The organism is Microcoleus sp. CAWBG640, from assembly GCF_020883015.1.
Taxonomy (GTDB): Bacteria; Cyanobacteriota; Cyanobacteriia; order Cyanobacteriales; family Microcoleaceae; genus Microcoleus; species Microcoleus anatoxicus.
In genome coordinates this window covers 115343-172482 of sequence record NZ_JAHRFC010000004.1, presented here as the reverse complement: position 1 = coordinate 172482, position 57140 = coordinate 115343, and the positions used below count along the sequence as shown (strand labels likewise).

The 57140-nt window shown below is 45.4% G+C and carries 54 protein-coding genes and 1 tRNA gene (2 of these 55 running past the window's edge); 25 read left to right on the top strand and 30 right to left on the bottom strand.

The window, feature by feature from the left end; translation table 11 throughout:
* Positions 1–43, bottom strand: the beginning of a protein-coding gene (locus AAFP11_RS03895) for a hypothetical protein (protein ID WP_341735833.1). The gene continues 401 nt to the left of window position 1, outside the view; the window shows 43 of its 444 coding nt (coding positions 1–43); it begins with the start codon at positions 41–43; the stop codon falls past the left edge of the window.
* 188 nt (positions 44–231) lie between these two features.
* Between AAFP11_RS03895 and AAFP11_RS03890 the strand changes: the two genes are divergently transcribed.
* Genes AAFP11_RS03890 through AAFP11_RS03880 form a run of 3 tightly spaced genes read left to right on the top strand, consistent with a single transcriptional unit; the run spans position 232 to position 983 of the window.
* The gene (locus AAFP11_RS03890) at positions 232–444 is read left to right on the top strand and encodes a helix-turn-helix transcriptional regulator (RefSeq protein ID WP_106149040.1); all 213 of its coding nucleotides are present in this window, start codon (positions 232–234) and stop codon (positions 442–444) included.
* A 57-nt stretch (positions 445–501) separates the two neighbouring features.
* Positions 502–714: a helix-turn-helix transcriptional regulator gene (locus AAFP11_RS03885; RefSeq protein ID WP_293154889.1), complete on the top strand. Its 213-nt coding sequence runs from the start codon at positions 502–504 to the stop codon at positions 712–714.
* Between the two features lie 56 nt (positions 715–770).
* A complete protein-coding gene (locus AAFP11_RS03880) occupies positions 771–983 on the top strand; it encodes a helix-turn-helix transcriptional regulator (protein ID WP_106149042.1) in 213 nt (70 codons plus the stop codon).
* Positions 984–1000: 17 nt separating this feature from the next.
* Here AAFP11_RS03880 and AAFP11_RS03875 read toward each other — a convergent pair whose 3' ends face one another.
* Positions 1001–1369 carry a hypothetical protein gene (locus tag AAFP11_RS03875; protein ID WP_341735832.1) on the bottom strand — a complete coding sequence of 123 codons (369 nt, stop codon included), beginning with the start codon at positions 1367–1369 and terminating at the stop codon, positions 1001–1003.
* Positions 1370–1477: 108 nt separating this feature from the next.
* Between AAFP11_RS03875 and AAFP11_RS03870 the strand changes: the two genes are divergently transcribed.
* The gene (locus AAFP11_RS03870) at positions 1478–1714 is read left to right on the top strand and encodes a DUF4160 domain-containing protein (protein WP_341735831.1); all 237 of its coding nucleotides are present in this window, start codon (positions 1478–1480) and stop codon (positions 1712–1714) included.
* Positions 1695–2003 (top strand): DUF2442 domain-containing protein, encoded by a 309-nt coding sequence (locus AAFP11_RS03865; protein ID WP_341731400.1) that lies wholly within the window; start codon positions 1695–1697, stop codon positions 2001–2003. Before AAFP11_RS03870 ends, AAFP11_RS03865 begins: the two co-directional genes overlap by 20 nt.
* Before the next feature lie 155 nt (positions 2004–2158).
* On the opposite strand, the gene AAFP11_RS03860 is transcribed toward AAFP11_RS03865, so the two are convergent.
* The 8 genes from AAFP11_RS03860 to AAFP11_RS03825 form a co-directional block, all read right to left on the bottom strand.
* Positions 2159–3109 (bottom strand): F0F1 ATP synthase subunit gamma, encoded by a 951-nt coding sequence (locus AAFP11_RS03860; protein WP_341735830.1) that lies wholly within the window; start codon positions 3107–3109, stop codon positions 2159–2161.
* Between the two features lie 345 nt (positions 3110–3454).
* A complete protein-coding gene (atpA, locus tag AAFP11_RS03855; RefSeq protein WP_341735829.1) occupies positions 3455–4975 on the bottom strand; it encodes a F0F1 ATP synthase subunit alpha in 1521 nt (506 codons plus the stop codon).
* A gap of 132 nt (positions 4976–5107) precedes the next feature.
* Complete coding sequence (gene atpH / locus AAFP11_RS03850; RefSeq protein ID WP_341735828.1) at positions 5108–5653, bottom strand: ATP synthase F1 subunit delta; 546 nt, start codon at positions 5651–5653, stop codon at positions 5108–5110.
* 3 nt (positions 5654–5656) lie between these two features.
* The gene (locus AAFP11_RS03845) at positions 5657–6184 is read right to left on the bottom strand and encodes a F0F1 ATP synthase subunit B (protein WP_341735827.1); all 528 of its coding nucleotides are present in this window, start codon (positions 6182–6184) and stop codon (positions 5657–5659) included.
* Between the two features lie 87 nt (positions 6185–6271).
* Entirely contained in the window at positions 6272–6757 is a 486-nt protein-coding gene (locus tag AAFP11_RS03840; RefSeq protein ID WP_236506807.1) for a F0F1 ATP synthase subunit B', read from the bottom strand.
* Between the two features lie 102 nt (positions 6758–6859).
* The gene (gene atpE / locus AAFP11_RS03835; protein WP_236506806.1) at positions 6860–7105 is read right to left on the bottom strand and encodes an ATP synthase F0 subunit C; all 246 of its coding nucleotides are present in this window, start codon (positions 7103–7105) and stop codon (positions 6860–6862) included.
* A 128-nt stretch (positions 7106–7233) separates the two neighbouring features.
* The gene (atpB, locus tag AAFP11_RS03830) at positions 7234–7992 is read right to left on the bottom strand and encodes a F0F1 ATP synthase subunit A (protein ID WP_341735826.1); all 759 of its coding nucleotides are present in this window, start codon (positions 7990–7992) and stop codon (positions 7234–7236) included.
* 50 nt (positions 7993–8042) lie between these two features.
* A complete protein-coding gene (locus AAFP11_RS03825; protein WP_341735825.1) occupies positions 8043–8495 on the bottom strand; it encodes an ATP synthase subunit I in 453 nt (150 codons plus the stop codon).
* A gap of 335 nt (positions 8496–8830) precedes the next feature.
* Between AAFP11_RS03825 and AAFP11_RS03820 the strand changes: the two genes are divergently transcribed.
* Complete coding sequence (locus AAFP11_RS03820; protein WP_341735824.1) at positions 8831–9925, top strand: S1 family peptidase; 1095 nt, start codon at positions 8831–8833, stop codon at positions 9923–9925.
* 89 nt (positions 9926–10014) lie between these two features.
* Here AAFP11_RS03820 and AAFP11_RS03815 read toward each other — a convergent pair whose 3' ends face one another.
* A complete protein-coding gene (locus AAFP11_RS03815; RefSeq protein ID WP_341735823.1) occupies positions 10015–10467 on the bottom strand; it encodes a nitrate reductase associated protein in 453 nt (150 codons plus the stop codon).
* Between the two features lie 158 nt (positions 10468–10625).
* On the opposite strand from AAFP11_RS03815, the gene moaA reads away from it, so the two are divergent.
* The 3 genes from moaA to AAFP11_RS03800 all read left to right on the top strand — a co-directional run bounded on the left by moaA (position 10626) and on the right by AAFP11_RS03800 (position 12347).
* Complete coding sequence (gene moaA, locus AAFP11_RS03810) at positions 10626–11615, top strand: GTP 3',8-cyclase MoaA (RefSeq protein WP_341735822.1); 990 nt, start codon at positions 10626–10628, stop codon at positions 11613–11615.
* 88 nt (positions 11616–11703) lie between these two features.
* On the top strand, positions 11704–12054 hold the full coding sequence (locus AAFP11_RS03805) for a type II toxin-antitoxin system RelE/ParE family toxin (protein WP_341735821.1): 351 nt from the start codon (positions 11704–11706) through the stop codon (positions 12052–12054).
* Positions 12051–12347 (top strand): XRE family transcriptional regulator, encoded by a 297-nt coding sequence (locus tag AAFP11_RS03800; protein WP_242717105.1) that lies wholly within the window; start codon positions 12051–12053, stop codon positions 12345–12347. The genes AAFP11_RS03805 and AAFP11_RS03800 overlap by 4 nt, the downstream gene beginning before the upstream one ends.
* Positions 12348–12373: 26 nt before the next feature.
* Here the strand turns inward: AAFP11_RS03800 and AAFP11_RS03795 are convergent, their stop codons facing one another.
* Positions 12374–12973 carry a Uma2 family endonuclease gene (locus AAFP11_RS03795; RefSeq protein WP_341735820.1) on the bottom strand — a complete coding sequence of 200 codons (600 nt, stop codon included), beginning with the start codon at positions 12971–12973 and terminating at the stop codon, positions 12374–12376.
* A gap of 154 nt (positions 12974–13127) precedes the next feature.
* A complete protein-coding gene (locus AAFP11_RS03790) occupies positions 13128–13352 on the bottom strand; it encodes a DUF433 domain-containing protein (protein WP_341735819.1) in 225 nt (74 codons plus the stop codon).
* Positions 13353–14084: 732 nt separating this feature from the next.
* Here AAFP11_RS03790 and AAFP11_RS03785 point away from each other — a divergent pair.
* Positions 14085–16730, top strand: a complete 2646-nt coding sequence (locus AAFP11_RS03785; RefSeq protein WP_341735818.1) for a tetratricopeptide repeat protein — start codon at positions 14085–14087, stop codon at positions 16728–16730.
* Positions 16731–17854: 1124 nt separating this feature from the next.
* Here AAFP11_RS03785 and AAFP11_RS03780 read toward each other — a convergent pair.
* Both AAFP11_RS03780 and AAFP11_RS03775 read right to left on the bottom strand, forming a co-directional pair.
* On the bottom strand, positions 17855–18442 hold the full coding sequence (locus AAFP11_RS03780; protein ID WP_341735860.1) for a Uma2 family endonuclease: 588 nt from the start codon (positions 18440–18442) through the stop codon (positions 17855–17857).
* A gap of 360 nt (positions 18443–18802) precedes the next feature.
* Entirely contained in the window at positions 18803–19087 is a 285-nt protein-coding gene (locus AAFP11_RS03775) for a hypothetical protein (protein WP_341735817.1), read from the bottom strand.
* Positions 19088–20101: 1014 nt separating this feature from the next.
* On the opposite strand from AAFP11_RS03775, the gene AAFP11_RS03770 reads away from it, so the two are divergent.
* Entirely contained in the window at positions 20102–20326 is a 225-nt protein-coding gene (locus AAFP11_RS03770; RefSeq protein ID WP_341735816.1) for a hypothetical protein, read from the top strand.
* A gap of 739 nt (positions 20327–21065) precedes the next feature.
* On the opposite strand, the gene AAFP11_RS03765 is transcribed toward AAFP11_RS03770, so the two are convergent.
* Positions 21066–22373, bottom strand: a complete 1308-nt coding sequence (locus tag AAFP11_RS03765; protein ID WP_341735815.1) for a class I SAM-dependent methyltransferase — start codon at positions 22371–22373, stop codon at positions 21066–21068.
* A 358-nt stretch (positions 22374–22731) separates the two neighbouring features.
* On the opposite strand from AAFP11_RS03765, the gene AAFP11_RS03760 reads away from it, so the two are divergent.
* Positions 22732–25503 (top strand): phycobilisome rod-core linker polypeptide, encoded by a 2772-nt coding sequence (locus tag AAFP11_RS03760; protein WP_341735814.1) that lies wholly within the window; start codon positions 22732–22734, stop codon positions 25501–25503.
* Between the two features lie 224 nt (positions 25504–25727).
* Here AAFP11_RS03760 and AAFP11_RS03755 read toward each other — a convergent pair whose 3' ends face one another.
* The 3 genes from AAFP11_RS03755 to alr form a co-directional block, all read right to left on the bottom strand.
* Positions 25728–26852 (bottom strand): patatin-like phospholipase family protein, encoded by a 1125-nt coding sequence (locus tag AAFP11_RS03755; RefSeq protein WP_341735813.1) that lies wholly within the window; start codon positions 26850–26852, stop codon positions 25728–25730.
* Between the two features lie 50 nt (positions 26853–26902).
* Positions 26903–27745, bottom strand: a complete 843-nt coding sequence (locus AAFP11_RS03750; protein ID WP_341735812.1) for a mechanosensitive ion channel family protein — start codon at positions 27743–27745, stop codon at positions 26903–26905.
* A gap of 295 nt (positions 27746–28040) precedes the next feature.
* Complete coding sequence (gene alr, locus AAFP11_RS03745) at positions 28041–29240, bottom strand: alanine racemase (RefSeq protein ID WP_341735811.1); 1200 nt, start codon at positions 29238–29240, stop codon at positions 28041–28043.
* A gap of 275 nt (positions 29241–29515) precedes the next feature.
* Here alr and AAFP11_RS03740 point away from each other — a divergent pair, with 275 nt between their 5' ends.
* Positions 29516–31183, top strand: coding sequence for a peptidoglycan-binding protein (locus AAFP11_RS03740; RefSeq protein ID WP_341735810.1), 1668 nt, complete (start codon positions 29516–29518; stop codon positions 31181–31183).
* Between the two features lie 321 nt (positions 31184–31504).
* Here AAFP11_RS03740 and AAFP11_RS03735 read toward each other — a convergent pair whose 3' ends face one another.
* A complete protein-coding gene (locus AAFP11_RS03735; protein WP_341735809.1) occupies positions 31505–32527 on the bottom strand; it encodes an S-layer homology domain-containing protein in 1023 nt (340 codons plus the stop codon).
* A 91-nt stretch (positions 32528–32618) separates the two neighbouring features.
* On the opposite strand from AAFP11_RS03735, the gene AAFP11_RS03730 reads away from it, so the two are divergent.
* The 3 genes from AAFP11_RS03730 (at position 32619) to AAFP11_RS03720 (ending at position 33917) form a co-directional block, all read left to right on the top strand.
* Positions 32619–32987 (top strand): YkgJ family cysteine cluster protein, encoded by a 369-nt coding sequence (locus tag AAFP11_RS03730; protein ID WP_341731422.1) that lies wholly within the window; start codon positions 32619–32621, stop codon positions 32985–32987.
* A gap of 136 nt (positions 32988–33123) precedes the next feature.
* Positions 33124–33447, top strand: a complete 324-nt coding sequence (locus AAFP11_RS03725) for a hypothetical protein (protein WP_341735808.1) — start codon at positions 33124–33126, stop codon at positions 33445–33447.
* 182 nt (positions 33448–33629) lie between these two features.
* Positions 33630–33917: a YggT family protein gene (locus AAFP11_RS03720; protein ID WP_340524505.1), complete on the top strand. Its 288-nt coding sequence runs from the start codon at positions 33630–33632 to the stop codon at positions 33915–33917.
* A gap of 72 nt (positions 33918–33989) precedes the next feature.
* Here the strand turns inward: AAFP11_RS03720 and AAFP11_RS03715 are convergent, their stop codons facing one another.
* The 3 genes from AAFP11_RS03715 to AAFP11_RS03705 all read right to left on the bottom strand — a co-directional run bounded on the left by AAFP11_RS03715 (position 33990) and on the right by AAFP11_RS03705 (position 36952).
* Complete coding sequence (locus tag AAFP11_RS03715) at positions 33990–34421, bottom strand: hypothetical protein (protein WP_341735807.1); 432 nt, start codon at positions 34419–34421, stop codon at positions 33990–33992.
* Positions 34422–34483: 62 nt separating this feature from the next.
* The gene (locus AAFP11_RS03710) at positions 34484–35536 is read right to left on the bottom strand and encodes a shikimate dehydrogenase (RefSeq protein ID WP_341735806.1); all 1053 of its coding nucleotides are present in this window, start codon (positions 35534–35536) and stop codon (positions 34484–34486) included.
* 57 nt (positions 35537–35593) lie between these two features.
* The gene (locus AAFP11_RS03705; protein WP_341735859.1) at positions 35594–36952 is read right to left on the bottom strand and encodes a P-loop NTPase fold protein; all 1359 of its coding nucleotides are present in this window, start codon (positions 36950–36952) and stop codon (positions 35594–35596) included.
* Between the two features lie 657 nt (positions 36953–37609).
* Between AAFP11_RS03705 and AAFP11_RS03700 the strand changes: the two genes are divergently transcribed.
* Positions 37610–37698 (top strand) — tRNA-Ser (locus tag AAFP11_RS03700).
* Between the two features lie 344 nt (positions 37699–38042).
* Here AAFP11_RS03700 and AAFP11_RS03695 read toward each other — a convergent pair.
* A complete protein-coding gene (locus AAFP11_RS03695; RefSeq protein WP_341735805.1) occupies positions 38043–38456 on the bottom strand; it encodes a hypothetical protein in 414 nt (137 codons plus the stop codon).
* 87 nt (positions 38457–38543) lie between these two features.
* Positions 38544–39398 carry an FAD-binding domain-containing protein gene (locus tag AAFP11_RS03690; protein WP_341735804.1) on the bottom strand — a complete coding sequence of 285 codons (855 nt, stop codon included), beginning with the start codon at positions 39396–39398 and terminating at the stop codon, positions 38544–38546.
* 74 nt (positions 39399–39472) lie between these two features.
* Here AAFP11_RS03690 and ribD point away from each other — a divergent pair, with 74 nt between their 5' ends.
* From ribD to AAFP11_RS03670, 4 genes are all read left to right on the top strand, one after another.
* Positions 39473–40627, top strand: coding sequence for a bifunctional diaminohydroxyphosphoribosylaminopyrimidine deaminase/5-amino-6-(5-phosphoribosylamino)uracil reductase RibD (gene ribD / locus AAFP11_RS03685; protein WP_341735803.1), 1155 nt, complete (start codon positions 39473–39475; stop codon positions 40625–40627).
* 63 nt (positions 40628–40690) lie between these two features.
* Positions 40691–41287 carry a hypothetical protein gene (locus AAFP11_RS03680; protein WP_341735802.1) on the top strand — a complete coding sequence of 199 codons (597 nt, stop codon included), beginning with the start codon at positions 40691–40693 and terminating at the stop codon, positions 41285–41287.
* Positions 41288–41378: 91 nt separating this feature from the next.
* Positions 41379–43520 (top strand): RecQ family ATP-dependent DNA helicase, encoded by a 2142-nt coding sequence (locus AAFP11_RS03675; RefSeq protein WP_341735801.1) that lies wholly within the window; start codon positions 41379–41381, stop codon positions 43518–43520.
* Between the two features lie 4 nt (positions 43521–43524).
* A complete protein-coding gene (locus tag AAFP11_RS03670) occupies positions 43525–45033 on the top strand; it encodes a DNA-processing protein DprA (protein ID WP_340550397.1) in 1509 nt (502 codons plus the stop codon).
* Positions 45034–45112: 79 nt separating this feature from the next.
* Here the strand turns inward: AAFP11_RS03670 and AAFP11_RS03665 are convergent, their stop codons facing one another.
* Positions 45113–46027, bottom strand: coding sequence for a PPC domain-containing protein (locus tag AAFP11_RS03665; RefSeq protein ID WP_341735800.1), 915 nt, complete (start codon positions 46025–46027; stop codon positions 45113–45115).
* Between the two features lie 97 nt (positions 46028–46124).
* On the opposite strand from AAFP11_RS03665, the gene AAFP11_RS03660 reads away from it, so the two are divergent.
* The 3 genes from AAFP11_RS03660 to AAFP11_RS03650 all read left to right on the top strand — a co-directional run bounded on the left by AAFP11_RS03660 (position 46125) and on the right by AAFP11_RS03650 (position 51013).
* Complete coding sequence (locus AAFP11_RS03660) at positions 46125–47807, top strand: NAD(P)/FAD-dependent oxidoreductase (RefSeq protein ID WP_341735799.1); 1683 nt, start codon at positions 46125–46127, stop codon at positions 47805–47807.
* 425 nt (positions 47808–48232) lie between these two features.
* Complete coding sequence (locus tag AAFP11_RS03655; protein WP_341735798.1) at positions 48233–48715, top strand: FxLYD domain-containing protein; 483 nt, start codon at positions 48233–48235, stop codon at positions 48713–48715.
* Between the two features lie 279 nt (positions 48716–48994).
* Positions 48995–51013 carry an ABC transporter transmembrane domain-containing protein gene (locus AAFP11_RS03650; RefSeq protein WP_341735797.1) on the top strand — a complete coding sequence of 673 codons (2019 nt, stop codon included), beginning with the start codon at positions 48995–48997 and terminating at the stop codon, positions 51011–51013.
* A 218-nt stretch (positions 51014–51231) separates the two neighbouring features.
* Here the strand turns inward: AAFP11_RS03650 and AAFP11_RS03645 are convergent, their stop codons facing one another.
* From AAFP11_RS03645 to AAFP11_RS03635, 3 genes are all read right to left on the bottom strand, one after another.
* Positions 51232–53739, bottom strand: coding sequence for an ATP-binding protein (locus tag AAFP11_RS03645; protein WP_341735796.1), 2508 nt, complete (start codon positions 53737–53739; stop codon positions 51232–51234).
* The gene (locus AAFP11_RS03640) at positions 53736–54776 is read right to left on the bottom strand and encodes an ABC transporter permease (RefSeq protein WP_341735795.1); all 1041 of its coding nucleotides are present in this window, start codon (positions 54774–54776) and stop codon (positions 53736–53738) included. The genes AAFP11_RS03645 and AAFP11_RS03640 overlap by 4 nt, the downstream gene beginning before the upstream one ends.
* 202 nt (positions 54777–54978) lie before the next feature.
* Complete coding sequence (locus AAFP11_RS03635; protein ID WP_341735794.1) at positions 54979–55491, bottom strand: adenine phosphoribosyltransferase; 513 nt, start codon at positions 55489–55491, stop codon at positions 54979–54981.
* A 238-nt stretch (positions 55492–55729) separates the two neighbouring features.
* Here AAFP11_RS03635 and AAFP11_RS03630 point away from each other — a divergent pair, with 238 nt between their 5' ends.
* Entirely contained in the window at positions 55730–56896 is a 1167-nt protein-coding gene (locus AAFP11_RS03630) for a pyridoxal phosphate-dependent aminotransferase (protein ID WP_341735793.1), read from the top strand.
* Positions 56897–57088: 192 nt separating this feature from the next.
* Here the strand turns inward: AAFP11_RS03630 and AAFP11_RS03625 are convergent, their stop codons facing one another.
* A protein-coding gene (locus AAFP11_RS03625; protein ID WP_341735792.1) for an RNA polymerase sigma factor SigF crosses the window boundary here: on the bottom strand, positions 57089–57140 show its final stretch. Its footprint extends 722 nt past the window's final position; 52 of the gene's 774 nt are visible here — the last part of the coding sequence; its start codon lies off the right edge, out of view — the gene reads right to left on this strand; its stop codon occupies positions 57089–57091.

Sequence of the window (57140 nt, the reverse complement as noted above, 5' to 3'; positions counted from 1 at the left end):
ATTTGTTTCTGGGGGTTGATTTTCGCGAAAATTTTGTTAACATGGTGGCTAAGTGTCCTATGTGATTAATTTGCTAGTGTCTTATGTGATTAATTTGCTGTGGAATTGATTCCTGTGTGATTGATTCCTAGGAGACTTTGATTTGGATAGGCGATCGTCTTTAAGTTTTCCAGACCTGGGCGATCGCTTTTTACGATAAAATTATAATATACTATATCTAGTGGTCTGTCAATGGGTTTAATTAGATTGCGGGTTAGAGAATTTGCTGGCGAGAAAGGCTGGACGATCAAAGAGGTTTCTGACCGATCGGGAGTCAACTACAGCACCCTCAGCACCTATTCACGTTCTCCAGGAATGGCAATGGTTGATTTTACTTGTCTGCTCAAGTTGGCACGTACTTTTGACGTGATGGTGGAAGATTTGGTTGAGGTCGTCAAAGAGTAGCCGATCGCCTTTTGTAGTATAATTTTGTGACTGATATTAGTCAGGTTTCAATAGCTTATGGGCTTAATTAGATTACGAGTTAAAGAATTTGCTGCTGAGAAAGGCTGGACGATCAAAGAGGTTTCGGAGCGATCGGGCGTAGTCTACAGTACGCTCAGAACCTATGCCCGATCGCCCGGATTAGCAACAATTGATGTGACAGCCTTGGACAAGTTGGCGAGGACTTTTGATGTGATGGTCGAAGATTTGTATGAGATTGTCCAAGATTAGTCGATCGCCTTTTGGAATAAAAATATCTTATGATGGTACACCATCATTTGTCAAGTATGGGTTTAGTCAGACTAAAAGTCAGGGAATTTGCCGCTGAGAAAGGTTGGACGCTAAAAGAGGTTTCAGAGCGATCGGGAGTAATTTACAGCACCGTCAGACACTACGCGCGCTGTCCGGGAGTGTCAACTATTGATTTCATTTCTATACACAAATTGGCCCGCACCTTTGATGTAATGATCGAAGATTTGGTGGAAATTGTGCAGGAATAGGCGATCGCATTTTACTATTACTCGACAGTTGCTAGCATTTCATTGACAGACTCGCTTTGTGTTAGGGCTTCCCAATCAGATGCGACAGGTTGGTAAGAACAGTAACAAACCACAATGCGTTCCTCAGTATCCAAAGCAGAAAACTGCTGAACGCGAGTAACTACCCAGTCTCCATCTTTCCCGTGAGTAACTCCATTACCAGGCTCAGATAGATTCTCGTAATCGCGAGTTTTGTCCCCTACTTGAGGAATTTCTGGATTTTTTTCCCAAGTCCAATTCTCCCAAAGTATATTAGTTAGACCGCCCCTCGGCATGAGTTGACGTTCTTCCCAGCCGGGAGCACTCATGCTTTCTGTTTTGTAGACAATCCAGATTTTTTTAGCCATTTTTTTAAAGACGATCGCACAATCAGGTTCAATAATTCGACTATATCAGAGATGAAAGCTCGTGCATCGGTTAAAATAGAGAAGTAATTTTGCCATCAATAAGCCTGAATGCCTACGTTACTCCGCGTCGGCCCATACCGTTTCTTTTGCTATGCGGGCGATCGGGATGAACCACCACACGTTCACGTTGAGCGCGATCGAGAAGAAGCTAAGTTTTGGCTTAGTCCGGTTCGCCTTCAAAATAACAAGGGCTTCAGCCGTACAGAAATCAATAACCTTCAAAAAATTGTTGAAGAAAATCAAGAGCAGTTGCTAGCAGGTTGGAATGACTTCTTTAATGGTTGAATTGTTAGAAATCCCGAAAGCGCAACAGGTAGTTCTTACAGATGATGCGCTGACAGTCGATCTATCCGATGGTCGTACTATTTCTGTTCCTTTAGCTTGGTATCCTCGGCTATTGCATGGTACACCGATCGAGCGCAATAATTGGCGATTTATTGGTGAAAATCAGGGAATCCACTGGCCTGATATTGACGAAGATATTAGCGTCAAAAATATCATTCTCGGTAAACCATCTGGAGAAAGTCAGAAATCATTTCAGCGGTGGTTAGAAGAACGTGGGAACACAGTCTAATTTAAATATCCTTCTTATTCTTAGTCCGCGCAGGCGGACTTCGTGTGTGTAGCAGCGGTTTCAACCGCCGAATCAACCGCCGAATTATCTCAAAAAAAAAGCGCCTGAGTTCCCCCAGACGCCTAGCATAAAATCAACAAATTGTCAACCCCAACCTAACCATTCAAAGCCTCAGCACCGCCGCAAACTTCCAGGATTTCCTGAGTAATTGCCGCTTGCCGCGCCTTGTTATAAGTCAGCGTCAAACTACCAATCAAATCGCTAGCATTCTCACTAGCATTGTTCATCGCCGTCATCCGCGCAGCCAACTCACTCGCAGCAGACTCTTGCAAAGCCCGCAGCAATTGGTTGTTCAAATACAAGGGCAAAAGAGCATCCAAAATTTGCGCTGGATCTTGCTCGAAAATCATGTCGCGTGGCAAACTCTTTGTAGGTGCTGCAACCTTATCTCGCGAGACTTTAAACTCTCCACCTTGCGATGTCAAGCGGAAGATTTCATCATCAGGAGTTTCCAAGCCTTGTGGGTCGAGAGGTAGCAAGGTTTGAATCACTGGACGAGAACTAATTAACGACACAAACTTGGTGTAAATTAACTCAATTCTGTCCACAGTTCCTGATAAGAATAGCGACAACAATTCGTCAGCAATCATCGCTGCTTCCGGTGCTGTTGGAATTTGTTCCAAGTTAGTGTAAGTCGCATCAATGGGCTGTTCCCGGCGCTGGAAATACTGAGTAGCTTTCCGTCCTACCAACACAAATTTGTACTCTACGCCTTCGGCTTTCAGTTCTTTGGCACGATTTTCGGCGTATTTGATGATGTTTCCGTTGTAGCCACCGCACAAACCCCGATCGCCCGAAACGACCAAAAGTCCCACAGTCTTAACTTCGCGTTTCTTCAACAGCGGCAAATCCAGGTTTTCAAACTGCAACCGTTCCGCCAAACCGTACAATACTTCTGCGAGGCGATCGGCAAAAGGCCGAGTTGCAGTTACCTGTTCTTGAGCGCGGCGCACCTTTGCAGCAGCCACCAAGCGCATTGCTTCTGTAATCTTTTTAGTGTTCTTGACCGACTTAATGCGATCGCGAATAGTTTTCAGATTTGCCATAATTTTCTCCTTTTTCCTTAGCTTTTATTTCTGAGTTCTTAGTTCCCAGCCATCAGTTTTTAAATTTAGCTACGGTAGAGACATGGCATAGCCGATTTGTATCAACTGTGAGACTGAAACCTTCTGCCTCTCTCGTTTGTCTCGAAGTCTCGATCCCCCTAAATCCCCCTTAAGAAGGGGGACTTTGAGTGCTTCTAGTTTCTCCTTTCTTAAAGGGGACTTTGAATGCTTCTAGTCTCCCTCTTAAAAAGGGGAACTTTCACGCTCTTGTCCCCCCCTTGTTAAGGGGGGCTAGGGGGGATCTGCGACTTAACTAATGACCAATGACTGATGACTAATGACTAATTACGCAGCAGCCAAGAAGCTTTGCTTGAATTCAGTGATACCTTCCTTCAACAACTTTTCAGCTTCATCAGTCAAGGCCTTAGCACCACCTTGAACAATTTCGCCGTACTTCGGCTTGCTAGTCCGCAAATAATCACGCAAACCAACAGTAAACTTGCTGACCTGATCTACTGGAATTTCATCCATGTAGCCATTAATCCCAGCATAGATAATCGCAACTTGTTCGTTCATCGGCAGAGGAGAACTTTGTGCCTGTTTCAACAGTTCGCGCAACCGTTGACCACGGGCCAATTGGTTTTGAGTAGCTTTATCCAAGTCAGAAGCAAACTGAGAAAATGCTGCCAATTCTTCAAACTGTGCCAATTCCAATTTCACCTTACCGGCTACTTTTTTCATCGCCTTAGTTTGAGCCGCAGAACCTACCCGTGATACCGAAATACCAGGGTTTACTGCTGGACGCAAACCAGCGTTGAACAAGTCGGAAGAAAGGAAGATTTGACCGTCAGTAATCGAAATTACGTTGGTAGGAATGTAAGCAGAAACGTCACCAGCTTGAGTTTCGATAATTGGCAAAGCAGTCATGCTACCTTCGCCCAAATCATCGCTCAATTTAGCAGCACGTTCTAGCAAGCGAGAGTGCAGATAAAACACGTCTCCTGGGTATGCTTCGCGACCTGGAGGACGGCGTAGCAACAGGGACATTTGGCGGTAAGCTTGTGCTTGCTTGGAAAGGTCATCATAGATAACCAAAGTGTGCTTGCCTTTGTACATGAAATACTCGGCTAAGCTGGCGCCTGTATAAGGAGCCAAATATTGCAGTGTGGCAGGGTCACTAGCGTTGGCTGCGACTACGATTGTGTAGTCCATTGCGCCTTTTTCTTGCAGCACGTTGACAATGTTAGCTACTGTAGAAGCTTTTTGTCCGATCGCCACATAAACGCAAATTACGTTCTCAGATTTTTGGTTGATAATCGTGTCGATCGCGATCGCAGTCTTACCAGTTTGTCTGTCACCAATAATCAGTTCCCGTTGTCCTCTACCAACTGGAATCATCGCATCAATAGCGGTAATCCCTGTTTGCATCGGTTCATAAACAGAACGGCGAGCAACAATCCCCGGTGCCGGAGATTCAATCAAGCGAGTTTCAGTAGTTTTAATTTCTCCTTTGCCGTCAATCGGACGGGCCAAAGCATCAACTACCCGTCCCAACATGGCTTCTCCCACGGGGACTTCAGCAATTCTGCCAGTAGCAATAACTGCCGAACCTTCTTCAATTCCCAAACCTTGGCCCATCAGCACTGCGCCGACGTTATCTTCTTCCAAGTTCAGTGCAATACCAACGGTGCCGTCGGCAAATTCTAGCAATTCACCGGACATCGCTTTATCCAAGCCATAAATCCGCGCAATGCCGTCGCCTACTTGCAAAACAGTACCGACGTTAGATGTTTTAACATCTTGGTCATACTGCTCAATTTGCTGGCGAATAATGTTACTAATTTCGTCTGGTCTGATTGCTGCCATGTCAGTTGTTATGTGTCAGTTGTCAGTTGTTAATTGTCAGTTGTCAGTCGATGTTTCCGGTCAGAAAGCCTTGTACCCTGAGCGAAGTCGAAGGGCCTTGTACCCTGAGCGAAGTCGAAGGGTCTTCTTCTATCAAGAAGCCAAGCGAATTCCCAGACGGCGTAATTGTCCTCGCAGGCTGGCATCAATCACTTGAGAGCCTACTTTAATCACGACACCGCCGATTAAATCTGCGTCAATTTTGGTTTCAATTTCCACTTGCCGCGCACTCGTCATCGCCTGCACTTTCTCGCGAACAGTTTGCCGTTGAGCATCTGAAAGCGGTACAGCCGAAGTAACTTCAGCCAATACAGTTTGGTTGAGTTCTCGGAGTTGGGTCAAGTATTGTTTGCCAATGCCTTCTAAAAAAAGAATCCTTCCTTTGTCTATTAACAGGCTCAAAAAGCTTCGCATCAAGGGGTTCATATCTTCCCCTGCTATTTGCTTAATCACAGCTTTTTTAGCATCTGGTTTAATCAGAGGATTGCCTAAAAATTGACGCAAATCCTCAGAACTTTCTAACAGACCCAGCAAAGAACGAATCTCAGTGCCGAACTCCTCTGAAAGATTGTTAGACTTAGCCAATGACATCAAAGCGGATGCGTAAGGCTGCAAAACTTGTGTGTTGACTTTACTCACGTTTTAGCCTCCCAGTAACGCAATGCTGCGATCGATTAATTGGTGTTGAGCGTTTTCGTCCAAGCTAGTTTTTAGCTGGCTTTCCACCTTTCCTAATGCCATAGATACAACAGCCGATCGCAGTTGGGCGATCGCTCTTTCCCGCTCCGATTCCAACTCTTGACCTGCTGTTGCTTTCATGCGTTCAACGTCCTGCGCCGCTTGAGCTAGAATTGCTTCTTTAGCCTTCTTCGCAGTTTCCTCAGAAGCAGTACGAATTCGTTCCGCTTCTGCTTGTGCTTGAGTCAATTTTTGCTGTTGCTCTGCTAGAGCTGCTGCGGCATCTTTTTGGCGTTTTTCTGCTTCGAGAATCGCCTCTTGGATGCCCGTGCGCCGCTCATTCAGGATGTTTCCCAAAAAGCCGCGCCCGAAATAAAACAGCACTGCAATAATAATGACCAGGTTAATCAGATTGGTTTCTAAAATATCAAAATTGAAACCGAAACCACCTTCCCGGCTAGCTTCTGTGGCTAGCAATAAAACAGTCCCCATGATAGTCTTCCATAATTGCGCGTGCAGGTTGGCTGAACCAATTTTAGATTTTAGATTGAGTCCAAAATCTAAAACTATTCAATTTCACTATTTGACCAGCTCCGGCCCTAATAGCTTCTCTAGAATTTGGCGGCTCAGGGAGTCCACTTCTTGTTCTAGCGATCGCATTGCATCTTGCTTTTGCTGCTCAATCTCTTGTCCTGCTTTTTCTCGCGCGACTTGAGCTTCTTTTTGAGCCTCAGCTACTTTCGCCGAAGCACTTTTTTGAGCTTCTGCTTGAGCAACAGCAATCACCTTTTGAGATTCCCTACGAGTATCTCCCAGTTTTTGCTCATACTCCTGCGCTAGTTGCTGAGCTTTAGCCAAGCGTTCTTTCGCTGCAACTTGAGTGTTACGAATGTAATCTGCCCGTTCCTCAATAGACTTGGTGAGCGGCTTGTAAAAAATTACATTCAAGACTGCGACTAAAATCAAAAACTGCACCGCCATCAGAGGCAGAGTAGCATCAATATCAAAAAGTCCGCCTTCTTTTGCTGCTTCTTCAACTGCTAGTAATACTGTCCAGTGCATCATGTTTTTTTGACGGCTCCCACCTAATTCGATCTGAGATTTTCGACTTTGGATTTTGGAATCTAATTACCATCCAAAATCCAAAATCGATCGGACCCCAAATTATTATGCGAAGGGGTTGGCAAACAATAGCACTAGGGCTACGACCAAACCGTAAATTGTCAGCGCTTCCATGAACGCCAAACTCAACAGCAAGGTGCCACGAATTTTACCTTCTGCTTCAGGCTGACGGGCAATCCCTTCTACAGCACTGGCTGCGGCATTACCTTGACCGATACCAGGTCCGATTGCGGCTAAACCTACTGCCAAAGCGGCGGCAATTACGGAAGCGGCGGCAACTGTTGGGTTCATGATGATTTTCCTTATCTAAAGTACAAAATTGAGAACAGAAATTCTACGAGATTGTCCGATTTCACGACAGAAAGATTAAGTTCAGAAAATTAATTTTTCTTCCCTTATTCTGGGTCGTTTATCGTTAGTTAATGGTGCTCTTCTTCGCCGTGACCGCCCTCTAGAGCTTCACCAATATAGGCTGCTGCTAGGGTAGCAAAAATCAAAGCTTGAATAGCACTTGTAAATAGTCCCAGAACCATTACTGGCAAAGGCACAAATAGAGGCACTAGCAAAACCAACACTCCTACAACCAATTCGTCAGCTAGGATGTTGCCAAACAAACGGAAACTTAGGGAAAGAGGCTTAGTAAAATCTTCTATGATTTTGAACGGCAACATGAAAGGCACCGGTTCTACATAGTGGGCGAAATAGCCCAAGCCACTTTTGCTGAGACCTGCATAAAAATATGCCAGAGAAGTCAGCAGTGCGAATGCGATCGTCGTGTTGATGTCAGCCGTAGGTGCTCCGAGTTCTCCCGATGGCAGCTTAATCAGCTTCCAAGGAATTAGAGCGCCAGACCAGTTTGACACAAAGATGAACAAGAATAATGTACCAACAAATGGTACCCAGGGGCGATATTCTTTTTCCCCAATTTGGTTTTTAGCCAAGTCCCGAATAAATTCCAGCGCATACTCCATTAAATTCTGCATTCCGCTGGGAATTCTTTGGATTTTGCTGCTTCCTAGAAGCGAAACTATGACTAAAACGGCAATTACAAACCACGAGGTTATAAAAACCTGCCCATGCACTTTTAGATTGCCCAGTTGCCAGTACAACTGCTGGCCAACTTCTAATTTTGCAAGGGGGAAACGATTAAAGGTGTTTAGAACGTCAAGCATTGCCATTCAACGGGTTTCCCCAAATCTATGAGTTGAGTATTGCTAGATTGCCTGACCTACCTGTAGTCTGGTGCTAATGCACTTCGCAACACGTAAATCATCAGCGAAAGTTTGTAAGTCAGAAATCCCAAAAATATCGGTAAAATCTGTAGCTGGTCTAACCGAGTTGCTACTATCATCAACCCAATAAGCAGACCGAGCCTTGTCTTACTAATCTTCTGATTTTGGCTACCGATTCGCTCAACGTCTCTAGCCAACATCTTTAAGTAAACCACACCTGTGCTCGCCCCTAGCAAATAATTCAGGGCAATGTTGAGCGAGTAAAAGATCCAAACGGCGATCGTAATTATCGCCGTAAACGCAAGGGTGTAAACCAACAACTCTTGTTGAAGGCGATAGAAGTCTTGCAGGGAATTACCTGTCTCTGACGAGACTGTCGAGACAGTGCCAGTTTGAGGAAGCTCCTCGGTTGCTGGTGCGGGTTGGGTGGGTGTGTTTTGCGTGTTCACGAAGCTCAGAAACTAATGCAGGTAGCAGGCGTGTGCTTTGCAAGCTCAGAAAGATATTACCACGCTCTGGTAACAATACTTAAAATTAAATTTAATAATATTTTTAGGTTTTGGTGTCGAGGGAGTCAGATTTTTTTTTGGATATCGCACAAACTCACACTTGACATCGCTTTTCGCGCACCCTTTTTACCTCACGTAGTCGGTGTACAGTTTGTAGATATTTTACGAATCTATGTAAAGTTTTGTAACAAAATCAAAAATTTTGCATAAAAATTGAGTTGTGAACCAGATAGACAAATAGGAGAACAAATTTAACATCAATCTTGGTGCTTACTGTGAAAACTCAAAACCTAATTACATCAACTGTCACAGCCTTTGTGGCAGCAGCGGGTCTCTGTGGAAGCGCGATCGCCGGAACGATTCGGCACGATCGATCCGACGCCCAGTACAGAAACTTTGCCAACCAAAACCAATTTGCCAGCGTCGGCTTCTTGGAAATGAGATTTTCTGGCAGCACATCCGCCAAACTTTGTTCGGGAACCCTGATCAGTGCCAACTGGGTACTAACAGCAGCCCACTGTTTGGAAAGTGGCCAACAAAGTCTGGCTGGTGCGGGTTTTACGATTGGCGGCCGCAGCATTTCCATAAACAGAGCTCTTCAGCACGCAGGATGGCGGAGCAGCGGGAACGGGGGTGAACGCGTTGACCTGGGTTTGTTCCAGCTCAATGCTTCCGTGTCGAATGTGAATCCGGCAACACTCTACTCAGGTACTAACGAGGATTGGCAAGTCGGAAGCTATGTTGGTTTTGGAAATACAGGTACTGGCTTAACTGGTCAAATTGACAGAACATACAAAACAAAACGAGCCGGACAGAACATGATCGGATTGGGAAATCGATTAGGCTACTCCAATGACATTCTGGTGTCAGATTTCGATGATCCTCGATCAGTCAATCCTTCAGAGCCTTGGACAAACCCTCTAAACTTAGAATATCAGTTAGGGAGCGGCGATAGTGGTGGAGCAATGTTTATCGGCGGACTGCTCGCCGGGGTCAACTCTTTTATTACCAGTCTCGACGGCCGTACAGATGCTGACTACGGCGATATTTCCGCAGCCACTCGCGTGTCGTCCCACAGCAACTGGATTCAGAATGTCATCAGGGGAATAGCTGGAACAGGAATGCTCAATAGCTTACCCAGAACTAGCTCAAACTTTGGCCCAACCACTCTCGCTGAAGTGTTACTCGATCAATCCGAGATTATCGGCGACTTGTCCCAACCACTGGAAATAGTACAGGATACTTGGGACAATTCCGAACCGATAGCGGAACCAGTGCCCGAACCGACAACTGTTGTTGGTGGGTTGCTTTCCTTGGGGGGTTTGATTGTAGCCCGCCGCCGCCGAAAGTTAGCTCAAAAACAAGCTTGAAAATATTAGTAGGTGGACGCAGTTCAAACTAAAATGCGCGCTGTGGTAGAACCTGCTAGAAGCCGGACTTCTTGAAGAAGTCCGGCTTCTCATGCAACGAGGTGAAATTCTCGAACAGCGGGGAGAAAGTTTTTGTTCTCGTGGCTCGATCGACTAAGTTTGATTAAAGCAAATCGCTCGATCGCGCCCAAAGCCCTCCATTGTGCCAAAGTAATAGTCAAGCCGAACTCTTGCGCCTTTGCTGTCACAGATTCTGGTACTGTTGCAGCATCCATCCAGGGCGGATGTTCATCGATCGCTAAATCAGTTCCAGATTGGCCAGTATGTTGAATCAGTATTTGGTTGAGATATTCTCGGTAAGTCGCAATTTCTGCCGTTGTCACGCAAGGAAGCTCGACGAGTGTTTGGCGTTCTGTTTGAGTAAAATGATTCCAATCTTGCAACTTGAGTTTAATTCCACAAGTATCTAACTTGAGGCGTACTTGCATGGGAATGCAGCGGAGGGCTTCTACAAAGTCAGCTTCAAATTTAAAGAATCTCATGGGTATTTAGATTTGCTAACTAGATTTTTTTTCTTAACCGCAGAGAGCGCAGAGAGCGCAGAGTAAGAGAGTTAATAGAGCAGAAATTGAGGTTTCTATCAATAATTGCAGAAAATCAAGTCGGGATTTATAATTAAATAATATTACAAACTATTGACATGAACCCTGTAGACTACCTTCGGATTAGTTTGATAGACCGCTGCAATTTCCGCTGTCTCTATTGTATGCCGGAAGGTAGCGAGTTGGACTATGTTTTGCAGCAGCAGTTGTTAAGTCACTCGGAATTGCTAACTTTGCTGCGGGAGGTTTTCATACCTGTGGGATTTACTAAGTTTCGGTTGACTGGTGGGGAACCGCTGTTGCGGCCTGGTGTGGTGGAGTTGGTTGGGGCGATCGCCTCGATGCCGGAAACGCGAGATTTGTCAATGACAACTAATGGCTTTTTGCTGGCGGGAATGGCCGAAGATCTCTACAATGCTGGTTTGCGCCGGATTAATATTAGTTTGGATTCGCTGGAACCGGAGACTTTTGATCGGATAATTGGTAGTCGGGGTCGATCGCGCTGGATGCAAGTTTGGCAGGGAATTCAAGCGGCTTATGAAGCAGGTTTTGACCCGCTGAAATTAAATGTGGTGGTGATTCCCGGTGTTAACGACGGCGAAATATTGGATTTAGCTGAATTAACTATTAACCGAAATTGGCACGTTCGTTTTATTGAGTTTATGCCGATCGGCAACAGCGATTTATTTGGCGATAAAGGTTGGGTTGCTTCGGCCGATTTGCGGCAACAAATTAACGATAAATACGGTTTGGCTGAGTCGGGAATTCGGGGAAATGGGCCGGCGGATGTGTTTCAAATTCCGGGGGCGAAGGGTACTTTAGGGTTTATTAGTCAGATGTCGGAGTGTTTTTGCGATCGGTGCAATCGGATGCGTTTGTCTGCTGACGGGTGGCTGCGGCCTTGTCTGCTGAACGAAACGGGGCAAATTGACTTGAAAACTGCTCTGCGGAATGGGGTGTCTACGGGCGAATTGCGCGATCGAGTGCAGCAGATATTAGAGATTAAACCGGAGATTAATTTCAAGCAGCGAGATTCGGGAACTACTCAAGGAAATTACAGCCGCACCATGTCTCAAATCGGCGGCTGAACTAACCGACATAGAGCGCTGAAGAAATAAAATACTTAAGGCAATACTTGAGTATAATTGTCACAGTATTCGATTCTCAACAAACTCGATGACCATCAAGCCGATTCGGTGGGTTGGCCCTGCCCGCGAAGAAATCCAATCTCTTCCTGAAGATGCCCGAAAAGAAGCCGGTTTTTCACTTTGGACTCTCCAGCAGGGCATACAACCACCAGACTTTAAACCGATGTCGATCGTAGGTAAAGGCGTTGAAGAAATTCGGATTCGGACAGAAAATGCCTATCGGGTTTTCTATATTGCTAGATTTAACTGGTTCCCAGGCTGTAGCCTGGGAACCGAGATCCAGAGGCTCTGCCTCGCTAGCGGACAAAAACATGAGGCAGAGCCTCAAGGAATGCGTTCCCAGGCTCTAGCCTGGGAACGAGCAAAACCGGAACAATGAGCGAAAATACTATTACCCAAGCAGTCGATAATATCTTTCTAGACCTCGGATTCTCATCTGAAGAAGCTGATAACTTACTAATCCGATCGCAACTAATTCTCGCCCTGACTCATCAGATTAAAGAGCGCGGTTGGACTCTCGATCAAACGGCTCAACATCTCCAACAGTCCAACGATCGAATCAAAGCTCTAACTCAAGGTAAAATAGGGCAGTTTTCCGTTGACAGTCTGATTGCAATGCTCAATAAAGTAGGTATGACTGTCAAAGTCGAAATTTGCCCCAAGGTAGCTTAGGTGAAAATTATGCAATTTGGCGCATTCTACAACTGAAACTCTCCTCCCAAAACTTGTCCAGCCGTTAAATTCAACTGCGGAAATGTTGGAGAAACAAGTGTTTGTTCCCCTTGAAACATCCCAACTTCGACATACTCACCTGATTCTAGTCGTAGTACCGCTACTATCTCCTCTTGAGGGTCAACAATCCAATATTCAGGGATACCCCGCGCTGCATATTGAGCTCGTTTACTAATGTAATCGCGATCGCGCCCAACTCTCCCAGGACTAACAACCTCGACAACCAACTGAGGAGGTGGCATAGTTTGGGTGATGGTTAGCCGGGAGGCTGTCAGCAAGATGTGTTCGGGCTGCAAAACCACCAAATCTGGGTAGCGGTTAGCTGCGTCGCCCTCCCGCAAGATCGGAACTTGGATTTCGCACATATGTGTTCTGATCAGCCTCAGTGGGATGAACCCGCTACTAGCCAGAGTGAATAGTAGATAGTTAGCAATGAAATTGTTGGGGCCCGATTCTGGTGGCAATGTTACTAACTCTCCATCAATTAATTCGTAGCGGTTGTCGGTGTCGTCCTCATAGGTGAGGTACTCTTCAAAGGTGAGTTTTTGTTTGTGGGCTTGTATCATCTTTTACCTTCCAGGATTGCTATTGTTATTAAAATATTTACACATCCGAGAGAAGCGGCGGCCGCAGTGATTTTCATTGAATTAACAAGCTGGGTAGCACTGTTTCAATTATATTATAAGGCTGCATCTGAGAGTTTTTCTTCAAATAGTAGTTTCACAGGGATGCCACAAATAACTTTTTTTCACGATCCGCTGCAAAAGCAAGACAGGCTTTGATATCTGCTAAAGTTAGTTCGGAAAAATCTTCCAAAATTTCTGTTTCCGTCATGCCACCTGCGAGATATTCTAAGATGTCGTAGACGGTGATTCGCATTCCCCGGATACATGGTTTGCCACTGCGTTTTCCCGGTTCAATTGTGATGATGTCGTGGTAGTGCATAAAGCAATATTTAGTAAAACTTTGCCGTTAGATGAATCGACCCTAAAAGATTGACCGTCTCGGCGACTAGCGAATCTTGGATGACCTGCTTGGACAGAGCGATTGCGTTCTCTGTGGTTAACTATAAATCAGGTATTTAACGAACACCATCTCGATCGCTCTTTTTCAACCCTAGAGCCATAATTTATAGCAGATTCGAGATTAATGAAGGATACGTGCGATCGATCTATCGCCACTAGCCTTTCAGGACAGGACCGTGCCCAAAGCGTGTCAACTTAAGCTGTCAGCCCGCCAAGTCTGTTAGTGGGTTCACGAGTCCGACAGGGGTTGAAACCCCTGTCTAATAGCAAAAGTCCTCGCTATGAGGACTAATGAGTTGAAAATTCTTCTCTTCAGTCCTCTTTGAGAGGACTTTCGCTTTGAGACGGGGGTTTCAACCCCCGGCGGACTATCGGTTCTACCTTAAGTTGACACCAATGGACCGTGCCGTTTTCCTACAAACTTGGAATACGCTATATTTGTTACACTACAGGGATAATACCAATTTTTTGTGAGGCTGCTCCCGAATTTGATCCCCCCTAACCCCCCGCGAGTTCGGGGGGGACAAGAGCGCGTTCAAAGTCCCCCTTATTAAGGGGGATTTAGGGGGATCGGAATATGTGCAACGACCCATTAAATTGGTATAAAACTCAACTCCACCTTAACATAAAATTCCCCCAAACAATAACAATTATGCCAATAGATGACGAAGATTTTCAAATCGAAATCAGCGACGATCGCAAACTGCAACTCTTCACAGACAGACACGAATTTACCCGCCGATTTGCCTTTTATTTAAACGAAGACCAGCCCCGCGAACAAATTTTGTATTTTTTCGGCGATGGAGGCAACGGCAAGTCATTGCTCTTAAAACACTTGCAGTATCACTGCTGCAAAAAATTTGCGCCGCAGGTTTGGCAACAATGGGGCGCACTCCCAGAAGCGCAAGCCGCCGAAGTTGCTGATTTCGTCCGCAATGCAGAACCCAAAACCTACACTCCCATCCCCGTAGTCAAACACGATTTCGGATTGATACCGATTAAAGAAGATAAACCGCAAGATAGATTTTACGGCTTGCTGATGCTGCGGCGAAATGTCGCAGCAGTCACAAAGAAATATAAATTTAAATTTCCCAATTATGACTTTGCTTGCTTTTGGTATTTGCTGAACAAAGGCGAGTCAAACGCAACTCTCAGCCAACTTTTCCCAGATGATGTGATGGAATTGTTGACACCTGCAATTGAAACTTTTGCGGAATTTCCGGTGGTGGCGCAAGCTGTGGCGGTGCTGAAAGGGATAGATAAATTGGGCGGGATTAAGCGGGCGATGAAATTAATTCAAAATCGCCTCGGTGTCAGCGATGAAAAGGCGGATGAAATTCGCCGCAAAGATATTGATACTGAATTAATCGACTGTTTGCCGAAATTATTTGCTGGGGATTTGAATGCGGCAATGACTGGTAGAAATAAACCAGAACGCCTCGTGATGCTGTTCGATACTCACGAGAAAATGTGGGATGAAAAACGCAATTCTCAAGGCGCAACTTTTTGGTATCAAGATGAGTGGTTTCGGCGGTTGTTGAGGGCATTGGATTACAAAGCGGGGATTGTAGTTGCTGTGGCGGGGCGAGAGTGTCCGGTGACGCAATTGCGGTGGCCGAATGCGTCGAAGTTTCCGATTCCCGCAGATTATATAGATGCACAATTGGTGTGGCATTTGTCTCCCGCCGATGCTAGGGATTACTTGCACAAAGTGGAGATTGACAAGGCAGATTTGGCTGATGCTGTGATTAAATATGCCAGCGTCAATCCTGATGAGAGTTGGGATAATTTGCAGATACATCCGTTTTATTTGGGTTTGTGCGCGGATGTGGTGCTGGCAGAAAGAAGGCGGGGAATTGAGTTGCTGGCATCGGATTTTGCGCGGATTCCGAAGTTGGAAAATAAGACTGCGGAGTTAACGGATCGGTTGCTTTTGTATGTGGATCGCGAAGTGCGATCGGCGGTGCATTCGCTGAGTGCTTGCCGCGCTTTTGATGAGGATTTGTATGTGAAATTGGGAGTGGGTTGTCACTTCCACGCAAGTAGTGCCAATTTTGAGGTTTTGACGAGTTTTTCCTTTGTGTGGAAATCGGAAAAGCGGGGGGATAATTGGTATCGGATTCACGATTTATTGCGGCGCTTGGATGCCGATCGGGATAATCCGAAAACTCGCAGAGCTCATGAAGTTTTAGAGGGGCATTACCGGGAATTGGGGGATGTGGCTGAGGCAATTTTTCATGCTAATCGCTTGGATTGGCAGCGGGGTGTAGAAGAATGGGAAGAGGTGTTTAATAAAGCTTTGGGAAACAGTCATTATGGGGAATGCAAATCGCTGCTAGGAGTTAGAGAGGAGTTGTGGATTAAAAGTGATTATTCGCTGGGACTGATTTCACGAGCTGAAGGATTTTACTATACTATGTTAGCTCGATATGCAGAAGCAAAACAAGAGTATTTGGAGGCAGTTGCAGCTTACGATCGCGCAGTCATCACAAATCCTGACGATCAAGGCACGCTCAACAACAAAGGGATTGTGCTGCTAAGTCTGGGTCAGTTACAGAGCAATATAGGAGAATTTGAGGCTGCAAAACAGTCTTTATCAGAGGCGATCGCTACCTGTAATTTAACTTTAGTTGTCGCACCGGATGATATCCATGTTCTCAGCAACAAAGGGATGGTGCTGAACTCTCTGGGTAATGTGCAGGCAAGGCTAAGAGAATTTGAGGCAGCAAAACAGTCTTATTCGGAGGCGATTGCCGCCTTGAATTCTGCTTTAGTTATTGTACCGGATAATAACTATGTTCTCAACAGCAAAGGGAATGTGCTACTAAGTCTGGGTCAGTTGCAAGCAAAGCTAAGTGAATTTGAGGCGGCAAAACAGTATTACTTTGATGCGATCGTAGCCTATAGTTCTGCTTTAATTATTGCACCGGATTCTATCGGCGATCTTAACAACAAAGGGCTTGCGCTGTCGGGTTTGGGTGCTTTGCAAGTAAAGCTAAGTGAATTTGAGGCGGCAAAACAGTATTACTTTGATGCGATCTCTACCTACAATTCTGCTTTAGTTATTGCACCGGATGATATCGGTGTTCTCAACAACAAAGGGAATGTGCTACAAAGGCTGGGTGATTTGCAACAACAATTATCCGATCGACAGGAAGCACTCAAAAGTTGGCAAGAAGCGCTCGAAATGTTTGATCGATATTTAGCAATTGCTCCTGACAACGATCGTCTTCGCGATAGTCGCGATTCGCTGCAAGAATCTCTCAATAATTTGGGTGACGATACTGTCAGCAGTTAGCTCGATGCGAAGGAGTAAAGACGCGGCATTCAGGATGAGGATGTGTCGAGTTAACTTACCCCGAAAGTTCACAGGATTTACGCACTCCGACAAAGAAACCGGGTTTTTGGCCGAATCTGCGAATCACAACCAAGAATTATCGAAAAAACCCGGTTTCTGGCCCCCCGTGCGTCAGCCCTCAAAAAGAAATCATCAGTCCTCTTTCAGAGGACTTTCGCTATGAGACAGGGGTTTTTAACCCCTGTCGGACTATGTGGCTTACCCAAAATCTTTCGCATTCAATAGTTTTTGCATTCACCCACAAGCCCGCCGGGGAATCAATTCCCCGTCTCATAGCGAAAGTCGGTTGAAACCGACTGGCAAATCCAATTCAATTATCATCAATGAATTCTCTAAAAAACTCGATTTATTCGATGCAAAGGAGCACCCAAAATTCAAGACACGGCACTGCCGTTTCCCTACAAACGGTAGAATAAATATCATCTGTAGCAACACAACATAGTTGTATCCTTCGCCTGAAAAAATAAAGAACTCATCAGTCCTCTTTCAGAGGACTTTCGCTATGAGACAGGGGTTTTTAACCCCTGTCGGACTATGTGGCTTACCCAAAATCTTTCGCATTCAATAGTTTTTGCATTCACCCACAAGCCCGCCGGGGAATCAATTCCCCGTCTCATAGCGAAAGTCGGTTGAAACCGACTGGCAAATCCAATTCAATTATCATCAATGAATTCTCTAAAAAACTCGATTTATTCGATGCAAAGGAGCACCCAAAATTCAAGACACGGCACTGCCGTTTCCCTACAAACGGTAGAATAAATATCATCTGTAGCAACACAACATAGTTGTATCCTTCGCCTGAAAAAATAAAGAACTCATCAGTCCTCTTTCAGAGGACTTTCGCTATGAGACAGGGGTTTTTAACCCCTGTCGGACTATGTGGCTTACCCAAAATCTTTCGCATTCAATAGTTTTTGCATTCACCCACAAGCCCGCCGGGGAATCAATTCCCCGTCTCATAGCGAAAGTCGGTTGAAACCGACTGGCAAATCCAATTCAATTATTATCAATAAATTCTCTAAAAAATCAGGTTTCTCTGCCCCATACCTAAGCTCTAAACTTAATTAATCCGACTCAAAATCAACTTTATCATAAATATCTGCCAACGTAAACTGAAAAGAAAGCGACTTCAGAGATATCGTGACATTAGCATCATCATACTCAGAAAAAGTCCAACTATTCCCATCTGTTTTAAAATATTGCTCGACGTGCATCTCATACTGGTCAATTAGTAAATATTCCTGAAAACTTGGAATGCTACGATAGGCCGCAAACTTGCCATCTTTGTCATAGCTTCTGGTAGACTTTGACAACACCTCAGCAATCATTAATGGATTAGTTATAGTATCTCTGCGCCCTTCTTCCAATTGCAACTCACCCTGAACTACCATCACATCAGGATAAGTATGTATGCGTTTTCCAGGAATCCACAGCCGTTGGTCTATCAAAAAAACGCGATGGGGCTGATGCTTAAGTGCAACGTTTAACTGAGCGTAGAAATTGCCAACAATTTTATTATGATTTGGATTTCCACCAGTCATCAGGACAATTTCACTATTGATATATTCATGTCTTTCTTCCGAGTTGACCTCAAATTCGAGATATTCTTCGGGCGTGTAAACCTTTTTTTCAGGGTGTGCGATTGTCTGCATTTCAACCTCCAAGGTTGTCATTTTTGGTTGGCTTGTAGGGTGCGTCATATCAATTCCGGTTGCACCGGAATGATATAGAGGAGACGGCAGTGCCGTGTCCCTACCCCAGATTCATTGTAGGGACACGGCACTGCCGTCTCCTAATTGCGGCTACTAACGCACCTGACTAACTGACTGGTTCCCAGGCCAAGAGCCTGGGAACCGATGTCTAGAGGCTCTGCCTCGTCCTTATCTATCAGGAAAATGGAGGCAGAGCCTCTAGATATGCGTTACCAGGCTCTTGGCCTGGTAACGAGTAAATTAATAATTCCCATGCAACCGGAAACGATATAAACCCTAACAAGGATTTAACCTTGCAGCTTACCGTCCAGATTTTCTCGACGATTTACCATCAGCCAGCTTCCGACGAATCAGCACGCTCATCACTTGCTTCGGATTCGCCGCCCGCTGTACGGGACTCCAATCGCCGACTTCCGCAAATCCCAGCCGGTACAAGGTGAGTATGGTTTCCCTGACAGCCTTGGGCGAACCTGTAACCGTTACACACACAATTTCCTGTTCCGATACTGGTGCTGATTCGTCATTTGAGCCTTCCAGAGATGCGCTAACGGATTTGTCATCGTTGGGCACGAATTCTTGAGTCATATTCTGTTCTCCTGGTTTTGAGTTTTCTAGAAAAACCCAAAAACCCAGCCACCCCGCACAGCAACGCAAAGCAAGGTGGCTACAGAGAATGTTAAGATTCTCGGAGCCTCCAGACTGCTTGTCCCAGTTTGGCGGTGAGCTGTCCATTGCTGTTACCAGCAGCTTTGGGCAGCGTAACTAGATTTTTGGGCGACGCGGGCTGCTTCCTCTACAAGCAAAGCAACCTCTCACTTCAAAGCGTAGCCGCATTTGGGGGCCTGTGTCAATCCATTTGGGATTTGGGATTTGGGAAAGGTGCGTCAGCTTTGAGATTGCTTCACTACGTTCGCAATGACCAAAAATTTGGGATACAAGCCCCGTCGTTTTAGGACGGCTTTGTGTTATAATATCCAGATACTCAAAGGATCTCTAGGCTCAAGACACGTTGAAACAGCTACGATGAGAGCAAACTTAGAGACAGCCAAAAGGGCAATGGTTAACTCCAACCCGGAAGCAGAGTAGAAGGTCGCCATAGGGCATTAGGAGACTCTAAACGGACATGGAGATAGAGTAAGACTGCTTCGGTAGCATCGGTCGATGAAGTGTCAAGAATCGCCGCACTTTTAGGGCGGTGAGTATGTCAAAGAAAATCCTAGTACGTGCATCCAGGATTAACTGGTTCCCAGGCTGGAGCCCATTCGTGACAACTTAACGTCAAACCCAATCACAGACTGCTGTTTGAGTATTAAGCTCAGATCCCCCCTAGCCCCCCTTAAGAAGGGGGGGACAAGATTCCGCTCAAAGTCCCCCTTCCCCCCTTGGGGGGGGCTAGGGGGGGGTGGGGATTTAGGGGGATCTAGACTTAGCTAAATGCGAGATTTATCAATGGTTTCAGTCTTAAGTTGTCACCAATGGGCTAGAGCCTGGGAACGAGCAATCGGCTACTTCCTAGGCTTTGCGCTAGAGTTATAATATTAAAATCAATTTAAAAAGTGCGATCGATTTTGTTATCATCATCCCACTATTACTCAAGTTTTGGAAAAAATCACCAGCCGCACGGCAGATCAGATTAAACCATTACTAGATGCGATGCTCAAACAGCTAATTGAACCTCAACAACGTCCATTTTATGAAACAGCTACCCGAACAGAATGGTCGATCGCATTTCAAGAATGGGTTGACAGTCATCGTACCCTAAATCTCCCCACTCTTTCAGATGAAGCTATTAGCAGAGAGAGCATTTATGGAGACAGAGATTAAATGCCGTTTCTCGTAGATACAAACATACTGCTGCGTAGCATCGATACAGCACACCCAATGATATCAATTCCGGTTGCACCGGAATGGTAGAGGAGACGGCAGTGCCCATAGGTGTCAACTTAAGCCTGAAAGCCTTGAGAAATCTGGTTTTTACCTGAGTCTAGATCCCCCTAAATCCCCACCCCCCCCTAGCCCCCCCCAAGGGGGGAAGGGGGACTTTGATCGGACTCCTGTCCCCCCCTTCTTAAGGGGGGTTAGGGGGGATCTGGCCTTAATCGTCAAACAGTAGTCTGTGACAGGGTTTGGCCTTAAGTTGACACCAAGTTTGTTAGTGAGCACGCGAGTCCGACAGGGAATCAATTCCCTGTCTCATAGCTAAAGTCAGTTGAAACTGACTGAAGATTTGCGTCAAACCAATACACATTAACTAACTCTTCAGTCCTCTTTGAGAGGACTTTCGCTATGAGACAGGGGTTTAAACCCCTGTCGGGTTATTGGTTATACCTTAAGTTAACACCAATGGGCAATGCCGTCTCCTCCTTTCGGCTACTAATAATATTGGGAATTTAACAGAAATTATACTCCGAGCGAGAAACCGGGTTTTTCACAGAATTCACCGTGTCTAACCAAGATTTAGTAAAAAACCCGGTTTCTGACCTATGCCTAGTTCAAGTAAGGTGCGTCAGTTCAAGATTGTCGATTTTTAGCGAAAATAATGGCGACTGACGCACCCTACGACTCAACTCGGTGTGAGCAATATGAGCTGTTTTGATAAGATCGATCGCACTTCATCCAATCCCACCTCCACATCCGCCAAAATCTCCCCCACAGTTTTCTGTACCTCTTTCTCCCCCCCTTGGCAAGGGGAAGTTACCTCTTTCTCCCCCCCTTGGCAAGGGGACGTTACCTCTTTCTCCCCCCCTTGGCAAGGGGGGGCTGGGGGGGGTAAACAACCTTGCAGAAACTCAAACTCAGCACTTGACAAATTGACCAATTGGTAATTGCAATCAAACACTTGTTGACTCGGCCAACCGTGCATACAAACACTCAACTCTGGAATTGCCGCCAAAAGAGCTTTATCATCCGACCAATCAATCTTATTAACAGGCTTTTTCCCCAAGAAAAACTCGTAATGAGTGATTTCCGTATCCAACAATTCAATTAATCGATAAAGCTCCCGTTCCGTCAAACCCTGAGCTCTTTCCATCAACTCCGGTGCTTTGCCCAAAAGTCTTTCTAACTGCCAATATCCCGGATTTGAGAAACCGATAAATTCCAATCCCGAAGCGTCAATTAACTCGAACAAAGTCTCGATGTTGTAGTCAATTTCCTGCGGGTGAACGTACATATCGGCAAAACATTCGTCTCGCTGATTTTCTCCGGCCCAACGCTGTTTTTCGTACTTGACAAGGCGGTTGTTTTCTGGTAAAGAAGCAAAGATTTCACGGCCGACTTTGACACCATCGGGATAGTCGCCTTTTTGAGTTCCTTGCAGAAGTGCGATCGCCCTTTGCATCAATTGAATTTCCCAACGGCCCAATTCAGCATACACAAAAATGTGCATCAAGCCACCAGGAGCCAACTTCGCCGCCAAGGATTGAATGCCGCGAATCGGATCGGGCAAATGATGCAACACGCCGACGCAGTTGATCAAATCGAACTCGCCTTCGAGTTGATCCGCATCGTACAAGCTGAGGTGACGAAAATCTGCCGATCGCGCGCCCGTTAGCGAAGCCCTCGAAGAGGATCGCCGACAACGTTCTTGTGCTACCTTCAAAGCACCGGAACTGAGGTCGATCGCCGTCACCGACGCTTCAGGATTCAGGTGAATCAGATAATCCGTACTCGAACCCGTGCCGCAGCCAGCATCCAAAATGCGAATATCGAGTTTTTGCGGCTTTTGGCCGGTGCAAAAATTGTAAGCATCCGGCCAACTCCAGCGCCAGTTGTACCCCGGTGGTGGTTCGTCACTCAAAGGATCGGGCGGAAAAGGGAATGTATCGTAAAGGCGACGCACGGCTGCACTGATATCAGGCGAAGTTTCCATAGATTTGGGAATTATCTTGAATTTTGAGTGGGGTCGGGTGAATCCCAGGATATAACATAACGGCTAGAAGCCTTAACACACGAGAGAATGAAACAGCCCGACTGAACAGAAGCAACCTAGCTTCTTCCTTCTTCCTTCTTCCTTCCTCTGCCTTGTAATAAAACTTATCATTTTTTCTCATATAGGCCCTATTAAATCTATACAATAAGTTTCGACAGGCTTTTTAACAAATTAGGGTTAATGAACCCCAAAACATTTTAATCTGAGAAAGTAAGTAGGCCCGAACCTTAAGCTAGGGAAAGGCAAAATTAGTCTGAGCAAACGCTGTAACGATTTAGATAGGGAGCGAAGGAGTCTAATGACTGTAAAAGCAAGTGGCGGAAGTTCAGTTGCGCGTCCGCAACTATATCAAACTGTACCGGTCGCAACAATTTCGCAAGCAGAACAGCAAGACCGCTTTTTACAGCGGGGTGAACTCAGCGAATTGGCGAGTTATTTCAGTTCCGGGGCGCTGCGGATCGATATTTCCGCAACTCTGACCAAAAACTCGGAATTGATCGTATCCCGTGCAGCCAACCGGATTTTTACCGGGGGTTCCCCGCTGGCTTTCTTGGAAAGACCAGCAGAACCTGTGATGGCTATGGCTGGGGCGACTCGTGGCGGTACTGCAACGGTCTCTGAAGGCATGAAACTGGGAACTGTTACCTACGTTGAAGGTCGCGCTGGTGGCAGCAATGGCGGTGGCGGTGGATTCTTGGGACTGGGAAATCTGTTTTCTGGTAACGGTGGCTACAGCGGCCCAATTCCCCCAGGATTTCAGCCGATCAATGTCTCGCGCTACGGCCCTGGGAACATGACTAAATCCCTGCGGGATTTGAGCTGGTTTCTGCGTTATATCACCTACGCGATCGTCGCAGGCGACCCGAATATCATTTCGGTGAACGTCCGCGGATTGCGGGAAATTATCGAAAATGCTTGCTCGTCGGCGGCGACAATTGTGGCAATGCAGGAAATGAAGTCAGCTTCTTTAAGCTATTTCAAAAAGGATAGCGAAGCTGCTGCGATCGTCGGACAATATTTTGACGTCGCTATTACCGAATTCAAAGCCCCCACGCCTTCACCGAAGGTGCGTCAGCGCGAAACCAACGACCAGCAAGGGCTGCAATTGCCTCAAATCTACTTCAACGCAGCGGAAAATCGGGCGAAATTCGTCATGAAGACCGGTCTGTCGTCGGGTGAAAAGATTGAGGTCATCAAGGCGGCTTATCGCCAAGTTTTTGAGCGGGATATCAGCCGCGCCTACAGCCAAAGCATTTCTGACTTGGAATCCAAGGTCAAAAATGGCGAAATCTCGATGAAAGAGTTTATTCGCCGCCTTGGCAAATCTCCTCTGTACCGTCAGCAATTTTTCGAGCCATTTGTCAACAGCCGTGCTGTGGAATTGGCCGCACGTCACTTCCTTGGTCGCGGTTTGAGTTCGCGGGAGGAGTTTAGCAAGTATTTTGCGATCGTCAGTAAAGGCGGTTTGGCAGCCCTGGTAGATGCCATGGTCTATTCTCAGGAATATGCCGACTACTTCGGTGAAGAAACGGTGCCTTACCTGCGTGGTTTGGGCCAAGAAGCTCAGGAATGTCGCAACTGGGGCCCACAAATTGATTTGTTCAATTTCAGCGCTCCATTCCGCAAGGTGCCTCAGTTCATCACTTTGTTTGCTGGCTACACTCAGCCTCTGCCAGACCAGCACGTTTATGGTATTGGTAATGATCCGCTGGAAATTCAGTTTGGGGCGATTTTCCCGAAGGAAACTCGTAATCCTAAGAACCGTCCAGCTCCTTTTGGTAAAGACACTCGCCGGATCTTGATTCGTCAAGGTGCGGGGATTGATAATCAATTGAGCAATCCGGCGGCTCGTGGTAATGCTCCTGGTTCTCTGGGACCGAAGGTCTTTAAGTTAGCTCAGTTACCCAGCAGCTATGTGGCTTCCAAGAAAACCGCTCGCGGTGTTTCTAGCAGCTACAGCAATGCTTCCAGTGTCAAATTTACGGAAAGTTCGACTCAAGCGGTGATTCGGGCTGCTTATCTGCAAGTGTTTGGTCGCGATGTGTTCGATGGCCAGCGCCAAAAGGTGGCGGAAATTAAGCTGGAAAACGGCGATATTCCGATGCGTGAGTTTATTCGGATGTTGGCAAAATCCGATGTGTTCCGCAATATGTACTGGAGCAAGTTTTACGTTTGTAAGGCGATCGAGTATATTCACCGCCGACTCCTGGGCCGCCCTACCTATGGCCGTCAGGAAATGAATGCTTACTTTGACATTTGCGCTAAGAAGGGTTTCTACGCACTTGTTGATGAAATGATGGACAGTCTGGAGTACAACGAAGCTTTTGGGGAAGATACAGTCCCTTATGAGCGCTATCTGACTCCGGCTGGTTTGTCAATGCGGACGATGCGATCGGGTTCCTTTGGTGAGAAGAAGGCCAATGTTGAGCCGACTCCTGAAACTCCTCGGTTTATCGAACTGGGCACTGCGAGTGATGCTGGAGATCTTCAGTTGCAAAGTCGGATTGCTCAAGGTGTCAGCAAGCGCCGCGAACAAACTAAGGTGTTCAAGCTGACGACTACTTCGGACAAGGTAGCTTTGAAAACTTTAATTCAAGCTGCTTACCGTCAAGTTTTTGAACGCGATTTGAATCCTTACGTTGTGAAGAATGAATTCACGGCGCTGGAAAGCAAACTTGGCAACAATGAAATCAACCTCAAAGAGTTCATTGAATGTTTAGGTTGCTCGCCACTTTACGTGAAACAGTTCTATGCACCTTATCCAAATACTAAGGTGATTGAGTTGGGTACTAAGCACTTCTTGGGCCGTGCTCCTCTGAATCAAGCGGAGATTCGGACTTATAACCAAATCTTGGCAAGTAAAGGGATTAAGGGCTTTATCAACGCGATGTTACTCACCGTTGAATATGCTGAGGCTTTTGGTGAGGATACTGTTCCTTACCGTCGCTTCCCGACTCTACCGGCTGCTAATTTCCCCAATACTGAAAGACTGTACAATCAGTTGACTAAGCAGAATGGTGAGATTGTGGTTCCGAGTTTTGAGCCAGCGGCTGCTACCGACAGAAGCTAGATTGATTTGAGATGTGAGATGTTAAATTAGCTTGAATTTAACATCTCACATTAGGGGATGGGCTGGTGTATTTACCAGCCATTTTTGATTGCTTATATCGTTTCTGGTTGTATCGGAATTATTAAACCACAGAGAACACAGAGGACACAGAGAAAGAGAAGAGAGAAATCATAATTCCGATGTCAACGGATTTGGTATGATTCCCCTAGCTGAAAGAAACAAGACTAATCTCCAAATCCCCTAGCCTTCAAGTGTTTTTCCCAACTAAAATTGGAACTCAGAAAAAATCTTTTAGTATGTAAGTATCCTAACCGATACAGTTTAGCTTTGCGATCGCCATCCAGGTTAAAGTGAGTCGCCGTCACCTCAGCTTCAGTCACGTCAATATTAATTACCCTACCTTTATCCATCTCCCGCTGGTGATACCTGTCTCTGGCTTTCATCATGGTGGTGAACATCGCCGACAACATCGACACGGGACTGTTAATATTAACTTGATTTTCAATACCAGTATCAATTAATCGAAACCCAAAGGTAAACCAGCGTGGGGGTACGGGATTTGCACCGGATTGTTTGTCATAAATCCACAGCGGGAAATTACTCAAAATTCCTCCGTCTACAATGATGTCATCCCCCAGCTTTCCTGGTTCAAAAAATAGCGGAATGCTCATGGACAAGCGCACGGCTTCAGCTACGCTAAAATCTTCAGCACTTTTGAGTCGCAACTGTTCGTACAAAGCATCAGCATCCGCCGAGTCTCTCCGCTGTAAATCGTCGGGAATGACCAACATTTCACCGCGACTCAGGTTGGATATTACTACTTTTAATTCTCGGTCTTTTACCTGTTGTTTGACATCAGCAAAAGTTCGTAAATCACCTTTGGCTAGGGTGGATTCCAGCCACTGTCGGAAAGGTAAGGAGGAGTATTCTCCCATCTGGCGACTAATTGTTAGGAAAAGTAAGGTCCATACTGGAGATTGCAAGTCGTCTGCTGGGTCGCCATTTAAAATTAGAGGGCTGTTTTTTTTGCTGAGAAATATGCTATAATCAAGCTGTCCTAGTAATTCTTCTAAGTCATCGATTGACAAGTCTGTAGCCAAAACTGCTGCGGTAATTGCACCGGCAGATGTGCCGGCTAATTTGCGCCAACGGATGCCCAAATCGTTGCAGCATCTGAGGGCTCCTAAAAAGGCAATTCCTCGCACGCCACCACCTTCAAAAATGCCGTCGGCATAGATTTGACCCTTGTCGTCGGGAGGTGGAAATTTGCTGAGAATTTTTTGTTTTTCGGCGGGGGAAATCCTGACACCTGGTTCTTGAAGAATTTGCTGGGGATACCACTTGTTCATGGGAAATACCTCGGATTGATTTTAAATGTGTGTTTTGAGATTGACATTTATTATTGATTTTTGTCGGCTTTCATGGCTTCTTTGATTTGTTCTTGAATTTGCGATCGCACTTGTTCGTAAGCTACGGAGGCGCACCAAGGGCGCAGAGACAAAATAGTGGAATCGGGAGTAATCTCAGCCACCAAACAAGTAGGGGGCGGATTGTCCAAAACTAGGGGATGAGATTGGACAATTTCTAATAACTCGGTTACAGTTGGACGGATGGGGCGATCGCCAATATCAATCTTCAAGTCCACCCGCCTAGTCCCCATTGCCGTGGTATTTTTCAGGGTACCATCAAATAACTTATTGTTGGGTACAATTATTTTGACATGATCGTCTGTCACTAAGGTGGTGGAAAAAATGCCGATCGCATCTACAACTCCTTTAACATCCCCACCTTCGATGGCGTCTCCCACTTCAAAAGGACGTAAACTAATCAACATCACCCCAGCAGCAAAGTGTGATAAAGTATTTTGCCAAGCCAAACCAATCGCCAAACCAGCAGCACCCACCACAGCAACCACACTGGTAGTTTGAATTCCCAACTGACTCAAAGTGGCGATGACTCCGACTACTAAAATCGTAATTTCAGCAGCTTGGACTAAAAATTTGCGTAACGTGGCTTCAGTGCGACTCAGGGCTCGGCGAGTCACGCGCCCCGCAATCCCGATCGCAAACCGCGTCATTAACAAAATGCCGATGGCCCACAGCAGCTTAGGGACAATATCAAACCCCAATTCTATGAATTTTTTGGAAAGTTCTTGGGCGACTTGCAGGGCTTGAATTCTTTCTGTATCTAGTTGGGAATAGAAGGTTTGGGCTATTACTTGAAATTTGGCGATCGCTATCATATTAATTTGTTATTGGTTGTTGGTTATTGGTTATATTGTTGACGGTTGCATCGGAATGATTTAACCACAGAGAACACAGAGAACACAGAGAGAGCGGAGAGAAATGAATAATTCCAATGAAGACAGGAATTGATATTATATCGTTTCCGGCTGCATCGTCAGGTGATTTAACCGCAGAGAACACAGAGGACACAGAGGGAGAGAATAGAGATCTGAATCATTCAGATGCTACCGGATTTGATATTATTTGTTGTTTTGTAGTTTATTCTAATAACCAATAACCAACAACAAATAATTATGATACTGCTACGCGCGGCAATCTGTGTTTAAAACCGCATAGAATTTCCCAGGAAATGGTTCCTAAAATCCCAGCCCAATCATCAGCGCTAATTTCATTTCCTCCATCTTTACCCAACAAAGTCACCACTTCACCGACTTCTAGATCGGGAAGAGAACTCACATCCAGCATTAATTGATCCATAGTCACTGCCCCCACTTGTGGCACAAAACTACCCCGGATTAACACCTTCATTTTATTAGAAAGATTGCGGGGAATGCCATCAGCATAACCGATGCCAACTACCGCAATTTGCGTCTGTTGCTGAGCGACAAATTGATGGCCGTAACTGACACCAGTTCCGGCTGCTATTGTTTTCACCTGTGTCACCCTAGCTTTTACCTGCATGACGGGTTTTAAATTAGCCACATTTTGTAAATGAGGTGCTGGATAAAGCCCGTAATTAGCTAAGCCAACTCGGACTAAATCGTAATGCAAGTTTGGGTTAGCCAGGGTAGCAGCCGAGTTTGCTAAGTGCAGGCGATCGGGATTAATTCCTGCTATCTTAAGTTGGGCGATCGCCCGTTCAAAATTCTCCTGCTGTTGTAGCATAATAGTTGGGTCTGGACTATCTGCTGTCGCCAAGTGAGAGTAAACACTAGCCAATTTTAAATGAGGTAAACTCTGGATTAACTGCAAAAATTCTGTGGATTCTTGCCAAGGTGTACCCAAGCGAGACATTCCCGTATCTAACTTAGCATGAACCGGCAAAGATTGATTGAGAGTAGCGAGAACTTCCGAAAATATGAGAGCTTGTTTGACAGTACAAATAGTCGGCTGCAAGTGCCAATGGGCGATCGCTTTTACTTGTTCTGTAGTATAAGTTGCCCCCAGCACCAAAATCGGCGCTGTAATCCCCGCTTCTCGCAATTCAATTCCCTCTGGAATTGTCGCCACTCCCAGCCAACTAGCACCGGCTTGCAAAACTGTTTGACTAACAGCGATCGCACCGTGTCCATAAGCATCAGCTTTCACCACAGCCATCAGTTGCGATCGGGGAGATAAAATATTTTTAAGCTGTTTTACATTGTGAGTTAAAGCTGCTAAATCAATTTCTACCCAAGCCCGCTGGCAAAGTCCACCATAACCATCCGAAAGTAAATTCGGCGGACATTCTTTAGGCAGTGCTTCTGGCGATGTTTGTTCCCTATTCAACATGATTAATCACTCCAACTTCCTCACACTATTAAAAAGATTTCTCAATTCCGCAGGCGATACCTCTGCCATAAATATTGCAGAACAGACCCCCTTCGACTACGTGGCGGTTAAGAACTCCGCTTCGCCCAAGGCTAGTCGAAGGGTCGAAGGGACTAGCATCCCTAGCCTGTTCTTAACCGAGTTTTCGGAAGATGCCTATTATAAACTTTTCCAGTTTATCATTTCGATCGATGTTAATTGGTGTATCATATCACCAAAACCACTGAGTAAAAACTATGGACGGACTAGCCTACCTGCACTTAGCAGAAACCTGGGAAACCCCTCCCAGCAAAACTCCAGGAAAAAACTCAACAACGCACCTGAATTTAGCCTCTACTCCTTTACTATGCTTGCTCCTGGCTTTAAGCATTATTAACTACTTAGTAAATCCCGCACTAGCCATCAAAAAAGGAGATTCAGGGCCGGAAGTTACCGAACTCCAGAAAACTCTCCAAGACACCGGATATTTTCGTAGCCCACCCACAGGATTTTACGGTTCTGTAACTCAAGCTGCCGTGAAAAAGTTCCAAGCAGAAAACAATCTGAAAATTGATGGAATTGTCGGCCCAAAAACCTTGGCTGCACTGAAAGTTAAGCCCGAAGGTACAGTCCCAGAATCTGCGGCGCAAAAAACACCAAATCCCGATCGCCCACAACCAGATTCTATAGCCACAGAAAATCAAGACGAATTACGATCGCCTACCAAACAGCAGTCCGAAAAAAAGACCACCCAACCACAAGCTTTCCCCTCACCTACAGCCCCGGAAAATCCAAATAAATTAGAAGATTCTAACTCCAATAATTCACCCAAAAGACCGATATTTTCTAATCCATTTTTACCCCCATTTATGGTGGAAACTCCCCCACCGCAAGTAGCACCCAAAAAGCTGATTCGTCCCCGTCCCAAAAGCCAGGGGAAAATGACCTTGAAAAAAACGATTTACGGTAGCATATCCCCCAAATCAATTGTTTATTCAGGTGCTGGGCTGTTTTTTGCTCAAAACATGATGTACAGCCACACAATCACAGTCTACGATCGCAACTTTAAATTAGTCAAGACCATTCCCGATCGCGTAAACTTATCAAAGTTTGGTTTTTCCAAATTCAAGGGTAATTATCAAGGCGCTCCGGTGGAAGCTGCTTTTTCAAATGATGGCAAATATGCCTATATATCAAACTATCAAATGTATGGTGCTGGCTTTGACAATCCCGGTAGTGACAGATGTTCTCCCGCCGCCAAACATGACGAAAGTTTCATGTACCGCATCAATACCCAAACTCTCAAAATAGAAAAAGTAATTTCTGTAGGTGCTGTACCGAAATTCAATGCTGTTTCCCCCGATAATCGGCTGGTGCTGGCGAGTAATTGGTGTAGTTGGGATTTAAGCGTAGTTGACACTCAGAAAAACAGCGAAATTGAGCGGGTAAAATTGGGAGCCTATCCTCGCGGTATTGTGGTCACTCCTGACTCAAAAACCGCCTATGTTGCTGTCATGGGTTCCGCCGATATTGCCAAGGTTAATCTCAGAGATTTTTCGGTAAATTGGTTAAGAAATGTTGGTAGTTCACCCCGTCATTTGGTAATAGACCCCAACGGCAAGTATCTTTATGCTACTTTGAATGGTGAAGGAAATGTCGCAAAAATTAGCCTGGATTCTGGTGAAGTTGTGGACAAAGTTTCGAGTGGTAGTCAGCCTCGGAGCATGACAATTTCTGATGATGGAAAACTGATTTACGTAGTTAACTATTCTTCCAATACTGTCAGCAAGATTAGCACCGGAGACATGAAAGTTTTGCAAACAGTGAATGTGAATTCAAGTCCCATCGGCATTACCTACGATCCGCAAACTAATCAGGTTTGGGTAGCTTGTTATTCTGGTAGTATCATGGTTTTTCAAGATTGATCTCAAATCCTCTCTTCATTCTAGGTAATATAGCAGTCCTTGCAGGAGTCGTAAAGTTTTTTACCCCACCCCAACCCTCCCCTTACTAAGAGGAGGGAGCAAGAAATTCAAAAATGATTTAGGATTGGTATAAAAAACAAACAGATGGATTTGATGGTGGGGTAGGCTAGAAGCCTAGGGAGCATCCTGATTTTGCATAGGCGAAGCATGACCGCAGACAATTTATTCGTGATAACCAGAGATTTACAGCCGTCAGGCGAAAGCCCCTACGAATATATTTGCAAAACACAGATGCACCCGAAGCCTACCCCACCATAAAATTTACTTCAACACCTTGGAACGCCGCACAACATACTGAGAAGATTTAGCTGGTACTTTCCCTTTTTTTGCCATAGCTTGGTAAAGCATGACCGCTACTTCTGCGCGAGTTGCTGTTGTATTTGGCCTCAAAAGTTGGCGCTTCGGATAGTTGACAATAAGGCCAGCTTCCGTAGCTGCTGCTACTTGGTCAACTGCCCATTTAGGTATTTTTTCTTTGTCGGTATAAAGCTGTAAAGTTTTGGTCGTTGTCTTTGATGGTTTCAGATTCAATCCGCTAGCCAGAGATGCGATTACTTCCACACGGGGAACTGGTTTGTCAGGACGAAACTCCTGGTTTGGGTATCCTTTTAAGTATCCTGTCTTGACGCTGTAGTCGATGAAAGGAGCAGCAGGATTGCCGGATTCGATATCTTTAAAATCAACTGCTTTGCGACGCGGTTCTTGATCGGACATTTGCTTAATTAATCGCGCTAGTTCCGCTCGCGTTATTGGTTCGTCGGGACGAAATTTGTTGTCTGTGACATCTGAAAAAATTTGCCGATCGACTAATGCTAAAATAAATGGACGGGCCCAATGCTTATCTGGAACATCGGACAATTTGACCGGACCGATTTTTCCTTTAGCTGGTTTAGGTTTGGTAATTATCGGAGCCGGAGTCGAGGGCACAATTGCCTGTTCGGGAACAACGCTAGCTGGAGGGACAATCACAGGAATTGGCACAATAACTTGCGGTAATGGTGCAACACCAGTTCCCGGAGAGGGGGAGGGAATGACTTGGACTGGGGGGGATGGCAGATCCGAACTAGACGGCGGGGGCGTTAAGATTGTGGGGCGATCGGACACAGCAGCAGGTTGAGAGAATACCGCTGGAAATTGCCAATTGGTAATACCGAATTGACTGGGTTTTTTCCCTATTACCCAAAATAAAATTCCACCCACAGTGCCGAAGGCGACTAGGATCGCAATTAATTCATCCAATCCGAGAGGTCTTTTTTCCCTTGATGGAGGTTGTGAAGAAGACATAATTATCACCTACATATCTATAGATATGCTAAGCTACTATCCCAATCTAAAATCTAAAATCTAAAGTCTATCTAAAATCTCAAATAAAACTATGGCTACCTGGCTTTGCGTAAAACAGTGCGGTGCTTGTTGTTACCTCGACCCCACAGAGCGCCCTGACTTAGACGAGTATTTATCAGAGGAAGAATTGGGACTCTACTTGAGCCTCGTAGGTGATGACGGTTGGTGTGTCAACTTTGACAAAGAAACGCGAGAGTGCGGAATTTATGCCGATCGCCCGCGCTTTTGTCGTGTAGACTCAGAGGTGTTTGAGGATATGTACGGTATTGAGCCTGCTGAGTTGAACGATTTTGCGATCGACTGCTGCTTAGAGCATATTGAAGACCTTTATGGCGATCGATCTTTAGAGATGATCCGCTTCCAGCAACAAGTCGGAAGTATCGCCCATCCTCAAAACTGATAGTGTAATCAAACAAGCAATAATCTATTTCGCCACCTTCAGGTAGATCTGTAACCAAAAGCATTCAATGGATAGCTGCGCCCTAGTCTGGTTACAATGAAAAAATCAAGGAAATATCGCCTAGTTGAGTTGAAAAATGAGCAATCGAGACGGTTTTACAGGCGGATTTATTGCAGGTGCCACAGTTGGTGGCTTGGTGGGTGCTGTTTTGGGGGCGGTGCTATCGAGACGCGCTGCTGAGGCATTCCTGGCGGACTCCTCAGAGTCAAAGTCCATCAAGGGAAGCAAGGGCAAAAGCAGCCAAATGGAAGCCCAACGCATGGAAGTAGCAAGGCTGAGTTTAGAAGATAAAATTTCCCAACTCAATCAGGCAATCGATGATGTGCGACTGGAAATCCGTGACGTGAATGGCAACAACGTACAGCACACCAGCCAAAGTTCTTTAGCTGAAGATTCCTGAATCAATTTCAGGTTGCTTAGCCTAACCGAAAGCAATTGGCTACCAGCCCCCGGATTGATCCGTGGGGTGAATTCTGCAATCCTCAATCTAGAATCCAACAGCGAAAATCGCTTCAATGCGCCAATTATGCTAAACTAAAAATCAAAGCTTTTCTAAACTTTACTCAACATCAAGCAAAATTTATGAGTTATTCAATAGGGCTTTTGGCAACCACCCTGTCATCATTTCTGCAAATCTATTTCGTTCTCATGATTATTCGGGTGCTGTTAAGCTGGTTTCCCAACATCAATTGGTATGACCCTCCTTTTTCGATTTTGAGTCAATTAACAGACCCTTACCTTAATTTATTTCGCTCAATAATCCCCCCCCTAGGAGGTATTGACTTTTCTCCCCTCATTGCCTTTTTTGTCCTTCAGTTCGGCTCGGAATTCTTGATCGGTCTTTTAAGCAACTTGCAAACAGCACTCTAGCTAATTAAGTCCCTATCAAAAATCACAGAATAATTATAAACCCGACTTTTTTCAGAAGTCGGGTTTATATTTTTAGCGACGCACCACACCAGTAAAACCAGTAGCTTTAAACTGCTTGAGCTTCAAAGGAGTTGGTTGATTAGCCGCCACGGAGATTCTAAGCTGAAAATCGCTGACTCCGGGAGGAACTTCTTCGATGGACCCCAAACGAGTCCGATTCTGCATCACCGGGTTGTCATCGGCATCATAAATTCGACCGAAAATATCAGCATTAACAACAGGTTTACCGCTGGTATTTTCAGCTTTACCAGTAATTAAAAAACAGTTAGCTTCCATGGAACTGCCACTAGAGACGGTTCCTTCTGCCATTTCTGCCGGACATTCGCGATAGGAAAGATCCGATAGTTTAATTTGTGTCAGCGCCCAAGCTGGTGGAGTGAATGCTAAACTAAAAATTCCGATCAGGCAAGTAGCGAAAAACAGGCTGATAGCTCTAAATTTCATAGGTGGCAACGCCAGGATATTTTAAATCTCAGCTTAGCGCGAATTCCGTAGCAAATTGCTAGTTAATCTAAGCCCAAATGCTTTCGCAAGGCGAGGCGCATGACTTCTACGGGGACTGATTCTGTCTCCAGCCAAATTTTTAAGGCGGCGGCTCCTTGTTGAACTAACATGGGGAGTCCATCAATGACTTGGGCTCCGCGAAGTTGGGCATCTTTGAGAAATTGAGTAGGGCTGGGGTTGTAAATTAAATCATAGGCGATCGCACCTGGGGAAATTTGGTCGATCGCAGCTAACGGAATCGGCGACTTTTCTCCCTGGGGATACATCCCCACCGGAGTCGTGTTGACTAGCAAATCTGCCTGAGAAATTAACCTTGACAAATTATCCCAAGTATGAACCTGCAAAGATTTGACAGGTATGGGAGAATCAACCCAACTCTGCTGAAATTCTGCCAAATTTTGCTGATGGCGGCCCACAACATGAATCTCGGCACAGCCCAATTGAGCACACCCGGCCACCACCGCTCTCGCCGCGCCCCCATTTCCCAAAATTACGGCTACTTTCTGACTCCAATCGGACTCCCCCCTAGCCCCCCCTTGGTCAGGGGAGTGAGAGGATTCGGCAGTCATATTGCCACTTTCTAAGGCAGATTTCACCTCTGTAGCCCCCCCTTGGTCAGGGGAGGGAGAGGATTCGGCAGTCATATTGCCACTTTCTAAGGCAGATTTCACCTCTGTAGCCCCCCCTTGGTCAGGGGGGGTTGGGGGGGGTTGCAGCGGGGCGAGAAAGCCTTCCACATCTGTATTTGTACCGCACCAACCTTTGTCAGTTCGGTATACGGTATTGACAGCACCGATCGCACGAGCAATGGGAGAAACCTCGGACAACAGGGGTAAGATTGCTTGTTTGTGGGGAATGGTGATGCTAAATCCCCGCAACCCGATCGCCTCAAAGCCTAAAAGAGCAGCTTTTAGATCCTCTGGTTTTACCGGAAATGCTAGGTAAACAAAATCGACTCCCAAATGGGAAATCGCAGCATTGTGCATCACCGGTGACAGAGAATGGGCGATCGGATCACCAATCACTCCCAACAATTTAGTAGTACCTTTAATCATTTTTTGAATTGACGGTTGACTGTGAGCTATTAGCTGTCAACCATCAACTGTCAAGCATCAACCGTCAACTGTCAACTCTTTGGCGTCAGCCAAAATTGGGTTGACATCAAACCAATAATCGTCACCATAACGGTACTCAAATACCCACAGGCTGCGCAACAAAATTTGATATTTAGTTTCTCCGCTGACTGTTTTGGCTGAGGATACTTGCTTCAACAGTTCCCACTCATCAGGCTCGATCGCCAAAGTGAGTTGATGACGCCGCTGAACAATTACCTTTTCCAAGGTTTCCCTAGAAAGCGGTGGATCTTCTCTCTGGAGACAACCATAAAGTAGTTGCAGCAAATTACGGACGTGTCCGCCACTAACTCGACAGAGGCGATCGAGGGTTTCGGGAGAATCAAAAATCTTACCAATCAAAGCATAGCGTTCGTTTTCCTGCACCATGGGGAAAGCGCGAGCCAACACCATCTGGCGCAACAACTCTACACCCTCTGTACACTCAGAACCATCGCGACTATGTACCGGGACCATTGGTAACACCTTGGGATCGACCCCAAACCGATTGGTCAACTGACCCAAATCGTTAGAAAATATCAACACCAAAGGAATGGTATAAACTACGTGACAATTGAGTCTGGCCAACTGTTCGCCGCGATCGACAAACAGATATTCCGGCTGAAGTCGTCCTGTGGGCTTAGCGCACAAATGTATGCGATCGAGATTATCAATAATCACCACCAGCCCTCGTTTTCCCCGACTTTTGAGAGCTTGAGTAGCTGGTTCTAGCAACTCCTTATTCAGAGCCTCCAAAATCACATTAGTTCGAGGTTCCAAATATTGCCTCAACTCCGATCGCAAATTCGGAGAATCCTTAGCTTTGGCAGTAATTTTACCAATACCAAAAGCCAAAGAAAATTCTCCCTCCGTACTCGCACTTATTTCCCCCACACCCGGAAAATTTGCGTCAGCTTTCAGATCGATTTGAGTTTGAAAAACATCTGCCACCCCCTTCAGCAAAGCCTTAAAACCTGTCGGTTGCAGCTTAATTTTTAGTTTCTCAATACTTTCGCTCACCTGACGAGCCACACTCAATAAAATGTCAGTTATATCCACATCTGCCATATCCAAGTCCTTGCTAGACTCAAAGTAGACTACGTGAAACCCCTGATGTTCCAATTCAGATTGGAGCCGTAACAATTCTGTAGATTTACCGCAGCCAATGTGCCCAGTGAATAATTGGCAAGTGGGTTCGTCAGGGGAGAGACGGCTGATAGTCCGCTCCAATTGTTCTACGATTGTGCCACCCCTAACCGAAGAGAATTCGATGTAATATTTTTTGTCTTCTGAATTTGCTACTGCGAGGGTGTAGCTGGGATTGCAAACCTTATAAAATCTCTGTAAATCTAGTTCCATACCCTGTCCACTCAAATTTATATTATACCCTAATACCTTATTCATTTCGCTATCTTAATTATCAGCCCAAATTGCGAATTTATTCTCATGTTTTTAGATGGGCGATTTTAATATTTCTCCCCCAAATTAATCCGTGCAGTAGAAAAAAACTGCTTTCGACCACATAAAAATCACTGACGAAGATTTGGCGATAATGTTCTCGAAGGGCATGGCTTATTTTAGTACAGTTAGTGAATCAAAAAAGCAGGTACTAAGTAAACCCACTTTAAAAAAATAGAAGATCCAGAAACCAGACTGAGTAAAAAAGTCTGGTTTCTCACACCAAAGGATTTTACGTTTAATAGACATCTGCCAAAAAGCCTGTCAAGGGGAGGCAAGATTCCTACCTACCATCATTTTAGGAGATTTCTAATATCGCATCTGGCTGGCTTATGGGAAATCTGAAAGACAGTTGCCCAAAATCCAACGGATGTTAGAACTTTACAAATTTCAATAGACTTCTCTGAAACAGTCAAGAACAGGAATCCTGCCTGTGCCACAGGAATTATGGGAGAGCAATAAATGCTGAAATCTAGACAGGGTAAGCGATTTAGGAATTTTTGAATTAGGGGTTGCCACAGCCATAATCTGTGTGCTATCATTAGTTACTGTCATCGAGGAGAGGTGGCTGAGTGGTCGAAAGCGGCAGATTGCTAATCTGTTAAGGGTGTTAACATCCTTCGAGGGTTCAAATCCCTCCCTCTCCGTTTAGTATCTAATAGCTTCAAGCTCTAGGAACCAGATTGAGTAACTGGGGATGTGCTTTCCCCCTAAATAACGGGATATGCAGAGGTGGTGCGTAGGGAGCATCCCTATTTTGTATTGGCTATAGCATTCCCGCAGAAAATTTATTAGCTCACGCCAGAGATTTACAGCGGTCATGCTTCGCCCCTACGAATATATTGGCAAAATTGAGATGCACCCAGTGGGTAATATCGTTTCCGGCTGCATCGGAATGATTTAACCGGACCTAGAACGCAGAGAACACAGAGGGAGATAAGAGAGATGAATAATTCCGATGTTACCGGATTTGATATAAGTCCTGAATTAATTAAAAAACATATTTTTCCGCTACACGCCATAAGGGGGAAAAACGCTTCAAATCAATGTAGCCATCATAGCGCACAAAGGGTTCTGGGGATAAAATTTCCACAGGGAGCGATCGCCCAATTGTGATACAAATATCCTGAAATCGAGGACTGGGACTTTCAGTAGTCACTATTTGATTAGCACTCAATTCTTGAGCAAAAGCCATAACTTCTGTCGCCACATCGCCGCGACGAATAATTACTGGCAATTCCAGCAAACATTCGTAAATAAACAAGATGCGCTTGAGACTTAACTGCCATTCATCGATTAGCGCATCATCCCAAACCCAAATCGCCGGCGCATTTGGGTAGGATTTTAAAACGGGACCTTCGGGGTTTAGACAGTCTCCATGTAGCCAAATAATCGGATTGTTCATAAATGTGTAATCGGGAATCGTGAATCGGAAATTGGTGACGATCACCAACCAATAACAAATAACAAATAACAAATAACAAATAACTAATTAGCGACGTTTTTGAGGACGATTCCAACTTTTAGAACCGCCACTGCGATCGACCTTTTCTGCCGCAGGAAATAACTTGCCTTCCAAATATTCGTAACTCCCCTCAAAATCACATTGTCCGTACAGAGGACAATCGCCACAATACACCCCCTTAGTGTAACGTTCCAAATTCTCCCGATTAAAAAAATAAGCCTTGTGACTAAAAGTGCTAGCTACCCACTGCCAAGAAAGATTATTGCTCGCCGGATCTCCATCTAGCAAATGTGCCAAAAACCAGCGAGCTCCAGCTTGCCAGCGCACTTTGCGCCAGTGCAGGAGATAAGCGGCCATCCACATCCGCTGGTGATTGTGTAAATAACCAGTTTCCCGCAACTGCTGGCTGAAACTATCGATACAAACCAAACCAGTCGTCCCCTCAACGATATCTTCGGGCATGGTTTCGCTGTAAGATGAAGCGGTATAGCCAGTTTTATAGGGTTCCCGGTCTTGCCAAATCCCCTCTCCCAATTCTGCATAAAGTCGCTGCCAATAATCTCGCCAACCCAACTCGTTGACAAGTTTCACTGCATCTTCTTGATGTCGCACCTTTGCTAGCACCATATCCCGGACTTCTGCAAGGCTCAAAACGCCGTAACGTAAATAGGGCGACAAGCGAGTTACCGCGCCGTTGAGAAAGTTGCGGGTTGAGCTGTACTTGCCGGGATCGACTTGTTGTAGTGCTGTTTCGGCGGCCTTACGCCCGCCTAGGGTGGGGGATAGGTGACTGTCCCTGGCGGCAGATTCTGGGAACTGTTGGCGCAGGTAGGTAATTAATTCTTCGCGGCTGGCAAACTCCCGCTTCATGTCCTGAGTCATTTTTCTTAATCCCCTGTTATTCTTCCTGAATGTTAAAGCTATACACTCAAGGTTAAATATCATAGCAAAATCTTATGGCAACTTTTCCGACGGACGCTAGTGCGATCGTCAGCTCAAGTACACAACTCAAAAATAGCGAAATTCAAGAGTTCGATCGAGCCATGATGCGTCGCTGCATAGAATTAGCCCGTCGCGCCCTCGGCAAAACTGCTCCCAATCCCCTCGTGGGTGCTGTAATTGTCCGCGACGGCAAAATTGTCGGCGAAGGATTTCACCCAGGTGCCGGCGAACCCCACGCCGAAGTTTTTGCACTCCGGGAAGCTGGGGAACTCGCGGCCGGAGCCACGGTTTATGTGAACCTAGAGCCTTGTAACCACTATGGACGGACTCCTCCCTGTTCCGAAGCTTTAATTCAGGCTAAGGTGGCAAAAGTAGTGGCTGGGATGGTCGATCCGAATCCTGTGGTGGCGGGTACGGGACTTGCTCGGTTGCGGGCAACAGGCATTGAAGTTGTGGCTGGGGTAGAAGAGGAAGCTTGTCAGAAACTGAATGAGGCTTTTGTACACCGGATTTTGCATCGACGTCCTTTCGGAATTTTGAAATATGCGATGACTTTAGACGGTAAAATTGCTAGCACTACCGGTCACAGCGCTTGGGTAACAGGCGAGGCGGCTCGGAGCGAAGTACATGGGGTGCGTGTCGGCTGCGATGCTGTGATTGTGGGAGGAAATACGGTGCGTTTGGATAATCCTCAATTGACTAGCCATCAACCCGATCGCCATAATCCCCTACGGGTGGTGATGAGTCGATCGCTCGATTTGCCCAAGTCGGCTCGTTTGTGGGAAACCTCTGGTGCACCTACTTTGGTGTTCACTGAACCTGGGGTTAATCTGGAGTTTCAAGCATTTTTGATGGCAAAAGGGGTGGAAGTTGTGGAATTGTCGCCACTGACACCGACTAATGTTATGGGTTATTTGTACGATCGCTCTTTTCTGTCTGTACTGTGGGAATGTGGCGGCACTCTGGCGGCAAAAGCAATTGCTGACGGTGCGGTGCAGAAAATTATGGCTTTCATTGCTCCTAAAATTGTCGGAGGTTCCCAGGCTCCAACTCCTGTGGGAGATTTGGGGTTTGCCAAAATGACTGATGCTTTAACTTTAGAGCGAGTTTCTTGGCGCACCGTGGGTACAGATTGTTTGATGGAAGGCTATTTGAAAAGTCAAGATTGAAAGTTAAAAAGCCGAAGCAAATCTCTATTTTTAGTTTGGAATTTTTAACTTTTAAGTATTTCTATGCTTGAAATTTTGATTTGGAGTTTGATGGTTGGCAGTCTGGGTTTAGAGTCGGCGCTGGCGGGGGTGTTCATCAACCGCGAGCTATTGGCTATGGGGCAACAATGCGATGAGGAGGAGGAAGTTTTGACTCGCTACGAATCTCAAGAGGAACATTTAGCTGGCCGAGATAATTCGCCATCTAACGGCAATCCTAGACCTGATACTACGGTTGTGGAGTATAAAATTGTGCGGGCTAACAGCGATTTATTTCGGAATCCTGCTATTTTTCAAAAGCTGTGTCGAGAAGAGGCGGAAGTTGGCTGGATGCTGCTAGAAAAACTGGACGACAGGCGGGTGAGGTTCAAACGTGCGATCGCCCTTCGGGATAGCCAGAGGTCAGATTTGCCAGCCTTTGACCCTTACCGCAGTCATTACGGTCCCATGTTGAATGGAACTACTTTGGCAGGGGCGATCGTGTTTCTGAGCGCCATGGTACTTCCTGCTATTTTGGGCTATGCTTTGGTGTCTACGACTCTAATCAGAAATCGGTCGAATGTGCCTTTGGCTCCTATTCAATCTATGCCTTCTCCGGGAGCGCGAGATAATACGAATTAAGACTTGGGTGATTGATGATATTATGTGAGTAGTTAGTGCTTGATTTTTTAATGATTAAAAATTAAGCACCTTTGACCAAAAGGTTACGGATATGATATTGGAATTGAAAGATAGGGCGCGATCGCTTCTCCAGAGGGCATTGAATAATACACAAGCTGACTTTCGTGAGGGACAGTGGGAAGCGATCGCCTCTTTAATTGAAGAGCGATCGAAACTCCTGGTAGTAGAGCGTACAGGTTGGGGCAAAAGCTTAGTCTATTTTCTCGCAACTGGGCTGCTACGAGATAGAGGAGCGGGCCCCACGATCTTGATTTCACCCCTGCTCGCTCTGATGCGAAACCAAATTGTCGCTGCCGAACGAATTGGCATTAAAGCAGCAACAATTAACTCCAGCAATACCGACGAATGGCAACTCGTAAAAAATCAGTTGCTAGCAGGACAAGTCGATGTTCTCTTAATTTCCCCCGAAAGACTCGCAAATGAAGACTTTACAAACACCATTCTGTTACCAATTTCTCAGAAAATTGGGCTATTTGTCGTCGATGAAGCCCACTGCATTTCCGACTGGGGACATGACTTTCGACCAGATTATCGGCGGATTGTCCGAATTTTGCAATCCCTTCCTCAAAACATACCAGTTTTAGCCACAACTGCTACAGCTAACAACCGAGTTGTTAACGATATTGTCGAGCAATTAAGTGCAAATCTCCGCGTCATCAGAGGAAAATTAATCAGAGAAAGCTTGCAACTCCAAAATATCGCTCTTGGAAGTTCAGCAGCAAGAATGGCATGGTTAGCAGAACAATTGCCCAAGCTACCGGGAAGCGGAATTATTTACATCCTAACTGTCAAAGATGCCGAACGGGTTGCCGACTGGTTAACAGAGCAAGGAATTAATGCTAAAGCTTATCACAGCAGGAAAAATAACGAAAAGAACAATAGCGATCGGGAAAATAGCGAGAATAAAGATAGCGATAGGGAAGCTTTAGAGGACAAACTTCTTAACAACGAAATCAAAGTCTTAGTTGCAACTGTAGCTTTAGGAATGGGTTTTGACAAACCCGATTTAGGATTTGTCATTCATTACCAGCGTCCCGGTTCGGTCGTTCATTATTATCAACAAGTAGGGCGAGCGGGTAGAGCCGTAGAACAAGCCTATGGTATCCTTTTAAGCGGCGATGAAGATGACGACATTACCAACTATTTTATCAGAACAGCTTTTCCTCCACAAGCCCATACGCAGGAAGTTTTAATCGCGCTTAACCAAGCAGATAACGGCTTATCTGTTCCCCAGTTAGAGCAAGAAATAAATTTGTGTAAAGGGCAAATTGAGAAAGTTTTAAAACTGCTGTCTCTCGAATCACCAGCCCCGGTAATCAAGCAAAATTCCAAGTGGTATGCTACCCCAGTTGACTATCAGCCAGACACTGATAAAATCGAACGTTTAACGCAAATTCGCCGCCAAGAACAAGACAGAATGCGAGAATATATGGGCGAAAACCAACAATGCCTCATGGCTTTTATCGCAAGAGAATTAGATGATCCCAATCCAACTAACTGTGGCAAATGTGCGGTGTGTTTGGGTCAACCTTTACTGCTAGAAACCCCTTCTATGGAAACGGTAAATCAAGCAATCCAGTACCTGCGACGGTGCGATCGCATTATCGAACCCCGGAAACAATGGCCTCCAGGAAAAGCATTGCCAACTTACGGTTTTTCTGGAAAAATTAAACCTAATTTAATAGCAGAATCCGGCAAGGCGCTGTCTTTATGGGGTGACGCAGGTTGGGGAGAATTAGTTAAACTAGGTAAGTATCAAGATAATAATTTTAGTGACGCACTGGTTGAGGGCGCTTTTGAAATGATTCAGCGCTGGCAACCTGAACCGTTTCCGACTTGGGTGACTTGCGTACCTTCTTTAAATCGTCCCGACTTAGTGCCTAATTTTGCTCAACAACTGGCAGATAGATTAAATTTGCCATTTCAGCCAGTTATTCGGAAAATTCGTCAAACACGAGCTCAAAAAGAAATGAATAACAGTTATAAGCAAGCTCATAATTTGGATGGTGCATTTGCGATCGATACTTGGGAAGGAATCAAAGGAACAGTTTTCTTAGTTGACGATATGGTAGATTCCCGGTGGACTTTTACAGTCATTGCAGCACTTTTACGTCAAGCTGGTAGCGGGTCAGTTTTTCCTATAGCATTATCCCTCAACTCTCTCGCCGATTAGATATATGAATCACGTACTACCGCCAGATACTCAAGCAATTTTACTCTTGTGCGCTAGCTTCGGGCAAAATCGGCAAACAGAACCACAGCCCCTAACGCTTAGCGAATATAATTCTTTGGCTGGTTGGCTGCGCGAAAATCAGATGCGCCCAGAGGATTTGCTAACTCCAAATTGCTTAAACCTATTACAAAATAATCCGGCAAATAACCTTGATTTTTACAGGGTTTCGGCTTTATTAGAACGGGGGGTAATGCTGAGTTTAGCTGTTGAAAAATGGACAAATCAAGGGCTGTGGATATTGGGAAGAAGTGACTCTCAATATCCCAAGCGCCTCAAGCAAATATTGCAACATTTAGCACCAGCAATTCTCTATGGAATTGGCAAGATAAAATTGCTATCTCAGGGAGGATTAGCTATTGTTGGTTCTCGCCATGTTGATGCAGAAGGACTCGATCGCACTCAGAAAATTGCACAGGCTTGCGCCCAAGAAGCAATGCAGGTAGTTTCCGGTGGTGCGCGCGGGGTAGATACTGCGGCAATGTTAAGCGCGCTGGAAGCGGGAGGAACGGCTGTTGGCGTACTGGCTGACAGTTTGGCAGCTTCTTCTGTGGCTGGAAAATATCGCGCTGGCATTAAAGAAGGTAGGCTGACTTTAGTATCTGCTTGCGATCCGAATGCTGGTTTTAATGTTGGCAATGCGATGGGGCGAAACAAATATATTTATGCCTTAGCCGATCGCGCCCTTGTAGTAAGTTGTTCGGGAGGTACGGGCGGTACTTGGGCTGGTGCAATAGAAGCCTTAGAAAAGATAAAAGATGTGCCTGTTTTTGTGCGGATAGATGATGCCGTACCAGAAGGCAATCGCCAACTGCTGAAACGGGGAGCACAACCTTTGCCATTTCCATTTATACCTGGTAGTTCATTAAGGGGAATTTTAAGGAAAATTAGGGAGGAATCTAGATCGGAATTTGGCTCGATGGCAACTGAAGCATCAGCCAATTTTTCTAAATCTGCTGATGCGAGGGAAAACCAACAACCGCAAGATTCGCTGTTAGAAATTGAAGTGGTAGTTACAGATGTGGAAGTGACACACTCATTAACATCGGAGATTGTGGTAAATCAATCGCTTTCAAACTCTGGAGCGGAGATTGTACTCGCAGAAACAGAAGTGGAAGCGTCAGCCCCAGAGGAAAAAGATGTTGCATCTAAGGGAACTTCACAAGATGCGATTCCCTACGGGATATCTTCGATTAACGCACACAGGAACACACAAGCAGTCGAATACCCTCCCATAGATATTTACGAAGCAGTTTTACCGTTCATTCTCAGTCATTTAGAGCAACCGTTAGATGATAAATCTATAGCGGAACTTCTGGATGTTCAAATAGGGCAAATGCGGCTGTGGTTAAAAAAAGCAGTAGCAGAAGGTAAGGTAATCAAAACTAATAAGCCAGTGGCTTATGTAGCCAATCAACAAGGAGCTTTATTGTCTTTGTTAAATGAAAGTGCATAACCCAATGTGACTCCAACTTCCGTGGGGTAAATCATTCAATTATCTACCGAAAATTTCCCATCTAAAATCGATAAACTCCTTAATTTTGTGACGGTGTTATGGAAGGAGCCGATGTCAATGTCAAGTTATAATTTGTATCACCTTCAAATTGAGAAACGCGCAGAAAATAAGTACCAGCAGGCAAAGCCCCATTACTCACAATCTGTTCCGCAGCCGTACCTAAATTATTAGACGAAGCAATAATACCACTCAATCCCACTGCGCCTTGACCGTTGATATCCTGAATTAATTCTAGGTCTGCATCTGCACTCAAACCATCCAGAGTTGCATTGAAAAGGCTAGGAGTATTCAATACAAAACTATAAATATCCGTTGGTTCCGCAGCACCTACAAAATCATTTAAATTTTTAGTTCCTGTGAGAATATCTAGGTTTTTAGCAACACTTAAATTATCAGCAACATCTGGTAATGTACCCAAAAGTCCTTCGGCTTGACCAAATTGAATGTAGTGCTCGATCGCACTTTTAACCACCCCATTTCTCACTGCTGCTGCTACCAGCGGATACTTGGCTAAATAAAATGCTGGATCGAAGAAAGGACTGGGTTTGCGAATTTCTGTTTGACCGATTTTCAGAAAGTGTTCAAAGGCTGTAACTTGATTGGTTTGAACTACTCTTTGAACGTCGGGGTTACTGCTTAGGTAAAAACTAACATCAAATAAAGGGTTGGGACTTCGACGCTCAAATTGACCGTAGGCAATAAAATGATCTGCACCAGAAAATTTATTTTTTTCTCCTGATACGGCTACATCCGTGTTTGTTTCTAAATAATAGCTGGCATCAAATAGCGGATTGGGGTCGCGATTTTCAAATTTGCCAATCTTTTGGTAGTGATCGAAGGGACTCGATACCGTGCCTCTGGCGACGGCTACAGCAACATCGGGGTTGTTTTCGAGGTAAAATTTGCGATCGAAAAGAGTTCTGAGGGTTAGCATTTTTATAACAATCTATGTACACTTAACCTGGAAAGTGGATAATCACATTTAATCAATAATCCAGTTCATATCAAATTTTTGTGAAGGTGTCTAGGTTATGGCTAAATCTGCACTGATGGCAATGCTGCGCCGCGCTTCGATAATTGCCCAGAAATCAATGGCAACGGGTATTCCGGCTGATGAACTGCTGGGGATGCTCACAGATCGCACTTCCAATTTTCCCATATCTCGGCGCGGATTGCTACGGGGGGGTTTGGCGACGGGGGCGGCGCTGGCTGCTGCGACTTTGACGCGGGAGGGAGAGGGGGCTTTTGCTCAACAGCAAGGTCGATCGCCCATTTTGGTTGTCGGCGCGGGAATTGCGGGTTTGACGGCGGCCTATCGCTTGCGTCAAGGGGGTGTACGTGCCGATATCATCGAGGCAACTAACCGCGTGGGGGGGCGGATACGCACTATTCCCAAGGTGGCTGGAACTTTGATTTCGGCGGATGTGGGAGGAGAATATATTGATAGTGGCCACACTACTTTGATTTCCCTGGCGACGGAATTGGGTTTGCGGGCGATCGATTTAGCTCAGGCGCAGACGGGATTGGTCAAGGATACCTTTTTCTTGCAAGGACGGCGATTTTCTATGGAACAATTAATCACCGATTTTGCGCCTATTGCTAGTAAAATTAGGGCTGATTTGCGGGGAATTGGCAATAACCTTGACTATCAAGATTTTACGGAAACAGCCGAAAGAGTAGACAATCTTTCCATCGCTGAATATTTAGATAGTGTAGATACTAGCGTTATTGTTAAGCAGTTACTCCGCATTGCTTACACTACGGAATATGGTCTAGATGTGGACGAACAGTCTGCCTTAAATTTGCTGTTTTTAATTGCTTCTGAGGCTGATAGTTTTCAGTTGTATGGTGACAGTGATGAGCGCTATCAAATTGAGGGTGGCAACAGTCAAATTGTCAATGGTTTGGCTGGTCAATTGTCTGGTTCCATCGAAGCAGGGACTGTTTTGGAAGCGATTAATATTTTGCCGGATGGCCGTTATCGGGTAAGTTTGCGATCGGGACAAAGTGCATTCGATCGCACTTATGAGCGAGTTTTGTTAACTTTGCCCTTCAGCACTCTGCGAGATGTTAATATCAATGTGCCTTTACCTCAACCGAAACGACGGGCGATCGAGCAATTGGGCTACGGTACTAATTCTAAGTTAGTTACGGGCTACCGCAGCCGTCTCTGGCGGGAACTTTATAAATCCACGGCTTCTGTGTTTACAGATTTAGGATTCCAAAATTGTTGGGAAGCTACACCTTTTGCTCCTACGCCTAATGCCTTAGTTACTAATTTTACAGGAGGCAAACAGGGTTTGGCGATCGGTGGTGGCATTCCTGAAGAGCAAGCCCAAAAATTCTTGCAACAATTTGAAAAAGTTTTCCCTGGAGTGAAAGATTTGCGATCGGGTAAAGCTGTGCGAGCTTTTTGGTCTAGAGAACGTTATTTTAAAGGTTCCTATTCTTGCTACTTAGTCGGACAATGGACGCAAATGCACGGCGTTGAAGGCGAAAAAGTTGGCAATTTATATTTTGCAGGGGAACACACCTCCCTAGAAAATCAAGGCTATATGGAAGGTGGTTGCGAAACTGGACAAAGAGCAGCTTTGGAAATTTTGCAAGATTTAGGTTTTACAAGTTCTGCTAATGCTTTGAATACTCGTTCAGCTAGTAGTTTGAAAACTCGTAGGCCTAGTCGAAAAGTTCCGGGAGCAAGGACTAAAATATGATTGGGTGCATCTGTGTTTTCCAAATATATTCGTAGGGGCTAAGCATTCCGGGAGCATCCCGATTTTGTAGGGGCGAAGCATTCCGGCCGTAAATCTTTCCTTTTAACCAATAATATCATTTCCGGTTACACCGTCAGGTGATGTTGACAGTTGACGGTTGACAGTTGACGGTTGACAGTTGACGGTTTACGGTTGACGGTTGACAGTGAACAGTGAACAGTGAACTCGAATTTACTATTCCGATGAAGAGATGATTTGATATTATATAAAATCCTCTCTTCATCGTCCTGTATTAAACTCTCTCTTCTCTTGCTTCGCGTACTTCGCGCCTTCGCGGTTAAATCATTCCGATACAACCGGAATTGATATAACTTATCTGCCGAAATGCTTCGCCCTGACTACTCCCAATTTGTGTGGGAAAATCAATGAAAAACTTACCTGGCATAATCGCATTCTCAATTCTACTGGCAATGCTGACATCAGCTAAATCTTTACTGGCGAATACCCCAACTCCTGTGGCTCAAAATCGGGAAATTGATGAACCTTTTTGCTACATGAAAACTCCCGATGGCAAAACCGTAGATTTAGGTAACTTGTGCGAGCAAAAACCAGCATCAAGAACTTCCCAAAGTTGTATTAGCGGTTCCAATATAGCCAAGTCTATTTTGATTACTAACGTAAATTATGAGGGCAATTTTTTAAGTGGTAAAATTGTCAATCAAAGCTGTAAAGTGGTCAAAAATATTAAAGTTAATTATGAAGTTTTGGATGAGTCAGACAATCTCATAGACAACGGATTTATCTCGGTTCAACCAGTTGCTGTGGAACCGGGAAAGTCCGCTATTTTTCGGGGAGAAGTGATAGCGGGGGCGAAGGTAGTCGCAACTCATGTTGATTTTAAATTTTAGATTGGAGACTGGAATAATTGAATTATTTAATAATTAACAGCAACTCCGGCTGGACAAAAATTGCGTCGCCTGGACGCTTTCTGTAAAGAAAGATTTTCTATATTTGCGCGATCGCTGGTATTATATTTTGGCTCATATATAGCAATCCTTGCAGGAGTCGTAAAGTTTTTACCCCACCCCAACCCTCCCCTTACTAAGGGGAGGGGGTAAGAGAGAAATTTCACAAATGATTTAGGATTGCTATATCTCTAGAAACATAACTTGCAGAGGTAAAATATCTTGAAAACGCGATCGACTTATTGGCAAATCCTACCCTACCTCCGTCCCCAAAAGCAAACCATCGGTAAAGCATTAGCTTGTACCTTAGTATTTACTGTCTGTTGGCCGATTATAGCGTGGCTGGTTGGCGAAACAGCAAAATTTATAGGTAAAGGAGATTTAAAAGGATTCGCCCAAATTGCAGCACTCAGTGCCATTATATTTCTGATTCGGGGAACAGTCCAGTACGGTCAAGATACGCTGATGGCAAAAGCAGCTTTGACCATTACTTTAGAAATTCGCAAAAAAGTTTACGCACACCTGCAATTACTGAATCTTGGCTATTTTGAAACTGCAAAAACGGGAGATTTATCCTATCGCCTCACTGAAGATATTGACCGCATTGGCGAAGTCATAAATAAATTTTTCCATCAGTTTATCCCTTGCATTTTACAGCTAATTGTGGTAATGGGATATATGATTTATCTCAACTGGCAATTAACTTTAGGTGCATTAATCATTGCACCGCTGATGGCACTATTAATTAGCTGGTTTGGAGAGAAACTGCTCAGTTATTCACGAGAAAGTCAAAATCGGATCTCTGACTTATCAGCTTTGCTAACAGAAGTATTCAGCGGTATTCGTTTAATCAAAGCTTTTGTAGCCGAAGAATATGAAATTTCTCGCTTTACAGAAGCAGCGGAACAAAATCGTCGTGCTAAATATTTATCAGAACGAGTAAAAGCACTTCAGTTCGTAGTAGTGGGCTTTCTCGAAGCAATTAGCGTGATTTTGTTGTTTTTCCTGGGAGGTTGGCAAATTGCTCAAGGAAATCTCACAGGTATTCAATTTATTAGTTACATCGCGGGAGTAGCGCTGTTAATCGATCCGATCGCCATTACTACTGCTAATTACGGTGATTTCAAGCAGGGAGAGGCTTCTAGCGATCGCATTTTTGAACTATTAGCAATTGTACCCACCACAGTCGAAAAGCCAGGGGCGATCGAACTTCCCCATGTTACGGGAAAAGTCGAATACCGCAACATTAATTTTGCCTACCCCCTTCAACCCGCCCTCGATCAGGGGGTAAAACAACCTCAACCCGCCCTCAATCAGGGATTAAAACAGCCTCAATCCCCCCTTGAAAAGGGGATAAAACAGCCTCAATCCGCCCTCGATCAGGGGGTAAAACAGCCTCAATCCGCCCTCGATCAGGGGGTAAAACAGCCTCAATCCGCCCTCGATCAGGGGGTAAAACAGCCTCAATCCGCCCTCGATCAGGGGGTAAAACAGCCTCAACCCCCCCTTAATAAGGGGGTAAAACAGCCTCAACCCCCCCTTAATAAGGGGGGGCAAGGGGGGGTTCCCATTTTACAAAATATGAGTTTACTGGCACTTCCGGGAGAAATGATTGCGCTTGTGGGCGCATCCGGTGCGGGAAAAACTACTTTAGTAAACTTGTTACCCAGATTTTACGATCCGCAAGCTGGACAAATTTTAATTGATGGGATTAATATTCAAGATGTGACATTAAATACGCTGCGGCGGCAAATCGGGATTGTACCCCAGGAAACTATTTTGTTTTCGGGGACAATTGCTCAAAATATTGCCTTTGGGCGCTCTTATTACGAACTCAAAGATGTGGAAAAAGCGGCGCAAATTGCCAACGCCCATCAATTTATTAGTGATTTTCCCGACGGCTATCAAACTTGGGTTGGGGAAAGGGGTGTAAATTTATCTGGAGGTCAAAAACAAAGAATTGCGATCGCCCGTGCAGTGTTGCTAAATCCGCGAATTCTCATCCTGGATGAAGCGACATCAGCCTTAGATTCCGAATCAGAAGCTTTGGTGCAGGAAGCATTAGAAAGATTGATGCAAGACAGGACTGTATTTATTATCGCCCACCGTTTGGCAACTGTGCGGAAAGCCGACAGAATCTTAGTTTTGGAAAAAGGGAGAGTTATGGAGTCAGGAACCCATGAGGAATTGCTAGAAAAAGGCGAGCGTTATGCTGGTTATTATGCTCAGCAATTCAGTTAGTTAAAGTAAATAGGACCGATCGACTCCGCCCAAGAAACCGTGGTTTTATCTAAACAGAGTGTCATCAGTTATTACTGATTAGTAATTAGTAATTCTCACTCTGCTCTTCCTCTGTGTCCTCTGCGCTCTCTGCGGTAAAAAAATCCGATCCAACCCTAAAGGAGATGACTCAGTTATAACCCACTGTTCATTCTTTACAGCAAGGCTTAAAAAACAAATTAGGATGCTTGCTGGTGTCCCATTTTTAAGTTAGGAACTTGTTGGCGTAGGGGAATCTGAATCACGAACTCAGTTCCTTTCCCGATCGCAGAAAAACACTTGAGCTTACCACAATGTTTTTCCGTGATGATTTGATAACTGATAGACATCCCCATACCAGTCCCTTTTCCTACAGGCTTGGTAGTAAAAAACGGATCGAAAATGCGTTGTTGAATCTGTTCCGACATACCAACACCGTTGTCAGCGATCGCTATTTCTAGCCAGTCAGCCTCGATCTGTGATGTGCGAATCCTAATCTTCCCCGGATTAGCTTGCAGTTGCTCATAGGTTTTCCCACTACCGCTTTCTTCGAGGGCATCGATCGCATTTGCCAGAATATTCATCAGCACCTGGTTGAGTTGTCCAGGGTAGCACTCAGCGTGAGGTAGGAGGAGATTGTAGTCTTTAATTACCTTAATCTCTGGGAAATCGCCTTTGGCTTTGAGCCGATGTCCCAAAATCACGAGGGTGCTGTCAATCCCTTCGTGAATATCAACGGTTTTAAAGTCAGCTTCCTCGATGCGGGAGAAGTTGCGTAATGAGAGTACGATCTGACGAATGCGATCGGTGCCAATCTTCATCGAATCCAGTATTTTCGGTAAGTCTGTCTGCAAAAATTCTAAATCGATGTCATCCACCATAGCTTGAATATCAGGGGATGTATGAGGGTTCTGCTGCTGATAAAGTTCAATCAGAGCCATCAGATTCTGAGTGTACTCCCCCAAATGCGTCAGATTGCCGTGGATGAAATTAACGGGGTTATTGATTTCATGAGCGACCCCGGCCACTAATTGCCCTAAACTTGACATTTTTTCTGCCTGCACGAGTTGCGTTTGGGCCTGTTGTAAATCCAGCAGCGTGCGTTCGACTTGCTCTCGGGCTTCAGTAATGGCAGCAATTTGTGGCAGACTGGTCCAACAGGCGATCGCCACTCCCACAAAAGCCACCGTCACTAACAAAATGCTAAACAACGGCACATATTGCCCCACACCCACCCGATCTAAACCCGCTCTCACCCACCAGCCAATACTCACCGCACTGCACAATAAGCCAATTAAGATTGTTACCTGAAATGCCAACCAATCTGTTTTGCTGGTATGGGGTTGCTGTTGATACCGTTGCATCCACCCATCGGGATGGAACAGGGGGACGTTCAGGCGCGGTAATTGAGTGCCTGCCACGCCAATCAGCCAAGGTAGCAGTAAGCCAATGGCTAAGTCCTGCCAACTCCATGCCCACCCACCCACGACCAAAACAGCCGCTTCCAGACTAAAGAAACCCAGCGACCACCAGGGCCATCTGGTTTCTGGTCGTCGCCGACTGACCCACTCACCTAAGTGAATTGCCATCATCGAACTCAGGTAGCCGGTGCCCGCCACCATCACCACCCGTGCGACATCGCCCCACCCCAGGCAAATGAGACTCAGCCCGAGGGTAAAAAATAAACTGGGTTCGAGCACTCCTCGGCGAGACAGCACAGCAAATACGGGCGGTAAGTAGCCATCTTTGGCTAACTGATACAAAATCCGGGGACTGTTAGAAACAGCCGTAGCAGAGCTGAGGAGACATCCTGACGTAATCAGAAAGGTGACCAGGGCGGGGGCGAATGCGCCCCAGAAGGGGTGTGTTGCTGCCACTAGATTGAGATAGGCGCTATCCCCTAAGCCGGGATCTGTGGCTAACCGCATTAAAACCCACGATCCAGCGAGATAGACGATCGGAAGCAATCCCGTCGTCACTTGCAAGCACCGTAGGGTAACGCTTGGTTGGCGACTATCTGCCACAAATGAAGATGCCGTCTCGCCACCATAAACCGCATAGACGGCGATAAAGAACCATTTCATCCAATCGATCGGAGAAATGCCTGCGCTCAGATCGGGGGGCAGCATCCCAGGGCTAGTGGGAGCAAAACTTAACCAAGCCATGCCTTGGAGACAAAAGGTGAGGAGAAATCCGATCGCTGGAAACACAAAGAAAGAGTGTAAAATGCCCAATGTGCGAGTTCCACTAAAGGCGACGATGAAGGGCAGGACTGTAAACCCGATTCTGAGTAGAGTCTCTGGACAGGTAATACCCAGTGGAGTCAGATTCGCCTCGATTAAATCGGTCAGAACGATCGCATTCATGGCTGGCACAGACGCCCAGCCGAACATATAACCAATCGCCCCATAGCGAGCCAAATTTGGCGATCGGTGAAGCAAGCGGGTCGTATAGTTTGGGGTACCCCCAGCGACCTCTGGGAAATAGGTTCCTAACCGCTTAACTTGCAGGTTGAGCATCATGCTAATGATTGTTCCAGGCAACCAAACCCAGATCGCCTGGGGACCTAGGGCAGCATTCATCCCAGGCGCAGTCCCTAACCATAAAAGCAACCCACTAAAGCCAAACCCCCAGGTTTCTGGTGAAGAAAGACTCTGAGGTAAGGCTGGTATGGAAACCGGAGCGCGATTCGTGGTTAATTCTCTCATTTTAAATCTTCCAGTTTAATCCTCGGATCGATCGCCTTCAGCAACAAATCAGCCAACAAATTACCAACAATCAACATCGCAGAACCCATCATCAAAGTTGCCATGACTAAATACAAATCTTGATTAGTCACAGCATCCAAAGCCAGCTTTCCCAAACCAGGCCAATTAAAAAAAAGTTCCGCAATAAACGCACCACTCAACAAACTAGCAAACTCAAAACCTAACAGCGTAATCAATGGATTAACCGCATTCCGTAGAGCATGAATATAAATTACGCGATTTTCCGGCAAACCTTTCGCCCGTGCTGTCCTGATGTAATCTTGACGCAGCACGTCCAACAATTGTCCCCGCATCAATCTTTGCAAACCTGCAAAACCGGTCAGGCTCAAGGCGACTGTGGGCAAAATTAAGTGCCAGCCGTAATCCATGATTTGACCCCAAAAAGGTAAGTCTGCGTGGTCAATACTGGTCATTCCTCCTACAGGAAACAGAGGCGATGTATTCTGGGCGAAAAATAGCAGCAGCAAAGCCATGATAAAACTGGGAAATCCTTGTCCTGTGTAGCTGACTACTTGTAAAATGCGATCGACTGTCCGATTTTGATTGACAGCGGCGATGATTCCCAAGGGAATAGCGATCGCCCAAGTTACAATCAAAGAGGCGATCGCCATCAACAGCGTCGCCGGTACCCTTTCCCACAGCAGCGAAGCCACCGATCGCTGATACACAAAACTCGTACCAAAATTACCCCGCGTTACAATTTGTTGCAACCACAACCAATACTGCACAAAAGCCGGTTTATCTAAGCCAAATTGTTGTTCTAGTTGCTTAAGAGTCTCCGGTGAAATCTTCGGATTTTGGCTTAAAGTATCCAAGTAATTTCCCGGTGCAAGCTCAATAATTGCAAAACACAGAATAGATGCTAAAAATAGCGTTAACAGAGCCTGCAACAGTCTCTTGAAAACATAGATAAATGTATCACCAGCAAACAGAGAACTCAACACTCGTAAATTTTCGTGCAACTTAATAGAAGTCATAGCATTTTAGAATTTAGAATTTAGATGTGTGAATGAGCTCAAATCCGTTAGTATCGGAATAATGCATCTCTCTCTGCTCTGACTCTCTTCCTCTGTGTCCTCTGCGGCCTCTGCGGTTAAAAAGTCTTTATTCAAAAGTTAACAGTTAACAGTCAACCGTCAACAGTCAACAGTCAACAGTCAACCGTCAACAGTCAACTTACTAATACTCAACTAGCGTCACAATTGGTACATCGGGCAATTTCTGTCTGCCGCCCAAAGCCTGCAATTCAATTACAAAAGCAAAACCTACCAGTTGGCAGCCAGCTTGTTCTAACAGCTTAGCCGTTGCAGCCGCTGTCCCCCCAGTGGCGATTAAATCATCCACCACTAGCACCCTACTACCCGGTGTCATCGCATCTTGGTGCATTTCCAGGCGATCGACACCATACTCCAACTCATACTCAGCGAAATAAACTTCTCCAGGCAATTTCCCTGGCTTGCGGACGGGAACAAAGCCCACTCCCATTTTATAAGCCAAAGGAGTCCCAAATATAAAGCCCCGCGATTCCATACCAACTATATAATCAGGAGACATTGCAGAGCATTTTTCGGCTAAACTGTCAATGGTATAGCTCAGTCCTTGGGGGTTTCGCAACAAAGTTGTAATATCTCGAAACATGATTCCCGGCTTTGGGAAATCAGGAATATCGCGAATCAGAGATTTGAGATCCATAAGCTTGTAAAGTGGGGGGTTAAGAGTAACAAGGCATCAAAAATGGTACACCAATAATGTCAAAAATTAGAAACTAAAAATAAAAAATAAAACTAATATTTTTTTAGCGTTTAATTTTTGAATTGGTTAAAACAGTACCTACCACCCAAGGAAATGTCATAATTTCCTAACAACAGGGTTGAATATTCAGATTTTTCGCCCTAAGATCTAAAGTCAAAAATCTCATATCTAAAATCCAATGATTAAGTTGGCAGCACGAGTGGGCGAAGTTCCTCCTTCCATCACCTTAGCGATCGCAGCTAAGGCAAAAGCCATGAAGGCCGAGGGGATTGATGTCTGTAGTTTGAGTACAGGAGAACCAGATTTTGATACCCCAGAACACATTAAAGCAGCGGCAAAGCAAGCTTTAGACAGTGGTAAAACTAAGTATGGTCCAGCGGCGGGGGAACCGGAGTTAAAAGCTGCGATCGCCCGTAAACTCCGCTCCGACAACAATCTCCACTATCAACCTGAGAATATCATTGTCAGCAACGGTGGTAAGCATTCTCTCTATAATCTAATGATGGCTCTGATTGAGCCGGGAGACGAAGTAATTATCCCTGCTCCCTACTGGCTGAGTTATCCAGAAATGGTCAAACTAGCCAGCGGTAAGCCAGTAATTGTCCAGACTGATGCTTCTACCGGATATAAAATCACCCCGGAACAACTGCGTCAAGCCATTACCCCCCGCACCAAGTTATTTGTCCTCAATTCGCCATCTAACCCTACGGGAATGGTGTATAGTCCAGCGGAAATCAAAGCACTAGCTGAGGTGATAGTTGAGCGAGATATTTTAGTCGTTTCTGACGAAATTTACGAAAAAATTATATACGACGGCGCTCAACACGTCAGCATCGGTTCCCTGGGCAAAGAAATATTCGATCGCACAATTATCAGCAGCGGTTTTGCCAAAGCTTACGCGATGACTGGCTGGCGCATCGGTTATTTAGCAGGACCGATCGAATTAATCAAAGCTACCAGTACCGTTCAAGGACATAGTACCTCCAACGTGTGTACCTTTGCACAGTACGGTGCGATCGCAGCTTTGGAAAGCAGCCAAGAATCCGTGGAAAAAATGCGTCTGGCTTTTGCCGAGCGCCGTGAAGTAATATTTGAATTACTCGATGCTATCCCCGGAATTAGCTGCACCAAACCCGACGGTGCTTTCTATATGTTTGTCAATATCAGCAAAACTGGCATGACTTCTCTAGAATTTTCCGAAGCTTTATTAGAACAGCAAAAAGTAGCAGTTATTCCCGGCATTGCTTTTGGTGCAGATGACCACATTCGCTTGTCTTACGCCACCGATTTAGGCACAATCAAAAAAGCTGTGGAAAGGCTTGATAAATTTATCCGCCACGTCTAAAAATTCGTTAGTAGTCAGTGGTTATTTGTTGTTTGTTGTTTGTTGTTTGTTGTTTGTTATTTGTTGTTTGTTATTTGTTATTTGTTGTTTGTTATTTGTTCCCAATGACCAATGACCAATGACCAATGACCAATGAACAATGAACAATGACCAATGACCACTGACCAATGACCACTGACCAATAACCAATAACTACAGTTGTTTAGTCATAATCTCTTTGAGCAAATCCAGCCCCTTCTTAACA

Excerpts from the sequence above, each read along its gene's own strand:
- AAFP11_RS03890 (WP_106149040.1), top strand. The coding sequence starts at position 232 with ATGGGTTTAATTAGATTGCGGGTTAGAGAATTTGCTGGCGAGAAAGGC.
- AAFP11_RS03885 (WP_293154889.1), top strand. The coding sequence starts at position 502 with ATGGGCTTAATTAGATTACGAGTTAAAGAATTTGCTGCTGAGAAAGGC.
- AAFP11_RS03880 (WP_106149042.1), top strand. The coding sequence starts at position 771 with ATGGGTTTAGTCAGACTAAAAGTCAGGGAATTTGCCGCTGAGAAAGGT.
- AAFP11_RS03875 (WP_341735832.1), bottom strand. The coding sequence starts at position 1,369 with ATGGCTAAAAAAATCTGGATTGTCTACAAAACAGAAAGCATGAGTGCT.
- AAFP11_RS03870 (WP_341735831.1), top strand. The coding sequence starts at position 1,478 with ATGCCTACGTTACTCCGCGTCGGCCCATACCGTTTCTTTTGCTATGCG.
- AAFP11_RS03865 (WP_341731400.1), top strand. The coding sequence starts at position 1,695 with ATGACTTCTTTAATGGTTGAATTGTTAGAAATCCCGAAAGCGCAACAG.
- AAFP11_RS03860 (WP_341735830.1), bottom strand. The coding sequence starts at position 3,109 with ATGGCAAATCTGAAAACTATTCGCGATCGCATTAAGTCGGTCAAGAAC.
- atpA (WP_341735829.1), bottom strand. The coding sequence starts at position 4,975 with ATGGCAGCAATCAGACCAGACGAAATTAGTAACATTATTCGCCAGCAA.
- AAFP11_RS03845 (WP_341735827.1), bottom strand. The coding sequence starts at position 6,184 with ATGGGGACTGTTTTATTGCTAGCCACAGAAGCTAGCCGGGAAGGTGGT.
- AAFP11_RS03840 (WP_236506807.1), bottom strand. The coding sequence starts at position 6,757 with ATGATGCACTGGACAGTATTACTAGCAGTTGAAGAAGCAGCAAAAGAA.
- atpE (WP_236506806.1), bottom strand. The coding sequence starts at position 7,105 with ATGAACCCAACAGTTGCCGCCGCTTCCGTAATTGCCGCCGCTTTGGCA.
- atpB (WP_341735826.1), bottom strand. The coding sequence starts at position 7,992 with ATGGCAATGCTTGACGTTCTAAACACCTTTAATCGTTTCCCCCTTGCA.
- AAFP11_RS03815 (WP_341735823.1), bottom strand. The coding sequence starts at position 10,467 with ATGAGATTCTTTAAATTTGAAGCTGACTTTGTAGAAGCCCTCCGCTGC.
- moaA (WP_341735822.1), top strand. The coding sequence starts at position 10,626 with ATGAACCCTGTAGACTACCTTCGGATTAGTTTGATAGACCGCTGCAAT.
- AAFP11_RS03805 (WP_341735821.1), top strand. The coding sequence starts at position 11,704 with ATGACCATCAAGCCGATTCGGTGGGTTGGCCCTGCCCGCGAAGAAATC.
- AAFP11_RS03800 (WP_242717105.1), top strand. The coding sequence starts at position 12,051 with ATGAGCGAAAATACTATTACCCAAGCAGTCGATAATATCTTTCTAGAC.
- AAFP11_RS03795 (WP_341735820.1), bottom strand. The coding sequence starts at position 12,973 with ATGATACAAGCCCACAAACAAAAACTCACCTTTGAAGAGTACCTCACC.
- AAFP11_RS03790 (WP_341735819.1), bottom strand. The coding sequence starts at position 13,352 with ATGCACTACCACGACATCATCACAATTGAACCGGGAAAACGCAGTGGC.
- AAFP11_RS03785 (WP_341735818.1), top strand. The coding sequence starts at position 14,085 with ATGCCAATAGATGACGAAGATTTTCAAATCGAAATCAGCGACGATCGC.
- AAFP11_RS03780 (WP_341735860.1), bottom strand. The coding sequence starts at position 18,442 with ATGCAGACAATCGCACACCCTGAAAAAAAGGTTTACACGCCCGAAGAA.
- AAFP11_RS03775 (WP_341735817.1), bottom strand. The coding sequence starts at position 19,087 with ATGACTCAAGAATTCGTGCCCAACGATGACAAATCCGTTAGCGCATCT.
- AAFP11_RS03765 (WP_341735815.1), bottom strand. The coding sequence starts at position 22,373 with ATGGAAACTTCGCCTGATATCAGTGCAGCCGTGCGTCGCCTTTACGAT.
- AAFP11_RS03760 (WP_341735814.1), top strand. The coding sequence starts at position 22,732 with ATGACTGTAAAAGCAAGTGGCGGAAGTTCAGTTGCGCGTCCGCAACTA.
- AAFP11_RS03755 (WP_341735813.1), bottom strand. The coding sequence starts at position 26,852 with ATGAACAAGTGGTATCCCCAGCAAATTCTTCAAGAACCAGGTGTCAGG.
- AAFP11_RS03750 (WP_341735812.1), bottom strand. The coding sequence starts at position 27,745 with ATGATAGCGATCGCCAAATTTCAAGTAATAGCCCAAACCTTCTATTCC.
- alr (WP_341735811.1), bottom strand. The coding sequence starts at position 29,240 with ATGTTGAATAGGGAACAAACATCGCCAGAAGCACTGCCTAAAGAATGT.
- AAFP11_RS03740 (WP_341735810.1), top strand. The coding sequence starts at position 29,516 with ATGGACGGACTAGCCTACCTGCACTTAGCAGAAACCTGGGAAACCCCT.
- AAFP11_RS03735 (WP_341735809.1), bottom strand. The coding sequence starts at position 32,527 with ATGTCTTCTTCACAACCTCCATCAAGGGAAAAAAGACCTCTCGGATTG.
- AAFP11_RS03730 (WP_341731422.1), top strand. The coding sequence starts at position 32,619 with ATGGCTACCTGGCTTTGCGTAAAACAGTGCGGTGCTTGTTGTTACCTC.
- AAFP11_RS03725 (WP_341735808.1), top strand. The coding sequence starts at position 33,124 with ATGAGCAATCGAGACGGTTTTACAGGCGGATTTATTGCAGGTGCCACA.
- AAFP11_RS03720 (WP_340524505.1), top strand. The coding sequence starts at position 33,630 with ATGAGTTATTCAATAGGGCTTTTGGCAACCACCCTGTCATCATTTCTG.
- AAFP11_RS03715 (WP_341735807.1), bottom strand. The coding sequence starts at position 34,421 with ATGAAATTTAGAGCTATCAGCCTGTTTTTCGCTACTTGCCTGATCGGA.
- AAFP11_RS03710 (WP_341735806.1), bottom strand. The coding sequence starts at position 35,536 with ATGATTAAAGGTACTACTAAATTGTTGGGAGTGATTGGTGATCCGATC.
- AAFP11_RS03705 (WP_341735859.1), bottom strand. The coding sequence starts at position 36,952 with ATGGAACTAGATTTACAGAGATTTTATAAGGTTTGCAATCCCAGCTAC.
- AAFP11_RS03695 (WP_341735805.1), bottom strand. The coding sequence starts at position 38,456 with ATGAACAATCCGATTATTTGGCTACATGGAGACTGTCTAAACCCCGAA.
- AAFP11_RS03690 (WP_341735804.1), bottom strand. The coding sequence starts at position 39,398 with ATGACTCAGGACATGAAGCGGGAGTTTGCCAGCCGCGAAGAATTAATT.
- ribD (WP_341735803.1), top strand. The coding sequence starts at position 39,473 with ATGGCAACTTTTCCGACGGACGCTAGTGCGATCGTCAGCTCAAGTACA.
- AAFP11_RS03680 (WP_341735802.1), top strand. The coding sequence starts at position 40,691 with ATGCTTGAAATTTTGATTTGGAGTTTGATGGTTGGCAGTCTGGGTTTA.
- AAFP11_RS03675 (WP_341735801.1), top strand. The coding sequence starts at position 41,379 with ATGATATTGGAATTGAAAGATAGGGCGCGATCGCTTCTCCAGAGGGCA.
- AAFP11_RS03670 (WP_340550397.1), top strand. The coding sequence starts at position 43,525 with ATGAATCACGTACTACCGCCAGATACTCAAGCAATTTTACTCTTGTGC.
- AAFP11_RS03665 (WP_341735800.1), bottom strand. The coding sequence starts at position 46,027 with ATGCTAACCCTCAGAACTCTTTTCGATCGCAAATTTTACCTCGAAAAC.
- AAFP11_RS03660 (WP_341735799.1), top strand. The coding sequence starts at position 46,125 with ATGGCTAAATCTGCACTGATGGCAATGCTGCGCCGCGCTTCGATAATT.
- AAFP11_RS03655 (WP_341735798.1), top strand. The coding sequence starts at position 48,233 with ATGAAAAACTTACCTGGCATAATCGCATTCTCAATTCTACTGGCAATG.
- AAFP11_RS03645 (WP_341735796.1), bottom strand. The coding sequence starts at position 53,739 with ATGAGAGAATTAACCACGAATCGCGCTCCGGTTTCCATACCAGCCTTA.
- AAFP11_RS03640 (WP_341735795.1), bottom strand. The coding sequence starts at position 54,776 with ATGACTTCTATTAAGTTGCACGAAAATTTACGAGTGTTGAGTTCTCTG.
- AAFP11_RS03635 (WP_341735794.1), bottom strand. The coding sequence starts at position 55,491 with ATGGATCTCAAATCTCTGATTCGCGATATTCCTGATTTCCCAAAGCCG.
- AAFP11_RS03630 (WP_341735793.1), top strand. The coding sequence starts at position 55,730 with ATGATTAAGTTGGCAGCACGAGTGGGCGAAGTTCCTCCTTCCATCACC.